Genomic DNA, 57,671 nt, shown 5'->3' with positions numbered 1-57,671 from the left:
ATCACAGATCACAATCTGCATATCTAAGTCTCAAGCGTATTTAACAGCAGTTCCACTTTTAAACCGCCTAAGTCGGATGGACTAAATAACAACTGCCCTGCGTGTAAATCGACAATTTTCTGACAAATCGATAAGCCCAAGCCTGAACCTTGTGTTTTTGTACCTAAAGCCCGATAGAAGCGTTCACCTAAACGCTGGATAACCGCAGCGTCGACACCGTGTCCACTATTTTCAATCCTCAGTCTGAGATGCTGTTTTTCGATCGTGAGATTGATAAAAATTTGTGCCTGCTCGGGGCTATAGCGAATGGCATTGTCAAGCAAATTGCGAAGTGCGCTAAATAAGAGCTGCTCATTGGCCAATACATAAACCTGCTCTGCAAGCACCGCGCTAATTTTAATCTGTTTTGAGTCCGCAAAAGGCTGTAAAGCTTTCATCACGTCCAGCATTAGCAGACTGAAGTCAAACTTAGTCTTCGCCAAGCTTTCCTTTTGCTCAGGGTCTAGACGCGCCAGCAACAACAAATTATCCAACACCTGTACTCCACGACTGACATCTTGTTGGATCGGTTTGAACTCACTTTCAAGTTCAGGAAACTTGCGCTTGAGCACCTGAAGTCGCATTTGTATCGCAGAAAGTGGAGAACGTAGCTCATGTGAAGCATCCGCGGTAAAGCGCTGCTCTGCCACTAAAGCTTGGTCTAAACGCGCCAATAAGGCATTCAGTTGAGACAGCATCGGTTGCAACTCAATCAGCTCAGGTTCTGGCATAGAAATAGGTGCTAAATCATTGACCGATTTATTTGAAATTTGCTCTGAAACTTGATGTATCACCCGAAATTTACGTCGAATGGCAAAATGCATCAACAACCACTGTACACACCACACTAAAAACAACACACCGCTGAAAACTAGGATGCTTTGCCAAAAGGCATGGAAACGTTCGGACATCGACTGGGTCACTTGAACCTGTAAACCGTGATTATCCTGCGCAGTATAAATACGCCACAGTTTATGCTCTGACCAATAAAAACCATAAGGTGCATCTGAAACCAAACTCAAATGATCAACGGTAATTTTTTCAGGTACATCTTCGGATGCAGTCAAAAGTTGCTGTGCATTATCGAGTCGATAGCGAATTTCGAATTCATCACTAAGCTCTGCCAAGGCTTGACCATTGCTGACCGTTAAATCATCTGCCAGCAACATATCGGCCATTTCATCCATGATTTCATCTTGCATAGTCATGGTCTGATAAACCGACACCCCAATAAACATCAGCAATGCCAAAAGCCCCGCCAGTATCGAACTGAGGAGCGAACTTTTAACAAGCTGACGCTGCAGTGAAATTGGCTGAGCCATTATGTGTCCTGATTCATTCTGTAGCCCAAACCACGTATGGTTTTAATACACTGACTACCGAGTTTTTTTCGTAATTGATAAATAAAGACCTCAATCGCATTACTTTCGATTTCATCGCCCCATGCATAAAGACTTTCCTCAAGTTGTTCCCGCGTAACAACATATTCGGGCTTGAGCATCAATTTATGCAAAATTTGAAACTCTTTGGCAGTTAAATTAACAGCTTGACCATTTTGAGTCACACTTTTGGCTTGTGGGTCGAGTTGGATATTGGCATAACTCAATACCTGCGAGCTGCTATGCTGTTGCTGTCGAAGTTGTAAGCGAATTCGAGCAGATAATTCCTCTAGACTAAAAGGTTTGACCAAATAATCATTGGCGCCCAAGTCTAGACCTTCGACTCGATCTCGAATACTGTCACGCGCTGTTAAAAAAATCACAGGCGTCGAGAGGTTCTTGCCACGGACTTTCAGCAAAATGTCATCGCCTGTGGCATGCGGCAAACCACGATCTAAAAGCACACAGTCATAGTGATGCTGTTCAATGGCTAAAATGGCATGGTCACCCCGTTCCACCCAATCGACACTGTAGCCATCCATTTCAAGCCAAGTTTTAATACTCTCAGCTTGAGAGGCATCATCTTCTGCCAATAATATCCGCACTGCTTAACCTGCCTTATTACGATTGTTTAGATCATGCCGTGAAATGGCTCAAAATACAAAAACCACAGGGCTAAGATCCAATCGAAGCCCTGTGGTTTTTTAAGAAAGTCCAATCAAAATTGAATTGAGCTTGAACTAGCGTATTTAGAATTTCACCTGATCTACATCAATTTCAACGCGTTTTGCTGGTTTGTAGTCAATATCCACTTCACCGATAATGGTTACAGGTGTTTTAGCTGAAATCGCTTTGCCACCCCATAGTTCATCATCAATGTCGACAGTGATTGAACCTGTTTGGTCACGGAATTCATACTTCTCATCCCCAATGGCTTTGACCACATAACCTTTTAACTGGACGTGACTGTCATCTTTTAATGTTAACGCATGCTTAACCGTAGTTGGTGTTGAAGCAGCAACTGCCGCTTGGTTCACTGCGGTGTTTGCTACAGCGACAGTCGTTGAACCAATAACACCAGCAACCAATAACGCTTTCATCATCATATTCATATCTACTACCTCTATTTAATTGTTCACCTATTCGATGAAGTGATTAAACCAAAACTAGATGAGCTGAATCTTAAGAAAGCTTCAAGTAACGCATTAAACGCTTATTAGTTGAGTGGGACGACACGTAACACTTCTTCTAGCGTGGTGACGCCTTCTAAAACTTTACGTGCCCCCGCAATTCTTAAAGGCTCAATGCCTTCTTTTTTGGCTTGTTGACGCAGTGCAGTCAAGTCACCATTGGCACCAATCAGTTGCTTGGCCTCTAAACTCACAGGCATAAATTCATAAATACCGACTCGTCCTTTATAACCCGTTTGCCGACACTCTTCACATCCTACTGCGGTAAAGACTTTTTCAGGCATTTCCATGATGTAATCAAAAGTCAGATGCTCCCATTCTTGGCTGTTGATTTGCTTTTCAACTTTACAATGTGGACATAAACGACGCACGAGACGCTGTGCCAATACCCCTAAAATGGTTGCCGCAGTTAAGAACGGTTGTACGCCTAAATCATGCAAACGCGTTAGACTGGAAGGTGCATCATTGGTGTGCAGAGTTGACAGCACTAAATGCCCTGTAAGTGCTGCTTGAATCGCCATATTGGCCGTATCATGGTCACGAATTTCACCGACCATAATAATGTCAGGGTCTTGACGCATCAGTGCACGAACACCATCAGCAAAACCAAGATCAATGCCTGTATTCACCTGCATTTGGTTAAAACTCGGCTCTAACATTTCAATCGGGTCTTCAATGGTACAGACGTTCACCTGTTCGGTAGCTAATTGTTTTAAGGACGAATAAAGCGTAGTGGTTTTACCTGAACCTGTTGGCCCTGTCACCAAAATAATGCCGTGACTATGCGAGGTCAGTGCTTGCCAATCACTGAGCAAATGCCCTTCAAAACCCAACTGCTGAAAACTGCGCACTAAAACTTCAGGGTCAAAAATACGCATCACCAACTTTTCACCAAAAGCAGTCGGTAAAGTCGAAAGACGCAGTTCTGTTTCTTGCCCTTTCGGTGTCCGTGTTTTTAAACGTCCATCTTGTGGTTTACGTTTCTCTGCCACGTTCATTCGACCTAAAATTTTAATCCGCGAAATCACCGCGGTTAAAGTATTGGCTGGCATGTTATAAATCGTATGCAATACCCCATCAATACGGAAACGAACTTTGCCATTGTCTTTACGTGGTTCTAAGTGAATATCACTGGCACCTTGCTCAAAAGCAAACTGTAAAACCCAGTCGACTAATTTAACAATGTGTTGATCATTGGCATCTGGATTTTGACTATCACCCAACTGTAAAAGTGCTTCAACGCCTTTATTATCACGCTCGTAACTCCCAGACTTCTGTGAATTACTGACGGCGCGACTCACCTGATAATACTCGACCATATAACGCTGTAATTGTTCAGGGCTGAGTAATACACGCTGGATTTTTTTTGGTGCAACATTGTGCTCCAAATTTGCGATCCAATCTTTCATATATGGCTGATCTGTTGCAATCAACACTTGATTGGCCTGAACTTCAACAGCCAAGATTTTATTGCGGAAGGCGAATTCTTGAGACATCACCGAAGTCAAAGCTTGCACATCGGCTTTGAGTGGATCAATCACATAAAACGGTAATTGGGTCTTTTCGGCTAACCACTGACACAGCCGATTTAATGTCAGTCTCGACTGTGGATGCGACTGATCCACCAGATTAAAATTAGCAATCCACTGTAATGGATGCCACTTCAATTGATCGCGTTGACGGTGCGAGGTTTGTACTAGATTTTTTTCTTTTTCAGTAATTCGCCCATCTTTAAACAGTTGATCTAAGCACCAAGTGGTATCAATTTCAAAATTAAAATTCATTGTTATACGTCCCCAAACATAACCCCACTATAGCAAGATTTTCTGTATTCATTCGCACAAAGCATAAGCAAATCCTACAAATATCGAGGAGTAGCCAAGCTCATAAATATAATCACGAATTTACTCACAAATCTTGCTCTTTTAACTTGAATCCACCTTCAGTATTCGCCTATATTTTAGACAGGTCATTAGATTTTGTGAGATAGGCTTGGACTTCAGCGCAATTTCCATCAACAGCTTAGCTTTATCTGAGGTCCTCATCACCTTGGCTTCAGCATTAGGCTGTGGCCTATTGATTGGTTTAGAACGTGAACGAAGTAAACAACGTGAAAACCAACAGAGCTTTGCAGGACTACGCTCCTTTGCAATTTGTGCACTCCTCGGTGCTATTTGTTTTTTATTTGGTGTCAGTATTGGCATTGTCGGTGCGCTGATCATCGGCGGCATCGTTATATTCTCAATGAAAAACCAAACAGAAGATTTGGGTTCAACCACTGAACTTGCCTTTGTCATGACTTATTTTATTGGTGCCATGTGCTTATGGAATACATCACTTGCTGCAGGTTTAGCCGTGCTCCTGACCATTATTTTAATGACCAAACATCCTATGCACAGCATTGCGGGGAAATGGATTACTGAGGCTGAGTTTAAAGACGGTATCTTTCTTCTAGCACTGATTCTAGTTGCCTTGCCCTTAACGCCGAATACGCCTTTATGGGGTGCTGTGCTGAATCCCTATATTATTTTAAAATTAGTCACGCTCATCCTTGCCGTTCAAGCGCTTGCACATATCGCCAAACGACTACTGAGCAGTAAAAATGCCATGATTTTATCGGCAATCGCTTCAGGATTTGTATCCAGTACAGCGACTGTTGCTAGCTTAGGCATGGAAGTACGTGCAGGTCGATCACTCGCCAAACCCAATGCAGGTGCAGCACTCATGTCCTGTATTGCCACTTTGTTGCAACTGCTGATTATCGTCGCAGGTGTGAGTATACTTTGGCTCAAAACCATACTGCTTCCGACCCTTGTGGCAAGTTTCCTTTTAGGGATCTGTGCCTATGTGTTGGTGCGATCTGCGCCGCCTGCGCAAGAACAACACCAACCCACTGATTCACGCATGTTTAGTTTAAAAGAGGCTGCTATTATTGCCCTGACTTTAACGCTCATCCAAGCGGGTGTGTATGGACTTAACCTTTGGCTGGGAGATGCAGGTTTAATCGCTGGGACTTTGCTGGCATCTTTATTTGAAATTCATGCAGCGATGGCAACAGTGGTCATGCAAGGGGCACCGACAGACACGGCAGCAATGTCTGCATTTATCTTAGGTTTGGCTGCCCATGCTGTTGCCAAATCCGTTAATGCCGCCTTAACAGGTGGTAAGCAATACTTTATTGCTTTTGCCCCGATTCAGATTTTGCATATGGTGGTATTGATTGGGCTATTGTATTGGAGCTTCTCTCTTTAAGTCTCTAATTCTACGGCCGTGATATTCACTGTAGTTTCACCCACTGTAAAAGCGATATCAACAGCAGCAAATTTCATTTTATATACCCGTGCTTCATCATCTTGATACGCCGGTCTGGGATCTAAAGATAAAACGGCTTCAAGCTCCTGTACGGTCTGTACAGACAATTTCCCACTCGTCAAAAGCTGCTGCTTCTGTTCGATTGCCCGATCCAACCATATCACCGATTTACGTTTAGGTTCATCTTGCGCATAGCCACTTTCCGCTTCTATAACGGCATCTGAGTAGTGAATATAGGGTTTAATATCGACAATCGGGGTACCATCTAGCAAATCACTTCCTGTGACATACACTCGAACCGATTTCCCTTCTTTTTTAACGTACTTGAGCTTTACCACCGATAGACCAATCGGTGAAGGACGATACATACTACGCGTAGCAAACACCCCTATTTTTTTATTGCCCCCTAAGCGTGGCGGACGAACTTGTGGACAAAACTGGGTTTTTTCTGGATTTTTATTGTCATGAAACTGCCACAACAACCATAAATGACTAAATGCCTCAATTCCTTCAAAGGCTAGAACATCATTATAGGGTGCTGACATTTCAATATACGATTCCACCTGAACCAAATTAGGCTGACGAGGAATACCAAACTTTTCCTTATAAGAAGAGTGCATATAGCCAATAATCGGCAAGGTTAACTCAGTCATCATCACTTTTTCTAATAAGCTCAATTAAATATATTCAGTTTATCGAGAATGATTTTAGATTAGAATAGCAACCTGTTCTAATTTGATAATTTATTGAGACCTTTAATGGCTGCTTTCAACGTCGAAAAGATTACTCACGTCCACCATTGGAATGATACTTTATTCTCTTTTAAAACGACGCGCGACACTGCTCTACGTTTTAAAAACGGTCAATTTGTGATGATCGGCCTTGAAGTAAATGGCAAACCGTTAATGCGTGCTTATTCTATTGCTAGCGCAAACTATGAAGAAGAACTTGAGTTTTTCTCAATTAAAGTTCCTGATGGCCCGTTAACCTCTATTTTACAAAAAGTTAAAGTGGGTGATGAAATTCTTGTATCTAAAAAACCAACTGGAACTTTAGTGCTTGATGACTTAAACCCAGGTAAAAACCTTTACCTACTTTCTTCTGGTACAGGTCTTGCTCCGTTTTTAGCAACCATTCGTGATCCTGAAACGTACGAACGTTTTGAGAAAGTGATTGTGGTGCATGGTACACGTTTCATTTCTGAGCTGGCTTACCAAGACCTTATTTTAGACGAACTTCCGAACAATGAGTTCTTTGAAGAGTTAGGTATTAAAGACAAATTGGTTTACTACCCAACGGTTACTCGTGAAGACTATCCAAACCAAGGTCGTGTCACAACAGTAATTGAAACTGGCGAGATTTTTGAGAAGATCGGTTTACCACGTTTCAACCCAGAAACGGATCGTGCAATGCTTTGCGGTAGCCCTGCATTCCTTGATGACGTTGCTGCACTTCTAGACCAACATGGTTTAAAAGAGTCGCCACGTATGGGTGTACTTGGTGACTACGTGATTGAACGTGCATTCGTTGAAAAATAAGATCGTATAAAGATATTAAAAAACCGAAGCTTAGGCTTCGGTTTTTTATTTACTCTGTGCATAGTTTTATCTAATATTAAAAAAAATAACAAATCTAGAATTTAAACAAATGACCTTTGCAGAACTCAAATTTAAAGACTATTTGCATCCAAAACCCAAGCCCAGCGGCCTCGATATACAGTGCAAACTCCAACATTTTGCCTTAATTACTTATGCCATCGACCCACTTCGTTTTAAAGGGATCATTCCAGCACGGTTTAAGTTAGATACTGTACAGTACCAAGGCAAACAACATGCACTGTTGTCGGTAGTGCCCTTCATCGGTGTCGATTTCAGCTCCGCGGTTTATCCTTTTCCAAAATTCACTATGAGGCAAACCGACTATCGGGCCTACGTGATTGATCAAGAGACACAAGAGCGTTGTGTTTGGTTTTTAGGAACAACTTTAGACTCTTGGACACTGATTGTTCCTCGTTATATTTGGCAACTACCGTGGCATCCTGCGCAAATTGAGTTTGATTGTCAGCAAGATACAGAAGATCGATATACACAATATAAAATGCGTACCCAATCGGCATGGGCCACCTCAGATCTGCATTTGTCTCAGTCCGAACATGACCAATGGCATTTTGAAGGCTTTCCCAATTTAGAAAGTTATCAGGTCTTCCTGACCCACCCTTTAGCAGGATTTTACCATCGCCGCGATGGAAAACTCGGCAACTATCGCGTCTGGCATAGCCGCTTAAATCCGAAACCTGCAACACTGCACTCTGCCCGCTTTGAAATTTTAGCAAGGCTCAATCTTGTATGCTACGAAGATCAGCTCAAACCTTATAATGTCCTGATTGAACCAATCAATGAATTTACCATTTATTTACCCCCAAGCTGTTTAAACCATGTGGGTAAATAATGCAACAAATAACGAATGGCCTACATCTTTTAATGAATATTAAGCATAATGAATAAATTTCAGCCAAAATAAAGACAGACTGGTTGTTTTTCTCCACAAAGTCTCTATAATTCAACAAAACAGACAAGTCTGTCTATTTTTGCTGAGATACTGAATGACCGAAAACATTCAGAGGGTACAAAAAATATAAGAAGGCACGTTAAGTTGCTCATATCCATATCATGCATTATTGTCAAATAATGTGCGATATGGAACATAATCATTATCAGCAAAGCGCGATAACCTAACAGTTATCGCGCTTATTTATTTGCACTTGATTTATTTAAAATGTATTTAAGCCAGCAAGATAATGTGTATTGGATTAACCTTAAAATCAAAATTTATATATTAGGCAGCCAAGAGTTCCATTTGAATTAAAGTATTCACACGCTTCCAATAATCTTCCAAATGCACTTGGTTCGGATCAATTTGTGCTTGTATAGTCATGCCATCCAAAATACTCGATAAAAATGCCGCCAACTGTTCATCCTGTTTTACACCTAGACGATTCAAAGCTTGACATAGCTTGCGTTTTAACCATTCTTTATAGTCAATTGCAGGCTGTAACGAAGAAGGATAAATTTTTGAAATTTCTTCAACTGCCTTTTGAAACATACAACCATTAAAATCCTCAGTATGAAACCAAGCATGGTACCATTCAAAAATTGCACGAATATGGGAGAGATAATCACTTGGGTCACATGCAGCAATCGTCGCTTCAAGCGACTGCTGTAAATTTTGGTTTCTTGTCACTAAGCATTCTTCAATTAATTTAGCTTTAGATGGGAAGTATTTGTAAAACGTCATTTTAGCAACGCCAGACTCGCTAATAATCCGATCCACACCGATAGAATTATAACTATGTGAGTTAAAGAGATTAAGCGCTGTGTTAATGATGTCTTCTTTTTTTGACATTTATTTTACCTGATGCACAAAACTTTAAAATTAAGCCATTAACCCAAAAGAACAGCACATGAAAACGAAATACATCGATTGAAGACGATATTATATATCAAATTTAGATCAACACCGTTTTTTTATAAAAAACAATAGCAATATTAAAATAAGTATTTGAAATACATCGCTTTTAAAATAAACAAAATACTAGAAGAATCGAATCTTTTTCACTATGATAAAAATGATGACAATTAAAATTTACCTCGTATATGAATGCTCTCTCCTTTACCCAGTCTGAACATACCCGCGCAGAAGTTTTGCGCTTTATTGAACGATCCTTAAGCTCAACCTCATGGGCAACTAATACTCAAGCGGTCAGCCATTTAAAGCAAACAACAGCCGAAAATGTTCTATTTCAACATCCGATATTGACACGGCTGCATCAATGCCAACTGAGACTTGAACAGCTGAAATTTATTCATCTGAATTATTTTACCGCTATTGTTAAAATTTTCACTGATGCTTTGAGTATGGCTATGTATCAAGCGCTTCAACTTGAGCACGACAGCAATATCGTGGAGCAAGACCGCATTGCAGCCAAAATATATGCGCGCTATTTGCTGTCGCTGAATCTTCTAGATGAACTGGGTTTTAATACTCACCAACTTGAGAAAAGTTCACCCTCTAAATCGCATTTGGTCTATTTCCTTCAACTGATGCAGCAACTTGACATCAATGTCACCAATCAAAAACAGACCGCGCCTGAAGCATTGGCAATTGCACAATTTATTCAAGAACATATTCATTCTTATGCAGACTTGCTACTCATTTTGGCTTGCACCGAACTGCAAGTGATTAAGTTTAGTGAAGCACTCAGAACTAATCTCGCAGCGTATGATCCTTCATTTACCCAAGGCTACTATGCATGTCATGGTCTTGCAGAAACATGTGATACAACCCTTGCTAACGATGACAATCATGAAGATGACATTTGGGTGCTATTCACACAATGCTATAAACCTGAACAGGCTCTGTATTTCCAGCAACTTCAAAATGAATATTTAAGTCTATGGAATAACTTTTGGAGCAAGATGAATTTACGAACTCATTAGTTGGCGTCAGTAGCTAAACGTCCTTGTACACCCACGTATCCAACTCTTAAATTGGAATGAACTCACATCTTATGAATGCCAAGCTTTAAACCCCAGCAGCGCTATTAAATCTAGAATTGAACCGTAGAAGTACTCTCACTTTTATTGTGCAGTCGAATTTTCTAATACACTTTTTTTGCGCTCAGATAATGCTTTGCTCACCACTTGATAACCCGCAGTCATACCTAAAGTCGCCATAATGCCTGCCACGATTATGTCTGGCCACAAACTGCCTGTACCAAACACCCCTATTGCAGCAAAAATAACTGCCACATTCCCAATCGCATCATTTCGACTACAAAGCCAGACCGATTGCATATTAGAGTCACCTTCTCTAAAGGCATATAAAATGACGGCACAAACCACATTCGCAAGCAAAGCAATCACACCTATCCCCCCCATGGTCATGGCTTCAGGTGGAATTCCTAAAGCATAGGCATATATCACTTTACCAATCACCACCAAGCCAAACAACGCCATGGTCATACCTTTGAGCAATGCCACTGTCGCCCGCCAATATAAACTCGCACCAAGCACCGCTAGGGAAATACCATAGTTGACTGCATCACCAAAGAAATCTAGAGAATCGGCCCATAAGGATGATGAATGTGCATAAGCCCCACCTATAAGCTCCACCACAAACATAGCTAAATTGATCAATAAGGCAATCCACAATGCCATTCTAAACTTACTATTTGGCTTTTGCGGTGCAGGTGCACAACTGCAAGAAGAACATGCCATATACACAACCTCTATCCAGACGTAATCATTTTCTATTATGATTAAAAACTATGGAGTGGCTCTAAGGTCAAGCAAAATGAATCAACAAAACTCATCTGCTATTTATTTGATGAAAGACTTAGTCCATAAAACCGGATTAAGTGCCGATACCATTCGTTTCTATGAAAAAAAGCATTTATTAGAGCCTTCTTTTCGCGGGGACAATAACTATCGCTATTATCAAGATGATGCGCTTAAACGACTCATTTTTATTAAACGTTGCCGTGCGCTGGATATCTCACTCAAAGAAATTGAATACCTGATTGAACTGGAACAAAAGCCTCAACAAGACTGTAGTGCGGTCAATCAACTGATTGATGAACATTTAAAACAAGTCGAACAAAAAATCATTGAATTGCAAAAATTCCAGATACAGCTACAACAGCTTCGACAATCTTGCGCAACCCAATCAACCATTGATGATTGCCAAATTTTAAGACATCTTGAAGCAGGACTTTCAGATGCATAAAACACATCAATGCAAAATTTAGACTGTGGGTATTACTCGATTTTGCGATACATTTGCACAAACGTTGCATGGTTAATCTAGGACTTTTATATTTATTTTTTTAATAATTTCAGAAATAAAAAATCTATCCTAACCTCAAATCTAATAAAAATGATCCCCAATTATTTCGGATAAAAGGCCACAAAGCCCCCAGCCTCTCGATGATTAGTATCTTAGATAAGTTTTATCTAACAGATTTTTTACGTTATAAAACAAGGATATTTAAGTTAGTTTCTATTCTTATCCATATAAAACCATAGATCCAGATATTTACCATTAAGCACTCAAATCCAGCGTTTGAACGTGTGATTTTCGCGTCTATCCCCGCTTAAATTCCGAGTTGTTTACTAGGTTGAATCTATTTTTTAAAGCCCTACAATAAACCCATATTTTTTTTATGCCTTAGTTTGATCATGAGCATTCATCACGTTACTGAACTTCTTTCTCCTGCAGGTTCGCTTAAAAATATGCGTTATGCATTTGCCTATGGTGCAGATGCGGTCTATGCCGGACAACCTCGTTACAGTTTACGTGTGCGCAATAATGAATTTGATCATGACAATCTGGCTATCGGCATTCAAGAAGCGCATGACTTAGGCAAAAAGTTTTATGTGGTCGTCAACATTCAACCGCATAACTCAAAACTCAAAAACTTTATTCGTGACCTCACACCTGTGGTTGCTATGCAACCCGATGCCCTGATCATGTCGGATCCAGGCCTGATTATGATGGTACGCGAACATTTTCCAGACATGGATGTTCATCTTTCGGTTCAAGCCAATGCCATTAACTGGGCTACAGTGAAGTTTTGGAAAAACATGGGCCTGACTCGTGTCATTTTGTCCCGTGAATTATCCATTGATGAAATTGAAGAAATTAAGCAACAAGTGCCTGACATGGAAATTGAGGTTTTTGTGCATGGCGCGCTATGCATGGCATACTCTGGACGTTGTATGCTTTCAGGCTATATGAATAAACGTGATGCCAATCAAGGGGCATGCACCAATGCCTGCCGTTGGGAATACAAAGTACATGAGACTACGCAAGATGAAAATGGCGATGTGATCCCAGTCCAAAATCTAAATACAGACTCCAACTGCTGTTCAAGTTCTAATGCTGATGAACTGCATATGCAAGCACAGCATCAGTTCGATGAACCCGTATTACTACAACGTCATGATGAAGACATGTTTGCCGCTGAAGAAGACGAACATGGTACTTACTTTATGAACTCAAAAGACTTGCGCGCGGTGCAGCATGTTGAACGCTTGACCCAAATGGGCATCCATTCTTTAAAAATTGAAGGACGTACCAAGTCTTATTTTTACTGTGCGCGTACTGCTCAAATTTATCGCAAAGCCATAGATGATGCGCTCGCAGGTAAGCCTTTTGACCCATCACTCATGACACAACTCGAAGGTCTGGCCAACCGTGGTTATACCGAAGGTTTTTTACGTCGTCATGTGCATAGTGAATATCAAAACTATGAAAATGGCTCATCCAGTTTTGACCATCAACAATACTGCGGTGAAATTTTAGAACGAAATGGCGATTATCTTAAAGTCGATGTCAAAAACCGTTTTGTAGTGGGCGATGTGCTCGAACTCATGACCACTTCAGGCAACATCACTTTTAAACTAACAGAAATCCTCGATAAAAAAGGCAATCCAATACTTGAAGCGAAAGGTTCAGGACATGTGGTTGAAATACCTGTTCCTGCTGATGTCGATATGCGCTATGCCCTACTTATTCGTAACTTACCGCATTCAAATGCTGACATTTCAGCAGCTTCACTGGCCTATGTTGCAAGTTGAGGGGATGATGCCATGGCATTACGAATAACGGATGCATGTATTAACTGTGATATGTGTCTTCCAGAATGTCCCAATACCGCTATTTTTGAAGGTGATAAAATTTATGAAATAGATGTCAGCCGTTGTACAGAGTGTATTGGTTTTTATGACACCCAAACCTGTGTCGATGTTTGCCCAATTGCTTGTATCGAGCCACATCCAGAACACGTTGAAACACAACAACAATTGTTAGAAAAATTTAAAGGATTGAACTTATTTAGCGTCTAACCTTGGGGAAAGTAGAAAAGAAACCGAGTACTGACCACACTCAGAGTTTCAAAACAAAAACTGGGCAAAGAATAACAATAAACAAAAACTAAATGAAAAAGCCAAAGTGACTGGGGAGCACTTTGGCTTTTTCTTTGTACAAGATATTTGCTTTAAACGAAAAAAAGGAACTGAGCTGTTAGTGACTCAGTTCCTATCAAGGGTAAAACCAAAGATCAGCGATACAACATAAAAGGAAAAAGCCAACGTATATTTTGGGAGAGCGTTGGCTTTTTCATTTCACACTTAGAGCCCAGAACGAATAATATAATCAAAAGCAGACAGTGATGCTTTCGCGCCTTCACCTGTGGCAATGATGATTTGCTTGTATGGCACAGTCGTACAGTCACCTGCAGCAAATACACCTTTGACATTGGTTTCGTTGCGATCGTTAATCACAATCTCACCACGGTTTGAAAGTTCAACCGCTGTTTCTTTTAAGAAATCGGTGTTCGGCAATAAACCAATTTGTACAAAGATCCCTGCAAGCTCTACCGTATGTTCGACATCGGTTGCACGATCTTTATATTTCAATGCTGTCACTTGCTTACCATCACCCACAACTTCAGTCGATAGTGCATTCAGGATCACTGTGGTATTAGGCAAGCTATGCAATTTGTCTTGCAACACTTGGTCAGCACGTAGTTTGGTATCAAATTCAACCAAGGTTACATGTTCAACAATCCCAGCAAGATCAATTGCAGCCTCGACACCTGAGTTACCTCCACCAATCACTGCTACACGTTTGCCTTTAAACAGTGGACCATCACAGTGTGGGCAGTAGGCAACACCACGAGTACGGTATTCTGCTTCACCCGGCACATTCATTTCTCTCCAACGTGCACCTGTTGAAAGGATTACTGTTTTAGATTCAAGCTTCGCATCATTTTCTAAGGTGACTTCAACTAAGCCATTCGCGGTCTCATCTGCACCTTTGATGTTAGAAACACGTTGTAAGTTCATGATGTCCACACCGTACTCACGTACATGTGCTTCCATTTCAGCAGCAAACTTCGGCCCTTGGGTCTTTTGAATCGAGGTGTAGTTTTCAATGTCCATGGTATCCATGACTTGACCACCCATACGTTCAGCCACAATCCCGGTTTTAATGCCTTTACGTGCTGCATAAATGGCAGAGGTATTTCCTGCAGGACCACCACCAATCACTAAAACATCAAAAGCTTCTTTGGCATTGAGTTTTTCAGCTTCTTTGGCTGCGGAATTGGTATCCAGTTTGGCAACAATCTCTTCCAAGGTCATACGGCCTTGACCGATATGGTTGTTGTCTTGGAACACCATCGGTACAGCCATGATTTTGCGTTCTTCAACTTCGTCTTGGAAGAATGCACCATCAATCATGGTTGCTGTCGTGCCCGGATTGTAAATAGCAATCAGGTTCAACGCTTGTACCACGTCTGGACAGTTATGACAGCTTAAAGAGACAAATACGTCAAAGTCAGACTGGATACCTAAACCTTTGATTGAAGCCAAAACTTCATCCGATACTTTGGGTGCATAACCTGAGGTTTGTAACAATGCCAAAATCAAAGAGGTAAACTCATGTCCCATCGGCAAACCCGCAAAGAAGACACGCGGCTGTTCACCGGCTTTTGCTACACCAAAGCTAGGTGCACGTGAGTTTTGACCATCAAAACGTGCAGTCACCAGTGGGGACAGTGCTGCAACCTCTTCAACCAATTCTTTGATTTTGTCTGATTTCTCAGAACCATTCAAAGTCGCAACCAATTCAATCGGACCTTCAAGGCGTTCAAGAAGTGTTTTTAATTGAGCTGAAGTATTTTGATCTAACATTGTTAAGCTCTCCAAAGCAGTCTATAAATTTATTTGATAGAAGAATCATAGAGTAAATCCAGAAATAGATAAAACAGTTTGTTTTTATTTTAATAATCGGTTTTATAGATTTATAAAAATATTCATCATAAAAAGTCACACTAAACGCAGGACTTTAAATGAAGTCAAAGCTTAGGATTCACTCTGCATCCGCTGTTCAATTCTTAAAGTTCTAGCTTTTAACTGACGCGTTAGACCAAATAACACAAGACTCAACAGCGCCATTAGCAGCATCAAGATAAGCGAGAAGAATTGCATGACCTTAGTGAACTGCGCTGCTTGCTGAACTTGTTTTTCTACACTTGCAGCCATCGGCGTGAGTGTTTTGCCATAGAGTTGATGTTGCATCGTCCATAACTGTTCAGGCTTAAACCCATATTCAATAAAATGTGAATCATTTTTTTCTGCTTGGACCAGAGCAAGCACATGCGGAATTGCTGCATTTTTATCGACAGGTTGGTGTAACAATGCCGTCTGCGCAAGCAAATAATGTTTTACAGGTATTTGTATTTTCGACTGCTGCAAATACTGCGCTATTTCACTTTGCTGAATGTTTTTATCGTAGTGTACGATTTGTTGAAAAGCCTCGCTTTCATCATCGTTTAAATCATATTGTACATAGGTCAGACCTGACCAAAGCAGAATAAAGGCAATCAGCCATGCCACAAACTTCAGTATAAAAGACTGAAAACGTACATAGAAAAAATGAATTTTCCGTGCATAGTGCACCAGTACAAATGCCCCAATAAAAGACACCATGATCTTGAGCACAAGCCAACCAAACCATGACAGCAAATTCAGAAAATAATCTGGCTGATGTCCAAGTGATGCTAAATTTGCATCGACACTCATGGGCATATGTAATTGCTGTATTTCAGTGCTCAGTCCAAAAAAGCTATAGACAAAATCATGTTGTAGAAAATAGCTAATGCTGGAGGCAATAAACAAGACAGCACTCAACATACACCATAAACTCAGTTTACTTTGACGTTGTTTGAGTGCAACCACGCCTTGTTCAATGTGCTGAGACTGAACAACATATTCATCTAAGGAAGGCAAATGCTTCTCCTCTATTGACTCCCCACCTCGGCATTAAGATGGTGTCGTACGATTAGAACTTGAGTCTAAAACCAGTTGATTCAAATTGTCCTGCAAACTACGCAAACGTGTGGTTGCTTCAGCACGTTTCTGCATCCCTTCTTTTTGTATTTGAATCACATCATTTACTGTTTTAATGAGGGTGTTTTGTACATGTTCAAGCGTCTCAATATCAATCACTGAACGTTGATTGGCTTTTGCTGTATCTACTGAGTTTTGATGTAACAAATCGGCATTACGCTTCAATAAGTCATTGGTCGCATCATCAATGGTATTGGCCAACTGCACACTATTCTTCTGCTCATTTAAAGAAATCGCCAAACTAATTTGATTTTTCCATGCAGGCAATGTGATGTTTTTAATGGCATAAAACTTATCGACCAACATCAAATTATTAGACTGGATAATACGAATCATCGGTAATGTTTGCATGGCTGATTGTTGTAAAACCTGCAAATCACTTACACGTTTTTCCAAATTATTGGCTAAATGATTGAGGTCGTAAACTCTCTGTGTCGTGGTTTGATCTTGTGCCTGTGAAGTCAGTGTTAAGATTTCCTGCTGAATTTCATCTTGTTTCAACTTACCCGCTGCGATATACACACCGAGCTGTTTATATTCACTTTGCACACCATGAAACATCCGATCGAGTGTATCAACACGCGCTTTTAAACCAGACTGCGATTTTTCAATTTCTTTCACCAAAGTATCAATCTGTTCTTTGGTGGTATTAAAGTGCATATCAATATTATTCTTTGCGCCTTTAATTTTGCTCATCAAGCCACCGAAGAAACCTGAATTTTTCTTTTTATTTAAGATACTTGAGGTATTCAGTTGTTGTGCGACTTGTACCACCTGATTCAGCTTTTGCCCTGTTTCATCTAAATCTTTATTTTGAACCAAATTTAACAACTCATCAGTATATCCTGAGGTTTGTGTTGCAATATTTTTACCATACTCCGCCACGGCGTTATGGTTGATTTCTGCCAACTCTTTCCGCGCTGCCAAGACTGCATTGAAGTCATCTTGTTGCAAGCCAATTTCTTGCAAATTTAACTGTTGAAACTTGTGTTCAATCACTTCAGTGGTTGGCTCTACCACAAGACTGTTTTGTTCTGGGTTGGTCATAATTCACCTAATCTATTTCTTAAAGTGTTGGTTTCTGCAGTGATTTTTTTAAGGTATGAATCAATTTTTCACGGCTATTATCGAGCTTTTCCAGTTCAATTGTCGAGCTTGATTGCTGCGATTGTTTGACATGGTATTGCCATGCTGGGACCAAGACCTGTTGTGCCTCTTTATATCGGTCTAACAAACTCAATGAAAGCTGCTGAGACAGTTGCATTTGAGTGATCGCAATATCATTACTGCTTTGCAAAGTTTGTAAACTGTTTATTTTCTTCGATAAACGTTCTGCAAAATTATCTAAAGGATGTGCATTCTTCACAAATTTAGGATATTCCATTAAAAATGCTTCAGCCGAAGATACATATTTGGCCATTTGCTCACGTAAACCAGTTAGCTGCTGATAACGTGCTTGTGACTTTTGAATTTCTATTTGCAATTTTTGGCTGAGATGATTGGCTCGATCCAGCAGCTGATCCAGTTTTTTATAGTATTCGACTTGGGTTGAACCATATTCAATATCAATTCCGAGCCACTTTTGTAGCCCATTAAATTTACGCTTCTTCAGGTATTTTTTTGAATCAGCCAATGACTGGATCAGTTGCTCAATGGTTTGGCTCAACTGTAAAGTGAGCTGCGGGTCTATTCCATTTAACAGCGCAGACTGCGCTTGAATGACACTATCTGCATAATGATTGAGACGATATTGATCGTTCAGCAACGGAACCAAATCATTACGCTGGATACTTAAAAGTTCATCTGAATTGACTGGTATATCCCTTAAAGGAACAAGAACGTCAATTTGTGCCATAGTGCTTTAACCCAATAAAGAAATTGAATAAAATCATTTTTATAGTACAGCTTTTATGTCAAATAACATGTAGATTTTTGCAAAAATGCTGTGACATCTTTTGTGCCGTAGAAATTATCATGAAGGTTATATCAGTTATTAAGTACTCTATTCATACTAGACCCAAACCTATTGAGTAGAAATAAAAGATCCAATCAATACATACTCTATTTTTATCTTCTATGGAGTTACAATCCTTTATGAAACAAAACGCATATTTGAAGTCATAAAAAAGCCATGATCAACATGGCTTTAAAATGGGGTGTTTCGATATTATAAATAATCGCCTTCACGCTCAGGTTGATAAACCACTTTTTCAATTTTGACTTTCATCATTTGACCATCTGGCTGCGGCCATTCAATTTCTTGACCTTCAGCTAAGCCAAGAATTGCTGCACCAATAGGGGCTACAACATTGACCTGTCCCTTCTCGCCTTTAAAATCATGCGGATAAACCAAGGTAATTTCAGATGCTTCTGTAGAGGGTGCAATGGTCAGTAAAACTTTTGCATTCATCGTTACCACATTGGCAGGCATATCTTGTGGAGCAACAACATCGGCGCGAGCCAATTCTTCTTCAAGCAACTGCATGGTCGGTGTAAGTTTAGGCTGATGTTCTAACATCGTTTCTAAACGATGAAGATCCTGCTCAGAAATGATAATTGCTGGGTTTGCCATGTGCTGCATTCCTATTTGAATACGGTATGAATAAAATTCTTATTAAAAATAATTTATTAGCCTATAACTTCTGTTATATCAGAAATGCAGTCTAAATTACATTTCAACTGATTTTGATTTCTTAATACTATAAAAAAAGCCCCCTTGAGGGGGGCTTTCTCAAGTCAGAACTTAGTTTGCGTAAACAGGAAATTTCGCACAAACAGCTTCAACTTTCGCTTTAACAGCGTTAATCACAGCTTCGTCACCTTTACTGTCTAGGATATCAGCGATCCAGCCAGCAAGTTCACGTACTTCAGCTTCGCCGAAACCACGAGTCGTCACAGCCGGTGTACCAATACGGATACCAGAAGTCACAAATGGTGAGCGTGGGTCATTTGGTACAGCATTTTTGTTCACAGTAATGTGAGCTGCACCTAACCATGCATCTGCTTCTTTACCTGTTACATCTTGCTTAATAAGAGATAACAAGAACAAGTGGTTTTCTGTACCGCCAGAAACGATGTCATAACCACGAGCAATGAGAACTTCAGCCATTGCTTGAGCATTCTTCACCACTTGTTGTTGGTAAACTTTGTATTCAGGAGCCATTGCTTCTTTAAAGCAAATTGCTTTAGCCGCTACCGCATGAACCAATGGACCACCTTGGTTACCAGGGAATACAGCTGATTGTAATTTTTTCTCAATTTCTTCGTTTGCTTTTGCAAGGATTAAACCTGAACGTGGGCCACGAAGTGTTTTGTGTGTAGTGGTTGTTGTTACGTCAGCAATCTGAACTGGGCTTGGGTAAACACCAGCAGCAACTAGACCAGCAACGTGAGCCATATCTACAAATAGGTAAGCACCAACTTTATCCGCGATGTCACGGAAACGCTGCCAATCTACAATTTGGCTATAAGCAGAGAAACCAGCTACGATCATACGTGGCTTGTGCTCAATTGCTAAACGTTCAACTTCTTCGTAATCAATCTCGCCAGTTTCAGGGTTTAAACCGTACTGAATCGCGTTGTATGTTTTACCAGAGAAGCTTACTTTTGCACCGTGAGTCAAGTGACCACCGTGAGCCAAGCTCATACCCAAAACAGTGTCGCCTGGGTTAAGAAGAGCTAAGTAAACAGCAGAGTTTGCTTGTGAACCTGCATGTGGTTGAACGTTTGCGTAATCTGCACCGAAAAGCTCTTTAGCACGGTCAATCGCTAATTGTTCAATCACGTCTACATATTCACAACCGCCGTAGTAGCGTTTGCCTGGGTAGCCTTCAGCATATTTGTTTGTAAGTTTTGAACCTTGCGCTTCCATTACTGCTGGAGAGCAATAGTTTTCAGAAGCAATCAGTTCGATGTGCGCTTCTTGGCGAGCATCTTCATTTGTGATTGCTTGCGCGATTTCTGGATCAAATTCAGCAATTGAGATATTGGCAAACATTAGCGAGGTCCTATGAAATTAGGGCTTTTAAGCCGTGCTAAGATTGGCGCGTATTGTAGCATGAAGTTTATAAATTTCGAGAACGAACTTTACGCAGTTTTAAATAAAAAATTGCTCACGAAGCAGAACTCCATGAGCGATTTGGGTCAAAGCAAATTACTGAATTGGCATGAGAGTTTTGACATCGGTCACAAAATTATCCAAATTACGAGTATAAACAGTCGTATGATTCCATTTATCAACTGGAGCAAGTAGTCCATCATTTTTGTAAGAAATGACTGTCCCCGCTGGGGCAGTATTTACTAATAAATCCGTAACCGTTCTAGGCACAGTTTCATCAAATGATCCTTGATAAATAATGATTGGAGTACTTATCTTCTTTTTCAAAGGCTGAGAACCATTTGCCAGAAAATCTTTCACTTCCGGAATATTGGTCATAAACCCAGTTTGGGTACGTGGATATCCCTCTATTGTTCCAAAAATGTCTGCGTAATCGACCATTGGGGCACGAAAAGTACCTCCTAATAGCGTATAACATAGAGACTCAGCTTGTCTCGCAATATCATCTGTTGGAATTTCAAAGACTTCACTATAGCGTAATGCTGGGTAAGGATTTCTTAATCCTGCTGTAATTAAAGCAGTAAAAGTATCTAATGGCGCAAGAATATTAATTTTTTTCGTTAGATCCGTTTCCGTAGCAGCTTGCTGCTCACCACCTGCGAGGATTAAACTCAGGTTGGATGCTGGTGCAATGGCAATAGCGCCTTTGTAATCGAGCTGTGCTCTTGATGCATTCTCAGCAGCACCTAATGCGGCATGTCCCCCTTGAGAATGGCCAATAACAGTCCAGCGCTTCTCCGTTGTATTCCCCAAATTTTTACTCGCGGCAACAACTGCATCTGTGATCGAATAAGCCTCACTTTTCAGATTTAAAAATGGATGTAACTCACGACCTCCAGGTTCACCTAAGCCTTCATAATCTGGAGCAACCACGGCATAACCTGCTACAAGTAACTTTGCAATTAAGAATTCGTTTCCACCTAAACCTTGCTGACTCGGGGCACATTGATCAGCAACACCTGTAGTTCCATGTGCCCATGCAACGATCGGCCAACCACCTGATGGCATTAGCCCTTTAGGCGTAAAAACTAAAGCCGTTGCTTGAGTTTCACTTCCATTAACCCCACGCATTTTATAGGTCATCAATGTTTTAGAACTACTCACACTATCCAACACAACATTAGCGTTAGTATCTACATCTGTATAAGCCTCAACTCTAACTACTGGATTAACAATATTATTTTTAGGAATCCCATCATCTACGATAACAGAAGTTGAATCGCCATCCCCTCCTCCACAGGCTGTTAAAACAAGCATAGAACTACTGACGAACACGGCCAATATATGTTTTTTCATCTCAAAATTCCTTAATGACATTTTTTCTTGTTGTAACGATTCAAATCACTTGAATACATTAATGATTTACGCCTCAAAATGACGCATGGCAAGACCAGTTACGAGAATGATACAAAGTGAACATTGTCTGCAAATGCGCACTCACCATTGTTATAAAAACTGGTAATTTTGAGTTCAAAATAAATCCTGATCCTACAACTGAATTCAGGCAGTGAGCTCTTCTCTAGTCTTTGTTTGAGCTGAATCCCAAAGAATCATTTTTATTTTAAGCAATCATTTTCCTTGCAACCTACCTAAATAAATTGACAAGTAACTTCCGACTTTTTCCTTGCTTAATAAAGCCTGATCTCTAATCACCTAGCTTCACCAGATGATTTAAACAACATCACCGTACAAAATCAGCGAATAAACTACAAATCTGGCAGTCATAGGCTGTCTTGATAGTCTTGAAAATGATAAATTTATTCAGCTTTTAATTTTCGGATATGCACATGCAAGCCATTATTCTCGACACAGAAACCCATACCCTAAATGGTCAACCCATTGAGATTGCATATGCACCGATTGAAATTGCAAATGGCAAATTAAGCCTAGACAAAAGCCAAGTATTTGATCAGCTCTATACCGTCGATGAACCAATCTCATTCGCAGCGATGGCTGTGCATCATATTTTAGAGTCAGACCTCGTTGGGAAGCCTCACTATACGACCTTTAAACTACCTGCTGAAACACAGTACATCATTGGTCATAATATTGATTATGATATTCGGGCTATCGAAAAATGTGGTGTCGATACTTCTCATATTAAAGCGATTTGTACACTCGCCCTTGCACGTTTGGTCTGGCCTGATGCTGAAGCGCACAATATTTCGGCACTCATTTATATGATCTCCAAAGGTAGTGAAAAAGCCCGTGAGATGATTAAAAAAGCCCATCGTGCCGATATGGATATTATTTTAACGGCCAATATTTTAATGCATGTGGTTCATCAATTAAAAATAAACAGCATGGAGCAATTATTTGCTGTCTCTGAAGATGCTCGTATTCCGCGAATCATTAATTTTGGCAAGCATCGCGGAACAGCGATTGCCGAACTCCCTGCTGACTATATTCAGTGGTTAATGCGTCAAGATGAACTCGATCCGTATTTACGTAAAGCTTTAGAAAATACGAGCATTAAAACGCTCTAAAATGTATTGTCATAAATTCTTAATATTGTTGTAATTTTCGCCCTGTATGTTCAGCCTTAATTTATTTGTTCGGGGGAGTAAATTAAGGTATGAATCATTATCAAAAAACAGCATTGGGTTTAGATGCTTTACAACAACGTCATATCCCACTCAATGCACGTCAAAGACGACTATTGGTTTTAATTGGTACAGAAGATTTTGAACAATTGGCTGACCAATTCAAACAACGCATCGCAACGCCTGAAATCCTCGGACAATTAATTGAATTAGGTTTAATTCATTCCATACAAACATCTCGCGTCTCCAGCCCAATACAGCCGTCATCGGAGGCTCAATCATCGACGTCTGTACTCGAAAATAGTCAGAATAACGTCAATCCAATAGATTTAGACAGCAAAGCGCAGACTCCTGCACCACCCACTCCTACACAAAGCCCAGCCCCACCGCTTAAAGCTTATAGCTTTGAAGAAACACGCGATTTGATGATGAGCTTATTACAACGTTATTGTGGCTTAATGGCAAAACAACTCATTCTTCAAATTCAATCGGCGACAGACTTACACAGTCTCAAACGCTGCCAAATGCAATGGATTACGACCTTGCAGGAAAGTCGAATAGAACCCACAGTACTCAACCAACACTTACAACAGATCAATCATTCACTGTTGCGTTTGCAGGCAGCTTAAAGAAATAAATTCAATGGATAATTGAGTCTTTTTCGGTCTTAGTTAAGATTTAAAGACTACGAGTTTGATTAGCAATCTATTGTTTTATTATTCAGGCAAAAAATCCTAATGTCTTTCATCGACTTTTCAGACTTTGGCACAATGGTTACTCGAACCATTTATCAAACAGCTTGATAAATAATAACTATGTGTGAAGTGATATCCTAATTTCACTTTAGGATCTTCAATATAATCGCACAAAAAATTTATCCCTTATATTCTTCGATGGCCTAACTTAACTCGATATAGATCGCCCATAAAAAAAAGCCCATGTAAAGATGGGCTTTTTTCAATAGGGTTAATCAACAACTCGGTATATATTTTCCGTTTGTCGACTTTCAAATAACAGTTCAATACTAGGCAGAATCACTTCACCATCAACAACGATATGTTCAATTCGTTTAAACAAATCCAAACGTTCTGCTTCGGAGTTTTCAGGTACTTGTCTTAACTGGGCCTTCACATTATACGTTTGACTGTACTGGTCCTTTACCTTTACATCTACAAGCTGAGTCATAGTCATTTTCCTTTTCTTTTTTAGCTCTGCTTAATCTTATAGCACAAGTTTTTTCCAACACCGCCCCTTGAGTTGTTAGAATTTATCGCAATGTTAATTTATATAAATATTTTCAAAATCATAACTATAAATCATAAACTTAAATCAAATATGTTTAACAACCGAGATACATAGTCATATTTTTTCACATAAAAAAAGCTCGCATTGCTGCGAGCTTTTCTATGTTGGAAGGCTAGTGCTGATTTATTGTTTGAACATTTCGTTTCAAACTCAACGAGCTGTCATTGATCCGTCCAACTACATCGTAGCGTCTTAGTTATCGACCTACTGTAACTACAATATAAAAGCATTTTTCACTATCGACAAGGGTCTATGACATTTCGAAACAACAGTACAAATAAAAGCCAATTGATATTTTAAAAAAATAAGAGACCTTACTGAAAGGCAAAATCGAGATAACATCTCAGCGTCAAATCAAGTAAAATCGCGCATTCAACCTATGAGCTCTTTTCCATGTTAGTTCAATTGATTTTGAGTCATTTATAAATACAAAACTAAGCTCATTCCTCAAAACTTATTTGTTTAATCGTGGTTTTAACTTTAGCGTTTGGTTACGTCTTTCGGCTTCAAAATCGTGGATTGGCAAACTGGCCTACCCTATTTTTTATTATAAGAAGAAGAAATACGGGATCGATATCCACTGCACCACAAAAATTGGCTATGGCTTGTTCATCGGTCATGGGGGACCTTTGATTGTCAACCCAACGACTGTGATTGGAAACAATGTCAACCTTTCTCAGTTTACAACGATTGGTGCCAATGGCGGTCGTCAGGCCGCTGTAATTGGCGACAATGTATATATTGGCCCAAATGTCTGTATTATCGATCATGTTAAAATTGGCGATAATGCCACCATCGGTGCAGGTAGTGTGGTCACCAAAGATATTCCTGATAATGCAACAGCTGTAGGTAATTATGCAAAAGTCATTCACTATAATAATGCTGGAAATTCAGTAAATAAACGCTGGCTGAATTGCAACTAAAACAACATCAGCATAATTTAATCAACTTAGCACTCTATAAATAAAACATAGACTGATAATTTTTATACTCCGTAAATTTTAAGACATAATATGTTGCTGTTGTATTTCAAAAGCTCATGAATAGGAGAAATTAGGTTAGGGTAAATCTTCGCTTTTGTTCGATGAATAAGATAGAGGTACATTATGACCACGATTAATATTTCAGACATTAAAGAACATTCTAGTGTGATTGCCGTATGTGGAACGAAGATTGGAGATGTTGACCACATAGAAGGTAAAGAGATCAAACTCACCAAACATGGTGATGGCAAACATCATATTATCCCGAGTGCATGGGTAAGAGAAATTCGAGAGGATCAGGTCATGTTAAGCAAAGATGCCCAAGAAATTAAAGATAATTGGATTGAAGCATAGACTCAAAAAACTGCAAAGCTGCCAGCCTTTGGGCTGGTACTGCATATGATAGGCACACTAATTAGATGCAAAGAGCGTAATCTACATCCATCTATCTAAGCTTGATCAATATTGATCTATCGTAAAAGTATAAAAATTACTCAACCACAACATTCTTAATCTTTAAAAGGGTTTGAAATTTTATCTTTAATACTTAACCAAACCAAAAAAGCCATAATAAATAAAAGTAAGCCAATCACGATAAAGAATGTTTCGCCCACAGCAAAACCGGTAATGAGTGCCCCTAACCCGATGAATGATAATAAAATGATCAATCCGATGCCTAAGACATTCATGTTTGTTCTCCAATGATCGAAATAATAAAGAGCTCATTATTACGTTTAGGCATGTCAATTTAATGTTGTTTTCATTAAACTTTAATAGTGCTTTTGATTGATGAGGCGCTATTGTGTACTATTCATATTATCTTAATGAAAACTAATGTAATTTTTATATAAAAATTACATATATATTAATATGAAGTTTCTCTATACTTAGAAAAATACCAGCAAGCAAATTCGATCAATTTTCACCCAGATTGATTTCAGTCATGAGAATTGAGCTTCTACAGGCGTCACAACAAAACTTTAAAAAATCTGTTCTTGTCTTGGGGGCATGAGTGATCAAGAAATCTGTTTTTCATAGTTTAGATTTACAAAAACTTATTTTGATTTTAATTATTGGCTGTGTCTCAAGCTTGTTTCTAATTTCAATTTTTGTTCTGAACTATGTCATCAAAGAGCAGTTAACCGAAAACTCTTTAGCTGCCAATCAACGCTATGCCTCAAAAATTGCATTTAGTACCGACAAATATTTTGAAAGTATGTTGAGTGAGCTTCGCTATAGTGCTCAAATTATTGGTCAAGATTTTTCCAATCAACAGGTTTTAAAAGCTGAAGTTACGCGTCTCAAAGGTCAATCACAAAAATTTAACTCAATCACGATTATCGATAAAAATGCTTTTATTTTGGAATACTCACCCGAGACCTTACATGTTAATCAAAAAAAACAATATAAAACTCCAGGTATTACCGAAGCATTAAAGCTCAAGAAAACCTATATTTCCTCTCCATACAAAGGCTTGTCAAACAATTTAATTGTACTGATTGCTCAGCCTATTTTTAATCGTAAAAATGAGTTCCTCGGTATCGTCACGGGCTCGATTTATTTGAATAAAGAAAACTTGGTGAGTGAACTTTTAGCCACCACTTATTCTTATAAGAAAAGTTATACTTATGTTGTTGATAATAAAAATAAGATCATCTTCCATCCAGATAAAGCTCGCATTGGAGATTCATTAAAAAATAACACAGGGATGCAATATATTACCTCCCACCCCACTGGAAAGATTGCACTGGTCAATAGTAAAGGGATCGAAAACCTTGCGGGGTTTGCGGCAATTCCAAGTGTGAATTGGGTTGTGGTGTCACAACAACCGACGTTAGAGTTATTAAGCCAAGCCAACTCGATCATCGTTAAAGTAACACTGGCTATGCTCGGCTTCTATTTACTCTTGTTCATTTTTGTGTGGAAACTTTCTTACTGGATTTCGTCACCACTCAATAAGCTTGCACAAATGGCCAGCATGTTGACGCGCCCAAATATTGATCAAGACATTAAAAACATCGATCCTTGGTATTTTGAGGCTTTACGCTTTCGCACCGCTCTCTTGCTTAGCTCCAAACATTTTAAAGATGAAATTGCAGAGCTTAAACAACACGTGAATACCGATCCGCTGACGGGACTTTATAACCGCCGTGGTATGAAACTGTTTTTAAATGAATTAGAAGCAACCAATACGCCTTTTTCGGTACTGACATTGGACATCGATCACTTTAAAGCGGTAAATGATAGCTACGGCCATGATCAAGGTGATCACGTATTGAAAAAGTTAGCGTCACATATGAAAAGCAACTTTCGTCAACATGATGTGTGCTGCCGTGTCGGTGGAGAAGAATTTATTGTCTTTGTGGTGCACGAAGATCCAAAGATTGCCTATATAGCAGCTGAACGACTTCGTAAAACGGTAGCACACAGCTACATTGACCCAATTGGCACGATCACGGTTTCAATTGGTATCGCCTCGTGGCCTCAAGACTCAGAAAATATTCAAGATGTAATTAAATTGGCAGATCAAAAACTCTATCAAGCCAAGAATGATGGTCGAAATTGTATCCGTTCGACATCATCGGACTGACATAGATTTCGTTCAATATAAAATTAGGCCAAATCATGCAGTGCTTTCAGATCCATCTGTTCAAAAATGAAAAGGCCTAAAATAGGCCTTTTCGTGCAAGATGATTCAACTTATATTTTTAAGTTCTATCATCTACTTCGCTCGGTTTTTCTAGTTCTGCATCATTTAACAACTGCCCCGTATGTTGCGGCTTAATCAAGGGTGCAGTAGGTCGTGGGTTGCGCTGCGTATATTGTATACCTATACCCGCTTTGACATCATCAGCTGCAACTTCCGTTTCAAAACGTTGATTATCTAAAGCTCGGATATCCTCACTCACCTGTTGAATTTCATCCTGACTTGCTCCCAATTGCTGCAAGGCCATTTGACCTAAAGCCAATGCAGACTCAAAGGTTTCTCGAACCATCAGACTGACATTTTTCTTAGACAAATACAGCGCGTGTTCACGGTCATAGGAACGAACAATCAGCTTAGCCAAAGGAAATTCAGCATTCACCAACTCTACAATTTTATTAATCGTTTCTTTGTGGTCGACACAGACTAAAATGGCTTCTGCGGTATCTGCCCCTGAAGCATGTAAAATATCTAAACGACATCCATCGCCATAGTAGACATCAAAACCAAACTTTTCCGCGTTCTGAATCATATTGACGTCATTATCAATAATGGTCACATCCACACTACGCGCCAATAACAACTGACTGGCCACTTGACCAAAGCGACCAAAACCAATCATCAATACTTTACCCGTTAAGCCATCGGCAACCCTGACCTGATCAAGAGAACTTTCATCCTGTTCAAGGGTAAAGCGTTTAAATAACACGCCGATGATTGGCGTCAACACCATAGACAATACGACGATCGCGGTTAAATTCGACTTGATGGTATTGTCAATAATTTGAGCTGTCGTCGCGGCACTAAACAATACAAAGGCAAACTCGCCCCCCTGCGCCATCAGTAAGGCACGATCTAAAGCCTCGGGATGATTACTCTTGGTCAAACGCGCGACTACATAGATCATCAGCGCTTTGGTCAACATCAACGCAATGACACCACTGACAATTAACGGCCAATTTTTTCTGACCACTGCCAAGTCCAAAGACATCCCGACACCCAAGAAGAATAAGCCGAGTAATAAGCTTCGAAAGGGTTCAATATCCGCTTCAATTTGGTGTCGGAAAGTCGATTCGGACAGTAACACTCCCGCTAAAAATGCGCCCAGTGCCATGGATAAACCACTGAGTTGCATCAGCAATGCCGCGCCCAAGACCACCAACAACGCCGCAGCAGTCATCACTTCACGTGCTTTGGCAGCAGCTAGCACTTTAAATAATGGATTGAGTAACCAATGCCCTGCAACAATTAATCCAGCAATGGCCAACAGTCCGATGCCAATCCCTTGTAAATCGATAGATGAGCTTTCCGCTGCTTGATTGGGTGCCATAAAGGCAACCAATGCCAATAAGGGAACGATCAATAAGTCTTCAAACAATAAGATCGCCACGATCTTTTGACCACGTCGTTGATGCAGCTCTCCACGATCATTTAACAGTTGCATCACAATCGCAGTCGACGTCAGAACAAAACCCGCAGCTCCAATGAACGCTATTTTCCAGCTAAAGCCAAACAACATGCCCATACCCGTTAAGGCAATGACTGAAATAAGGATTTGCAAACTGCCCAATCCAAAAATCTCTTTCCTCAAACTCCATAAGTGCGAAGGCTGCATCTCCAATCCGATGATAAAGAGATACATCACGATGCCGAGTTCAGCAATATGTAAAATGGCTGTGGGATTGTTAAAAAAGGCAAAACCAAATGGCCCAATAATCAATCCAGCAATTAAGTAGCCTAATATCGAACCTAGACCAATACGTTTAAAAATAGGGACGGCAATGACCGCTGCACTCAACAGTACAACAGGCCCAACCAGTCCCAGTGAATCTACTTCTGCACTCATTTTGTTCTCATCTTGGTTGTTGGCAATCCATGCCAATTTCACGCTATTTTAATTTTATTCATTAAGGTCTATGTCAGTACGGATAAAACTTCTCAGCTGTGATCTTTTCGCTCTGCATGTCCGAAGGCTTATCATCAACACTCAACATGCTGCGAATTAAGCATGGCTGGACCAGCCTATGTTTAAAACTATATACAGCATTGTTGCTATACAGCAAGATTTTATTCAAGGAATAAAAAACACCTCACTACTTATGAACAGAAGATAATCAAGACCAGATTTTTATAACAGATAGATACTTAACAATAGTGTTTAGTAAGATTCTATCGTCAAAGATAAATTGTATCTTTGACGATATAGAGATGACATTCGGAATTTTACTCCATCAATATAAAGTAGAAGGTCGTATGTTCAAGCATATTTTCTCGCTCCAGCCACACAGATAATGGCTGCCAAAGTGACGACCAACATCATCCAACTCACGCTTTCATGTAGTAATAGAGCGGCAAGTGCAAGTCCCATAAAGGGTTGGAATAATTGCAGTTGACCAACAGATGCAGTGCCGCCTTGTGCTAATCCTCGATACCAAAACACAAAACCCAGTAACATGCTAAAGATAGAAACATAAGCCAGTCCTATCCATGCAGCTGTACTAACATGCTGAAATGAGATAGGCATGCTCCATAATGCTATTGGCAACATCACAGGTAACGAGAGCAGTAAAGCCCAACTAATGACTTGCCAACCGCCCAGTGTTCGCGAAAGTTTTGCTCCTTCTGCATAGCCTAGTCCGCATAGAATAATTGCTGCCAACATGTATAAATCACCTTTCCATGCGGTACTCGTTTCTCCAAGTGCAGCATAGCCTGCTACAAAAATGGCTCCCAGCACTGAAAACAACCAAAAAAGTGGCTGGGGTCGTTCACCTCCGCGTAGAACTGCAAAAATTGCAGTACTGATAGGTAATAATCCTAAGAAAACAATGGAATGTGCAGAACTTACATGCTGTAGGGCCAAAGCGGTTAAGAGTGGAAATCCGATGACCACGCCCAATGCACTGCCTGCAAGTGCAGGTATGTTTGAAGCGGTCGGGCGTGCTTGGCGAAGTAACACCAGAAAAAATAATCCTAATAACGCTGCAATTGTGGCCCGTGCACTGGTTAAAAAGATGGGGCTAAAATCGGCAACGGCGACCCGTGTTGCAGGTAAAGAGCCCGCAAAAATAGCGACACCGATTAATCCGTTTACCCAGCCGCTGGTTGCCTGTTTCATGGCGTGATTCTCTTATCGTTAATCGCTCAATTTGAACATAGACCGCATGTTTGAATCGAGATACAATCCAATACAATAAATAAAAACTGTTATGTGTAAAGAGCCCATACAGTTTAGGAGAAATGGAATGCGTAGCCAAACTCGAATTGATGCAGTTATGGATGAAATTAAACTTAAAATTAGCTCACGTACCTACCTCCCCAATCATCGCCTTCCTTCTGTGCGCCAACAAGCACGTACATTGCAGGTCTCTGTTTCAACCGTTGTCGAAGCCTATGAACGTTTAATGGCTGAAGGCATCATTCTGTCTAAACCCGGATCAGGCTTTTATGTGTCTGGCCCCGTCGCGCCACTGGCTTTAGCCCAAATGGGGCCTAAGCTAGATAGAGAGGTCGATCCTTTATGGGTCTCTAGACAAGCCTTGGATACAGATCACAGCACACTCAAACCGGGTTGCGGCTGGTTACCACCCGAATGGTTATATGAGACTGGTGTTCGACGTGCTCTGCGGAGCATGGCAAAAGCAGATCGCTTAGAACTGGTGGAATATGCAACACCAGCAGGACATCCTGAACTGCGACAATTAATTTCTCGTCGTTTAACCCACATTGGTGTTGAAGCTTCGCCTGAACACATCATGCTCACCGAATCTGGCACGCAAGCAATTGATTTGATCTGTCGTTTTTTATTGGAAGCTGGCGATACCGTCATTGTTGATGACCCTTGTTATTTTAATTTTCATGCGCTGCTCAAAGCCCATCGCATCAATATTGTGAGTGTGCCCTATACCCCCCATGGCCCAGATTTGGAGATCTTTCAGTCTGTTTTAGCTGAACACTCACCACGGCTGTATATCACCAACTCAGGTATACACAATCCAACTGGTGCAGTGCTTTCCCCCGTCACGGCGCATCGTTTACTTAAATTGGTCGATCAAACCAATTTAGTCATTGTGGAAGATGATATTTTTGCCGACTTTGAACATACCCCTGCCCCACGACTGGCTGCTTTTGATGGACTCAATCGTGTCATTCAAGTTAGTAGTTTTTCAAAAACGATTTCAGCCTCTTTGCGCTGTGGCTATATCGTGGCCAAAAATGAATGGATTGAAAATCTAATCGATTTAAAGATCGCCACCTCTTTTGGTGGAGGCCGACTTGCCGCCGATATGGTGCTGATTGCCTTAAAAGACAGTGGATATCGTAAGCATATGGAAACAGTGCGCTTACGCCTTGCCCATGAAATGCAAAAAGTCATCACTCAGCTCGAAGCTTTAAATATTCACCCGTGGCTAGTCCCACAAGCGGGCATATTCCTCTGGTGTAAACTTCCCGACGGTTTCGATGCTGCGCTCATTGCGCGAGAGTGTTTAAAACACGGCGTTGTTTTAGCGCCGGGAAATGCGTTTAGCCAATCCTTAAATGCACAGAATTTCTTACGCTTCAATGTCGCACAATCGGTAGATCCGCGTATTTTCGAAACGCTCAAAAATGTGTTAGCTCAACAGCAAAACTCAACATAATAAAAGCCTCTACTTAGAAATAGAGGCTTTTATTAAAATGGTTGAATGGCTTATGAACAATACTCGTCGCGTTGATGCTCAATTAAAGACAGTGCGGCATTCCATGCTTTCAGCATCACCATTTCAATCAATTCACTTTCAAACTGTTGAGCTGTGTGTTGACGTACAGCTTCAGACGGAAGATGAAGCTCTGCTCCACCTGCCATCGCTTTAATCTGCGCTTGGCATGCGCGTTCAAGGAAATAGATCTCGTGGAAAGCACGTTGAATCGAATCCCCTGTCGATAGCAAACCATGATTACGTAAAATCATGACTCGGTTTTGCCCCAAGTCTTTCACAAGACGCTCACGTTCTTCGGTCAATAACGCCACCCCTTCATACTCGTGATAGCTAACTTTGTTATAAAACTTCAAAGCATGTTGAGACAAAGGCAATAAACCATGTTTTTGTGCAGACACTGCAATGCCATCTGCGGTATGCGTATGAATCACGCAGTGCACATCTTTACGTGCATCATGGATCGCGGAGTGAATCACAAAACCTGCGGTATTGACCAATTTCCCCTGATCATAATCCGCAATAATATTGCCTGCATAATCAATTTTAACCAAATGCGAAGCCGTCATTTTTTCAAAGGGAATGCCATATTGATTAATCAGAAAATGACCGTCTTCGTCGGGGACACGTAGACTAATATGCGTATCAATTAAATCGGTCATGCGGAAATGCGCAATTAGACGGTACAACCCCGCAAGCTGACAACGCGCATCCCATTCTTTTTCTGACACGACATCTTTTAGACTTTTCATCGCATGTAAACTGGTCATTTGTTATCCCTATTATCTCTATCCATTAAAGTTGACATTGAGCTTGAAGGAAAAAGCCCAACCCTGCTTAAGTCCTTCTCTCAACATAAACTGATTCTTCGTAAAATAGCGAAACCTGTCTTGAATGATTCTGCTATTTCCGTGTGCTATCAAGCAACTTAACACGCTATGACGTCGATAGTGTTTTAATGGAGTCATTCACAAAGATGGTTTTGCCTCTCAGCATCGAGGGTGCAAAATCGACCATGCTACGTAAAGTTCGGGTGAAATGTGCCTGATCGGCAAAACCCGCTTCCAAGGCAATATCAATCAAACTCCGACCTGCTGCCCAGAGTTTGATGGCATAGCGAATACGCAACCAAAGAATGTAGCGACGCATTGAAATCCCTAGTTGCTGGCTAAACAAGTGCATCAGTCTCGACTCAGACAGCCCCGTATGTGCCGCGACTTGGGCTACTGTGGGAATCTGCTGAGGTACAAGTTGTTGAATATAATGACAGGCTTGTAAAACGCGGGCATCCCATGGCAATACCTGCAACGGATTTGGGTTTAACGTTGACAGCAGTGTTAAAACCAATTGTTTGGCATCATCAGGAGTAAGTTGCCCAGCGATCAACTTTTGAAGCTGTGAATAAAACGAAGCGAGGCAAGAGGCTGGTAAGGAACAAATCTGTTCGCCATTCAGCAATGGATGCAAGTATCCATAGAGCGCATGATCAGGATCAATCATGAGTGCCAGATAAGGTTGATTTTCTGAATCGGTACTGTGCATCACATTGGGTGCCATCACCACAATATCGTGATAACGACGTACTTGGTCGTCTAAAGTGATTGCAAAAGGTGTGCCCAAGCCAATTTGTAGAAGTGCTGGAAAATGGGCATGGGCATTATTCAACTGCTCATGAGTCACATACAAAATGACACCATCCCAAGTGTAAATTTTACTTTGGTGCGCCAACCCTAAACTCGCATCCTTGCTTTGCGATAGCATATTCGTTCAAGACCATCTTTGGTTTACTGTTTAAAACTACGCCTAGTAAACACTAAAGGAGTAGGACATGTTACAGAATACCCAAACCCAAATTAAAAACAATATGCAAGATTTGGTGAATAACGCAAATCATTCTTCTGCATTAGTTGCAAGCCCTGATGTGCAAATTAAAGGAAGTGATGGCCGTTATAAAACATTAAAAGAATTCTATCCCTTCTATCTTTCTCAGCATGAAGATCCCACTTGCCGACGTTTACACTTTGTGGGAACCACCTGTGTGATCGGGATTACCGCGGCTGCAGCGATGACCAAAAATCCAAAACTACTCTGGGCTTTGCCTGTAGTGGGTTATGGATTTGCGTGGGTCGGACATTTCTTTTTTGAGCACAATAAGCCAGCCACATTTAAATACCCTCTCTACAGCTTAGCCTGTGATTTTAAAATGTATAAAGACATTTTATTCAAACGCGTTGATTGGTAAATAAAAATGCGACTGTCTTATATATTTATAGGGCAGTTTCAGACTACAACAACCAAACTGCTTCGGTCAGCTGCTTAATTTCATCCATATCATGGCTGACATATAACATCGGGATATGGGTTTCAAGTTGGACAGTTTGAAAAAAAGGAAGGATTTCCTGTTTATGTGCAGCGTCTAATGCAGACAATGGTTCATCTAATAATAATAAATTTGGCGAATATAATAACGCCCGACCTAATGCAACACGCTGCTTTTCACCACCTGAAAGCTTCGTCGGCATACGACTGAGTAAATGATTAAGTTTAAGCAGTTCAATAATATAATCAGGATCAAAACGTCGGCTTTCAGGCGGAATGCGCTTATAGCCAAACAATAAATTTTGCATCACCGTCATATGTGGAAACAGTTGTGCATCCTGAAAGACCAAACCTACATGACGTTGCTGCACGTTTAAATTAATCTTATTTTTCGCATCAAACCATGTCTGATGATTGATTTTAATCCAGCCATTTGCTGGGGTATTGAGTCCTGCAATGGCATGCAAAATACTGGTTTTTCCTGAGCCTGACGCTCCAAATAAACCAATGACAGGATGTTCAGATGAAAATGTCTGATCGAGTTTAAATCTGCCTAAATTTAACTGAATATGACAGTTAATCATCGTCTTAATGCCCTCGTTTGTTTTTCTGATAGCGATGGAACCACTGGGCAAACCATAACGCCAAAAATGCCACAGTTAATGACAGAATAATCAGTCGCCAAACCGCTTGTTCTGTGTCGGGTTGCTGCATCAAGCTATACATGGCCAAGGGCAAGGTTCTGGTCTCGCCTGCAATGTTACCGACAAAGGTAATGGTTGCACCAAACTCACCAAGACTGCGACAAAAACATAAAATCGCCCCTACCAATATGCCACTGCTGGCTAAAGGCAAAGTGACATAAAAAAAAGTACCCAAGGAGGAAGCACCGAGCGTTTTCGCCGCCATTTCTAGCCGTTGATCCACCAACTCTATGGCCAAACGAATCGATTGAACCAAGAGTGGAAAGCCCATCACGGCTGAAGCCAAAACTGCGCCTTTCCAATTAAATGCAAAATTCAGTCCAAAGGGCTCAAGATACTTACCCAGTATTCCGTTTCCTCCAAAAACCTGTAACAGCAAATATCCCGGCACCACAGGCGGCAGCACCAAAGGTAAGAAAATAAAGGTTTCAAATAATGATTTTCCAAAAAACTCTTTACGTGCCAAAACCCAACCCACTGCCAATGCAGGGATCAGACTAAAGGCCAAACAGGTTGCAGCCACTTGGCAGGATAACTTGAGTACCTCTATCTCTTCAGCCGATAAAGAAAACATCATCACTTAGCAGCAGATAAAACGGTAAAGCCATATTTTTTAAAGACTGCATGTGCTTGTTTACTCTGTACAAACTGATAAAAAGCTAGCGCATCGGGATTATTTTTTACAAGGCCTAAAGGATAAACAATCGGGGTATGGCTGCTGATAGGGAAAACGCCAACGACGGTGATATCGTTACTGATAGCAGCATCGGTTGCATAAACAATGCCAAGCTGACATTCGCCACGCGCTACAAAGTTGAGCGCAGCTCTGACATCTTCCGTTTCAACCAATCTTGGTTCAAGTTTTGACCACCACCCCAGTGCGGTCAGCGCCTGTTTCCCGTATTTTCCGACTGGAACACTTTTGGTGTCCCCTGTACAAAGCTTGCCTTGAAAAGCGGTAGAAGGATCAAAACTTTTATCCATTTTTATTTTGACGGGCTTAGCTTTTGGCGAAATCAAAACAAGACGATTGCCCAATAAATTCACACGTTTATTCGGTACAATTAACTTTTTATTTTGCAGATAATTCATCCACTGTTCATCTGCCGAAATAAAAACATCTGCAGGTGCACCCGCTTCAATTTGCTTGGCCAAAGTCGACGAGCCTGCATAAGAGGTTTTCACGCGTACTCTTTTTTGTTGTTCAAACATTGCATCGACATCTGCTATAGCATTGGTCAAACTGGCTGCTGCATAAACGGTAATGGCTTGCTCTGCATGTACCTGTGCCGCAAGAGCCAAAGCACAACACAACATCGCATATTGCATGCACTTATTCTTAAAATTGAGCAGCACCATGTTCCCCTTAAGCGTTATAAATTGACCGATATGTTTTTAAAAATATATGGATACATAAGCAACGTCAATTCCAGAAACAGATTATTTATCATTCAAGTTAAAGTGTTTGTATCTTAATCACGTGACTGATACTGCTCTTGCTATCGAGTGATTAAATAAGAGGTTTTATCAAATAGAGGAAGCTTATTCGTGTAAGCAATTACTGGGTACGAAAAGGATTAGCTGACCTAACTAGCTAGATTATGGTTTAAGGTGTTGAGCTATTTCTTCAAAATCCTGCTCAATCGCAAGGCGTGCTTTTATTTCCATCTGTCTAAACTGACTTAAAATACTTTCGCCCAAGTCCGTGAGTTTTGCCCCACCCCCATGCGTTCCACCTTTTTGAGTTTCGACCAATCCTGACTGAAAACTATGATTCATGGTTTCAACCAACTGCCATGCACGGCGGTAACTCATATTCATACTTTTTGCAGCTTGAGAAATTGAACCTGTACGGCGAATTTCTTCCAATAACTCGGCCTTACCTGGCCCAAAGGCAATGTCTTGATTGAGAAGTATTCTGAGCTGTAATTTTAATTTAACGTCCTGCATACATTCACTCAAATAAAGACCTGTCATCAAAGCAGATGACCTAAAGAAAAACCTTTTACTTTTTATACAGCAAAATTTTGAATATCAAGTATATAAAACAAAACCATTACCGCGGCAAAAACTCGCTAAGGTCAAACCTGACTGCTTTGCCATATTAATCGCCATACTGGTTGGGGCTGAAATACACGCCAGCAAGGCAATATTCAGTTGAGCACACTTACGAATCAACTCATAACTGGCGCGGCTGGTCATCACGACAAAACCTTGATTTACATCATAATGATTTTCTGCAATATAACCCAATAGTTTATCTAAAGCATTGTGTCGGCCTACATCCTCAAACAAAGCCACTATTTCCCCTGCTTCAACCCATGCAGCCGCATGTGCACCACCCGTCATTTGGGTGATTTTCTGTCGGGTATTGAGTTGAGCAATGGCTTGCGGAATTTGAGCTAACCATCCCTCACAGATGGCTGTGGTAATTTGAGGTAAATCCAAATGAAGCTGCTGTAAACTTTCAATTCCACAGAGACCACAACCCGTGCGTCCAACCATCATCCGTCGATGTTGTTTGAGCGCCATAAAGGCGCGGGCAGAAATCGTCATTTCGACTTGGATTCCAAATTCCGTTTCGTGTATGTCTAAAGAATAAAGCTCTTTCAAACTCGTCAAAATACCTTCAGACAAGCTAAAGCCTTTCGCAAAAACTTCAATATCTGCTGGCGTTGCCATCATTACTGCATGAGAAATCCCATTATAAACCAAGGCAATAGGATATTCTTGCACCACAAAATCAGATTGTTCAACAGCTCTATTTTCACTTAAACGCTGGATATCAACAGTTTCATACCCCAGAGAACTCAACTTAGACGCCCGAATATCCATAATAATTTTCCAATCTTCCCTAAACACTAAACCTTTCAATCATGCAAAAAATGACACCTGCAAATCAGGCGCCATTTCAGCATTGAATCAACTAACCTCTCGATTCACGATCTGATTGGCATCTTCAGGATCAACGGCTTGTGCCAAGTTGAAATGTTCAGGCGCTTGACCTGCATGTAAAATCACAGGCACGCTTTTCGAAGCCGGTATTTTGGCGTGTTTATCATGACTACTGAGCGCAACCAATGGATTGGTTTCCGGATAATAGGCTGCGAGGCTACCCCGTGGAATGTTATACGGTACGATACGGAAGCTTTGAACCACACGTTTAACACCATCCGAATAAATACTTTCGATATCCACCCATTGATCTGCAACAAAACCAGCCGCAGCGATATCTTCGGCATTCATAAACAATACACGGCGCTGACCAAATACCCCACGATAACGGTCATCGAGTCCATACAAGGTTGTATTGTATTGGTCATGAGAGCGTGTGGTCATTAGGGTATAGACTTTGGCCCCTGTATATTGTTCAGCGTATTGATGCTCTTTATCGGCATACACTTCAGCCAACGGCGTAATTAAAAACTGTGCCTTGCCTACAGGCGTATTCCACACATGCTGATTGGCAGGATGCTCTAAGTGAAAACCACCCGGCTGATAGACACGTGCATTAAAATCATGAAATTCATCAAATACGTCTTCAATCGAATCTCGAATACGGTCATAACTTTCTACATACCATTTCCACTTGATATCACTGTCTGGCAAGACGGCTGCCGCCATACGTGCCACAATGTCAGGCTCTGAAAGTAGATTCTTGGATGCAGGTTCATTACGCCCTGCTGAAAGATGCACATTACTCATGGAATCTTCAACACTGACGGCCTGTGGCCCATGCTGTTGCATATCAACTTCGGTACGGCCCAAACAGGGTAAAAGTAATGCCTCTTTACCACAAACCAAATGGCTACGATTCAACTTCGTTGCAATCTGTACCGTCAAATCACAACGACGTAAGCCTTCTTGTGTATACGGTGTATCTGGAGTGGCAACAGCAAAGTTACCACCTAAACCAATAAAGACTTTTACATCCCCTTCATACATGGCCTTAATGGTATCCACTACCCCAAAACCATGATGTCGTGGTGATTTGACCCCAAAGACATGATCAATACTATCTAGTAATTTTGGACTCGGTCGTTCATTAATGCCCATGGTTCGATCTCCCTGCACATTACTGTGCCCGCGAATCGGTGCTAAACCTGCCCCTGAGCGACCAATATGCCCTCTAGCCAACATTAAGTTCGCCAGCATATGTACATTCGCAGTCCCGTGTCGATGCTGTGTAATCCCCATGCCCCAACAGAAAATGGCCGTTTTAGCATCCAAATACATTTTAGCTAAAGATTCTAAATGCTCAGGGCGAAGTCCCGTATGTGCATGAATATCTGACCATGTAGTTCGATCAATTTCTTCCATCATGGCATCAAAACCGACTGTATTCATTTCGATAAAAGACCGGTCAAAAACGCTCTTTTTCCCAGCTGCCAGTGCTTGAATGTCCCACTCACGTAAATGTTTCAGCATCCCGAACATGAGTGCATAATCGCCACCCACGTTGGGTTGGAAATAATAACGACTAATGGGTGTACTGCCATTGGTCATCATCTCAACAGCTGCTTGCGGATCTTAGAAGCGCTCCAATCCACGCTCTTTGAGTGGATTGATGGCAACGATATGCCACCACGACGCGACACTTCACGTAAAGTCCCCAGCATCCGCGGATGGTTGGTGCCTGGATTATGCCCAAAACTGAAAATCGCATCGGCGATATCAAAATCTTCTAAAGTCACTGTTCCCTTACCCAAACCAATTGAGTCACGTAAGCCAACACTGGTGGTCTCATGGCACATATTGGAACAGTCTGGAAAATTATTGGTACCATAAGCACGGACAAAGAGTTGATATAGAAACGCCGCTTCATTACTGGCACGACCAGAAGTATAAAATGCCGCTTGATCTGGATGATCCAAGGCTTGTAAATGTTTTGCGATTAAGGCAAAAGCATCATCCCATGAGATGGGCACATATTTATCGGTCGCGCTGTCATAGCGCATTGGGTCGGTTAGACGACCTGAATCTTCAAGCAAGAAATCACTTTGTTCAGACAGCCAACTGACCGTATGGGTCGCAAAAAATTCAGGTGTAACACGTTTTGATGTGGCTTCAAAAGCAACGGCTTTCGCACCGTTTTCACAAAAGTTAAAGGCATGTGCATCTTTCTTTTCAGGCCATGCACATCCTGGGCAGTCAAAACCCGTGGGTTGGTTAGTATTGAGAAGCGTAATCGCACCTTTTTTGAAAACTTCCTGTCGCTTTAAGTTTCTTGCAACACTTAACAACGCACCCCATCCACCCGCAGGATTGGTATAAGGCTCTATTCGCGCATAGCTGGTTTCTTCATCGTCATGCTTTTTATCTTCAGTGTTTTCCATCTCACCGCCCTCAATATTTATCTTCGGTAAAAAGTTCTGCAATGATCAATTCACTGTTCACTTTGCTCATACTTGCAAGCGATTTGGATTGCTCATCCCTTTTTTATTGCTCTTTTCTTATTCATCATGCCTGCGTTTCTTGGCACAATTCCAAAAACACTTCTGATCAAAAATATCACCCTTTTAGTATGCAATTTCAATAGATGAATTATTACAAAAGACAATGACTTGATGGATCGTGTTCGAGGAATACCCTCTCATTTTTTGAAAATGAATGAACTAAACAGCTTCAAGACGCCGTTTGATCTTTGAAATAAAACATTTCATACTCTCGTTTATAAAAACTAAATCCTATGTAAATACGAGGTGGAGCGACTATGGACGGTTCGACGACTGCACGCTTACAACATAGGTCAGCGCAACTGATCGATCAATTTGGCCGTCATAAACATAAACTCCGAATCTCACTGACAGATCGTTGTAGTTATTGCATGGCCGATAGGCCGGAATGGTTGGCAAAAAAAGACATCTTGAGCTTTGAAGAGCTTTTAACCTTTTGTGAAATGATGGTGGGGCTAGGCATTCGGCACATCCGCTTAACAGGTGGTGAGCCTTTGATGCGTCAAGGCGTAGTCAATTTTATTGATGCTTTGAATCGGCTCAAGCCACAGGGTTTAGAACGTATTTCCATGACCAGTAATGCTTTCTATTTAAACAAGTATGCACGAGCGCTAAAAGAAGCAGGACTAGATGATCTTAATATCAGCCTCGATAGCATTCATGCAGACACGTTTATGAACATGACCAAACGTCCGATAGCACCTGTTCTCGAAGGCATTGCGGCAGCACAACAAGCTAATCTCCCGATAAAATTAAACTGTGTTTTAGTCGCAGGACAAAATGATCATGAAGTGCTTGAACTGACCCAATGGGCTTATCAACAGAAGATCGCATTACGTTTTATTGAATATATGCCTCTAGATCAACCTGAGCACTGGCAGCCTCAAAAAGTCATCACTGAAGATGACATTATCCAAACACTTAATCCTCATTTTCAGATTCAGAAACAAGCCAGACAACATGACCCTGCAACCATTTATCTGCTTAATGATCAGTACACATTAGGCATTATTTCCACCATCAGCAAACCCTTCTGTCAAAGCTGTGACCGTTTACGTATCACTGCAACGGGAGAGCTTTTTACCTGTTTATTTGCCAATATGGGAACACCGCTGCGTCATTTACTTCAACAAAAAGATTCCGCTTTATTGCAAGCCCAGATTCTGAATGCGGTATGGCATAAAAAAGCAGGGTTTATTGAACATCAACATGCCCCAACACGCAAAATCAGTATGCATGCCATAGGGGGTTAATCAACTGGTTAATTTTGAGTTTGTCAGTCATTCGACTGTATCCGCATTTATTTTTGTGTTATCTAAATACGTCATAAACTTTTTCTCTTGATCGAACAGTTTCACTTTAGATCAACACTTCAATGTTTCGGAATACTTTATGAAAAACGTTGGCATGAAGCCAGAAAGCTATCGCGTTGCAACTGCAAGCTCTGAACTGCTTGCCCCTGCACATTGTTTACAACTTCTTGCCGACGGCAATACAGAAAAAGGTGATGCTCTCAAAACAGCCCGCATTGCTGGGATTTTAGCCGCAAAACGTACTGATGAACTGATTCCGCTGTGTCACCCCCTGCCTATTTACCGTGCCGATGTCGATTTTGAACTGCTTGTCGACCGTGTGGTTATTCGTGCAACCGTTGAAACGATTGGGCCAACAGGTGTAGAAATGGAAGCGTTGACCGCTGCCAGTATTGCGGCCCTCACCATTTACGACATGCTCAAACCCCATTGCGAACCGCATGAGTTGATCATTCAGCAATGTAAACTCGATCTGAAAAAAGGTGGAAAATCACACTTTAAACGTCATTTGCGTCAGCCTGTTTCTGCGGCACTATTGGTTCTATCAGATACCGTTGCCGCAGGTCGTAAACCCGATACTGCTGGCCGCTCCGTCGTCGAGACCTTAACCGAAGCTGGTTTTGATCCAATTCATTATCAAATTTTACCTGACGAAGCCGATCAGTTAAAAGCATTGGTCTTAGAGCTCACTCAATCTTATGCCTGCATTATTACGGTAGGCGGAACAGGCATCGGCAAACGTGACATTACAGTAGACACACTTGAGCCTTTACTTGAACGTGAGCTCAATGGCCTGATGGAAGCCGCACGTGCTTTCGGACAAAAACGTACCCCTTATGCTGCGATGTCACGTGGCGTTGCAGGTTTTATCGACCGTTCATTGGTGATTACCCTTCCGGGCAGCCGTGGTGGTGCAAGTGAATCTATGGCAGCCATTTTACCTGCTTTGGTTCATATTTTTGATGTCTGCCGTGATCTACCTCACCCAGGAGGTTATGAATGAGTTGCTCTGGCGTTGGTTTAATTACACTCGATCAAGCTCTTGAACACTATAGCGCCGTCCAAACATTGCCTGTCGTTACTTTGCCTTTAGTACAGGTGCATAGACATGTTTTAGCGGCAGATGTTGCATCAACAGTTGCCTTGCCTCTATTTACCCAAAGTGCAGTTGATGGCTATGCGCTGCGCTCTGAAGACTTGCAAGCTGGAATTACCAGCTTTGAATTGGTTGGTGAAATTCGTGCGGGTATTGAAGAACATATTGAGATTCAAGCAGGTCAAACCGTTCGTATTTTTACTGGGGGCAAGCTGCCAAACTCAGCAGATACTGTGGCTCGACAGGAAATTATCACGCGTGGCCATAAACAAGCGACTCTAACTCAAGCTTTGGACAAAGGCGCAGACATTCGTTATCAAGGTGAGGAGTTATCCATCGGGACAACACTTGCGCAACAAGGCCAGCGTTTAGGCAGCGGTTTAATTGCGGCACTCAGTATGGCGGGTGTTCAGCATGTCGAGGTTTATCGCCAACCTAAAATTGCAGTGCTTATTACTGGTGATGAAGTCAGTACGCAACTGGACAATCAATCTAAAGTGTTCGATGCCAATGCGCCAATGATCCGTACTTGGCTCAAAGAACAGGGTTTTGCTGAAGTGCATTTAGAGCATGTGATTGATGATGAGAAGATACTCACACAAGCGCTCTCGAATGCCATGAATCATTATGATGTAGTCATTACTACAGGCGGTGTTTCGGTTGGAGATTATGACTTGATTCGACCTGTTTCAATGGCTTTAGGTGCAACAGAGATTTTCTGGCAAGTTGCACAAAAACCGGGTAAACCATTGTATTTTGCTGAATATCAGACAGACTATCATCATTCTTATTTGATTGGTTTGCCTGGGAACCCTGCTGCTGTGCTCACCTGTCTTGCTGTACATGTATCGACATTATTGGCGGCTTTACAGGGGGTTACGTCTCCTGCACCCGCGTGGAAAAAAGCTCGCTTCAACGACAGCATTAGACAAGACAGCCGTGAGCAACTGGTTCGCATGGTATTAGATGTCAACGAATTTGGACAATTAACCGTTTCCAAACTCGGCAAACAACAATCCCACATGCTCAGTAATTTAAATCGAGCCAATAGTATAGTTCGAATCCCTGCTCGATCTGATGCCCCTGTAACATTGGACTATGTCGATTTCATCTCGATCTAAGAACATCGATGGGATAGTGATACAAACCAAGTGCTTTTTGCACACGGTCTAAGGCTTGGACAGCTTTGTCTTAGACCGTACATCTCAATATTGAACGATCGTTATTGATACCCCTATACACGGATGTTAGGTCAAAATCATGCAAAACTACCCAGCAACAACACTGGTGATTTTAGCGGGTGGGAAAGCCACACGAATGAATGGGGTCAATAAGCTTTTGCAAAGATTTGACCATGAAATCCAGTTGTTAAAAATATATTCAGCTTTTGATGGAAAAGTTCAGGACATATGGATCAATAGTCATCGCGATTATGCGCAATATAGTGAGTTGATTCCTAATATTCGCTGTTTCAAAGATAATAGCGCTGGTTTTTTAGGGCCTTTAATCGGTATACAAACGGCATGGTCATATGTGCAGGCTGATTATATTTTATTTATCCCGTGTGATATTACCAACATTCCACAAGATATATTGCCGCGCCTATATCACACATTAGAACAACATCCGCGCTCTTCTGTTGTCTACCTGAATATCAATGGACAAGTGCTCTACCCTTTTTGTTTGTTAAAACGCAATAGTCTAGAAACCTTAAATAAGCATTTACACCAACAACAATTCAGCTTAAAACACTGTTTCAACGATCTGTCGCCACAAACTTTAGATATTCAAAATGCGCATTTGACTTACCACAGCCTCAATTCATTTGAAGAAGTGCACGATTACCAAAAGTCATTAGACTCTTAGTCGAGTCATATCATTCAAACCTTTCTGTCATAGATAGAAATAGCCACATCTATAAGAAAAATAGTGTTTTATTTGTCTGTACAAACTGACTTTTCCATTTTGATGATCAAATTGAATAATGCTAGAGTGAATTAATAAGTATTCAATAAACTGAAGTCAGCAAACTATTTTTAAACCCGTTTTAACCGAGGCGACATACAGAACATTCATATCAAAATTGAGGCTTATGGTGCAATTGAAAAACATCTTCCTACTGAACTTAGCCTCTGCTGTGTGCCGAACAGTTTAATTGCTGATGTACTCGATCAAATAAAAATACGTTATCCATCTGCTTCTGAGCTGCTGGAACACTGTGCTTGTGCGATTGGTGAAGATATTGTGTTGCGTCAAAGTCGATTAGCACAAGATAGTACCTTGGTGTTACTTTCACCCGTTGCTGGAGGCTAATATGTTAGAGTTTGCTCGTATTCAAGATACTGCTCTCAATTTAGAGAATTTTGACAGCATTCAAGCATTTCCTGACTGCGGCGGAACAAGTGTTTTTATTGGTACGGTTCGAAACCATCATGAAGGACGCGCGGTTCAGGCACTGAAATATACATCTTATGCACCTGTTGCCGAAAAGATGATAAAAACGATTGAACAAGAGATACAAGAAAAATATGCGCTTCGCTATGTTCGGGTTGTACATCGGATTGGTACATTAGACATTGGCGATAAAGCTATTATTGCCATTGCGTATGCTCCACATCGCCGCGAAGCATTTCAGGCCTGTGAAGAAGCGGTTGAGCGTGTTAAACATGAAGTTCCCGTTTGGAAAGAAGAGTTTTATACCGATGGAAGCAGCCAATATGTTGCAGGCTGCTTTATTCGCCAAGACTATGATGAAAAGCATGAACATCAAGGGCATCACCAGCACTAATAATCGCGCTGAATGATCTAATGTTTGAGAGTATTGAATAAAGTCATACCCTTTCTCTTTTACCATACAATCTAATTATTGATTTTTCGTTCTAGATATTGGTGTTTTATTATAATTATATAAAAATTGTCTTTTATAAAAGGCTCGTTGGATTGATCTTGATCCATATAACTGACTTGTTTATTGCGTGGTACATACTTTAATTAGCAATAATTTTGAGTTTAGCGTCAGATTTTGCTGTTTCTTCATTCTATTTTCTACGATGATTATATTTCGATGAATATCTTCGACTTATTTACGCTGACTTTGATTCTATAATTAAAAAAATAGCAATAAATATCCGTATAACGAAGATAACTTTGGACAAGATGAAAGAGAAATAGAGCTTGAAACTGTATTTTTAATATATTTTAGATAACTTCGGAAGGAATACAATAAGAAAATGGTGCGCTCAGCGGGACTCGAACCCACGCCACAGGCTTCGGAGACCTGTACTCTATCCAGTTGAGCTATGAGCGCGCGAGCACATCATATCAAAAAAAATCACAAGGTAAAGCATCTATATAGCTTAGAGTGATTTTCCTGCTTATGCTTTATACAATGTTCCATATCTGCAACACAGAATTGCGAGTAGATTACTTGGTTTATTAGGCATAATCGCTCACAATAGTGCCATTATTAATCATTCGAGAATTTCATGACTGATGCATTGACGTTAAGAGATTTGTCCAAAACCTATAAAAATGGGTTTCAGGCTTTAAAAGGCATCGATTTAACTGTTCCTGAAGGTGAGTTTTATGCCCTTCTTGGACCCAATGGTGCAGGCAAATCTACAACGATTGGTATTATCAGCTCATTGACCAAGAAAACCTCAGGCACTGTCGAAATCTTTGGACATAATCTCGATACACACCCCTCTCAAGCGAAACAGTGCTTAGGAGTTGTACCTCAAGAGTTTAACTTCGGTCAGTTTGAAAAAACCTTCGATATCTTAGTCACACAAGCGGGATATTATGGTATTCCTAAAAAAATTGCGGAAGTTCGTGCTGAAGAATATTTAGAAAAACTCGGCTTATGGGAAAAACGCGGCGTTCAAGCCCGTATGCTTTCGGGCGGTATGAAACGTCGCCTGATGATTGCCCGTGCCATGATGCATGAACCGAAACTCCTTATTTTAGATGAACCCACAGCAGGGGTTGATATTGAGTTACGTCGTTCGATGTGGGACTTCCTGACAGAAATGAACAATAAAGGCACATCGATCATTTTAACCACACATTATTTAGAAGAAGCAGAAATGCTGTGTCGTCGAATTGCCATTATTGACCGTGGTGTCATTAAAGAAGACACCAGCATGAAAAATTTCCTCAATCAACTGAATGAAGAAACCTTTATTTTTGATTTGGCCGCACCAATTGAACCGATTCATATCGACATCATTGGGGTTCGTTTCCATTTAGTCGATGCCGTGACTTTAGAAGTGACTATGGATAGAGCGCATACCCTCAATGACTTATTTCAATTACTCGAAGCGCAAGGAATCCAAGTTCGTAGTATGCGGAACAAATCTAACCGTTTAGAAGAACTGTTTGTGAAGATGGTCGAAAAAAATCTTGAAGGAACTACGCCATGAACTTAAATCAACTTAGCGTAGCTTTATATACTCTGGTGCATAAAGAAATTCGCCGCTTTATGCGCATCTGGCCGCAAACCTTGCTTCCACCTGCCATTACCATGAGTTTGTACTTTGTGATATTTGGCAATTTGGTCGGTTCTCGTATTGGTGAGATGGGCGGATTTAGCTATATGCAGTTCATCGTGCCTGGACTGATTATGATGGCGGTGATTACCAACAGTTATGCTAACGTTTCTTCGAGCTTTTTTAGTGCCAAATTTCAAAAAAGTATTGAAGAGCTGATCATGAGTCCTGTACCTTTGCATGCCATTTTATGGGGCTTTGTCTTAGGTGGTGTCTGTCGCGGGGTCTTGGTCGGTATCATTGTGACAGCCATGAGTTTATTTTTTACTGACCTTTATATTACCAATTGGTTTGTTACCATTTACACCGTCTTGGTCACCTCGTTCTTATTTTCACTGGGTGGTTTTATCAATGCGGTGTATGCCAAATCTTTTGATGATATCTCCATCATCCCAACCTTTGTGCTGACTCCTTTAACTTATTTAGGTGGCGTATTTTATGCCATTTCAGCACTCAGCCCTTTTTGGCAAAATTTATCGTTGATCAATCCGATTGTATATATGGTCAATGCTTTTCGTTTCGGTATCTTAGGTCATAGCGATGTTAACGTCGTCGTCTCCCTATCTGTTATGACCATATGCTGTGCAGTGCTTTATGGCATTGCTTACTATTTACTTTCTCGTGGTTCAGGAATGCGTGAATAATGAGTGTAGAACATTCTCTTTTGGGTAAAGACACCAATTACCCTACAACTTATCAACCCGATATTCTTTTTCCTATTGCTCGTGCTACAGCACGTGAGCACTATGCGCATGTTGAAGGTATTCAACAAGGTAAAGACTGGTGGCATGTTTTTGAAATTTCTTGGTTAAATCACCATGGTGTTCCGCAAGTTGCCATTGGTCGCATCAGCCTGCCGGCCACCTCGCCCAACCTCATTGAGTCAAAGTCATTAAAACTTTACTTTAATAGCATGAACTTTACTCAGTTTGAGTCTAAAGCTGCGTTTAAAGCAACGGTTGAACAGGATTTATCGGCGGCGGCTGGCGCAGATGTCCAGATTGATCTTTTTCATGTCGATGATGTGGAAATTAGTCAACCTGAAGGTATCTGTATTGATGAACTGACTCCGACCCAATTGGAAAATCATCCCAATGCAAATCTATTGACATTAGATGACGCTGCGGAAGATGTTGAAGTACAGATTTACTCGCATTTACTCAGAAGTAACTGTCCAGTCACTGGACAACCTGATTGGGGTACGGTATTTATTCGATATAAAGGTAAAAAGCCTTGTTATAACAGCATACTGGCTTATATTATCTCTTACCGTCAGCACAACGGTTTCCACGAACAATGTGTGGAACAAATATTTGCCGATATTTGGCAAAATTTGAAACCTGAAAAACTGATGGTGTACGCAGCTTATACACGTCGTGGTGGTTTAGACATTAACCCTTGTCGTGTGTCAGATGTGTCATGGATGCCCCGCCCAATTCGATTGGCGCGACAATAAAATAAAGAACATTGAGGTTAATACACGATGCCATTTTTTGGTTTTATTCCATCGACTGAACTTTTACAGACTATTCAAACTGCTCAGCAGAAGAAAGACTCAAGTGAGCCTTTATATCCACTTCGAGATAAAACAGCACTACTCATCAATGATGAAATTATTGATGCCATTTTGACTGAGTTAGTACGTCGTTTCCCACCGAGTGATAAACGAGACACAGCCGAGAAACTGGCTGGCTATATTAAGTCAACAGTTGCGGTTCTGTTGAAGCAGCTTTTAGGCAAATCATCGAATGATGTGGTTCAAGCATCGATTCAGTTTTCTGAAAAAAGCTTGTTTAAAGATGCTGAAAGTCAGTTCCGTGTGGGTGAAGCGTTAGATGCAAGCTTAGTGACCAGCCTCAAATATAACTATGCTGAAATTAAAGCAGGCAATGAAGTAGATAAAGCCGCGTTAACCGAACTGTATAAACAGTTTGCTGAAGCGACTGTACGCCACTTCATGAATGACTTTAATAAAACCCTCGATTTGGGCATGATTAAGCGTAAAGCGGCCGATATCGGTTCTGCAGCTGTCATTAAAGCAGTGCATATTGCTGCCAATAAAATCATCCCCAATTTAACCAAAGATGAACTTTTAGCTTTAGCTGAATATCACGACACCTTATTTCATGCTTAAGTACTAAAAGTCTTCGAGACTTTTCAGATCAAAATGACTCTACTTGTGTAGGGTCATTTTGGTTTCTAAGCTGTGATTTCTTGCTCTTTATATAAAGTCCATATATAAGCTGAGACCAGATCTTTTTGTCATTGTCACTAGACCCTAAATACTACAATTTTAATTGCCTCTATATAAGGAGGACTTTTTATATCAGTCAGTAAAACTTGACTTATATAGTCACGTAAATATTCTGCCTGAAAAAATGTACCATTTTGATTGATCTGTCCTTTATATAGACTGAGTTTGTCTTTTTTTGTATACCTATTTGCCCGCTTCAGTACAGACAATGTTATCTTAAAGCCTACTCACGCTAGACTCCGTTCACAAGAATTTCGACATAACAGAAACGCGAACTATGGGCATTCCCCTATTCGCTTTGCTCCACTGCCAATAACGACTCTGGAAATTAGACTTCTATGTTAAATTTAAACTTTTATAACAAAGTTAAACGTTTACCTTTATTGATTGGCGCTTTGTCGATCACCAGTTTTTGCCAAGCCAACGATTTTGCTTCTCATCCTGGCTATTACAGCTTTAAACAAAAAACCATGCAAAATTATGGTCTGTCTGCTGAACAAGTCGATTGGGCGATGAATGGTTCTAAAAATGTACCCAACATCATCAACATTATGAACCGTCCTGGTGAAAGTAAACCATGGTACGAATATAAAACCAACTTTATGGCAGAAAGCACCATTCAACGAGGTGTCCGTTTTAAAGCCCAATATGCAGATACTTTAAACCGTGCCGAACAACAATTTGGTGTACCGCAATCAGTCATTCTCGGCATTTTAGGGGTAGAAACAGGTTTTGGGACGAACAAAGGTAATTTTGTCACCCGTGATGCCTTAGCAACTTTAGGTTTTGGTTACGAACGTCGTAAGCAATATTTCCAAGATGAACTCAGCGCTTTAATCGCATGGAGCTATAAAGATGGCGTGCCAACCAACTCAGTTGTAGGTTCGTATGCAGGTGCGGTGGGCTACCCACAATTTATGCCTAGCAATATTCCAAAGTTTGGTGTGGATTATGACGGCAATGGCCATGTCGATTTACGAAATTCAGCAGTCGATGCGATTGGTTCAATTGCCAACTATTTAGCAAATCATGGCTGGCAACGTAATCAGCCAATTGGATTCGCAGCACGCTATAGTGGCTCAAATCCTGAAGCGGTCATTGCTAAAGATTTAACTTTACCGACGCCTTATGGTGTTTTAAAAAATCAGGGCATTCAACCGACCAATCCGATTGTCAAAATCGATGATTTAGATATGGTGAATGTGATCCAACTACAGGAAAATTATGGGCAAAGTTATTACATCACTTACCCTAACTTTCAAGTGATTACGACCTATAACAAGAGCCGTATGTATGCGACTGCAGTGTGGCAATTAGGGGCTGAAATTGCTAGCCGATAGGGCTAGCTTTTTACTCAAATTTGAGATGTCAATAAAAAAATATTTAAAAATGATGTAAATTTCGGCATTTTTCATACCTTGTTACAATATCGGTTATTTTTTAATCAAAAAATGTTCGGTTTATGTAGTTTTTATCATTATTTTAATTAAACACTAGACATGCTTATGACTGCATGAATATTATCCATTTCGTCAAATGTTGTTGCAAAAGTGAATTAACAGGCAAGTTTTTTTATCTTTCAACCACTTAGTTTAAAGAAAAAAGTATTGTCTTTTGGAGTTTATAAATGCAGTCTTCGCTTAAATATATACTGGCCATTGCCTCGACCATCGCGCTGAGCCAATCGCAAGCAGAGATGGTTCAGTCATCATTTACCAATGATAATGATAACTCTCGCCTAGCTGCGCGTGTCTTGAATAAAGATGCTCAAGGCTTCAACTCACACTTCTCAAATTTAAATAGCCTTTCAATCACTGAACGTTCAGGCGATAAGATTCGTCGCGAAACAATCGCTGCAAAAATTGAGATCCCTGAAGAAGAGCCTTCAGTGATTGAAAAGTTAAATACTGTTGCATCAAATACAGTACGTAAGTTTAGTCAAACGGGCATGGCGTCTTGGTATGGTCGTCAGTTCCACGGTCGTAAAACAGCAAGCGGTGAAACATTCGATATGAATGCATTAACTGCAGCTCACCGTAGCTTGCCGCTAAACTGCTTTATTCGTGTAACGAATAAAACCAATGGTAAAAGTGTTGTGGTTAAAGTAAATGACCGCGGCCCATTCCACGGTAACCGTGTACTTGATCTTTCTTATGGTGCTGCGAAGCAACTGGGTATTACCAATGCAGGTACTGCGAAAGTCAGCATTGAACGTATTGATGGACCAAACTCTTAAGATTCTTTCCTACAGCATGCATTTGACAGCAAAGCCACAGTAATGTGGCTTTTTTTATTGTCCTATCTTTGCCTAATGTTTTACACAACCGTAAACAGCTCGATCCCCATCATTTGATCCCTCCCAGATGCTTAGTTTGAATAAGATGCGAAATCTAATCGATCCGATTTTTTTGAAGCGAGTGCTCTCACATTTTTACAGCGGTGGAAGACTAGCAAAATTAAATATTTTCTCGGCTCATTCTTATCTGATCAAAGCCAATTTTTCTGCCTACCCTGAACTGTAGTTTTATGCATTCTTCAAATTAGAATGATTTTATGAATTACCTAGTAAATTAAGCGCCATTTTTGCGATATTAGATTCACTAGTGCCCTGTTTGTTTTTGTATAATTAGGGCAGTTTTATGAACCAAAACTAAAAAGAAAACCTTCTTATTTCTTCAAAGTTCTCAAACCCCGCCTCATTTGCTCTATTTTCAATTTTTTTAGTTACCCAATCGAAGCTACGCCAATTTGATAGACATAGTAAAAATCGCAAATAGTGAGCATCTAGAACAATACAAATTTAAAAGCAATGAAAAAGATCGGGCTCTCACACTTTTTCATGCTTTTTTCGGTCTTTTATGGGCCTATTTGCTAATGAAATGCTAGAAATCGAATAACAGATTCAGACCGTAAAAAAATCCTAAACTCAGCAAAATACTGAGCAATAATTTTCTCGTCAAAAGAGTGATTAACAACGTAAAAATTGCCCCATAAAAATAACTATTTTGAAGTATCCCTTTCCAGTGCCCGCCTTCAAAAAAAACCAGTGGCAAACAAATCGAAATCATCAGACAAGGTGCCGCATATTTCAGCATGCGTGTCGCAAATTTAGGCAGCCGAATTTGAGTTTTAGGCTCTAAAAATAAATACCGATTAAAAAAGGTCACACAGGTCAAACTCAAAACAAATAACCAGGTCATGTTTTAGTCCTCTGCTTGATCAAAGAGCGCAGCAACCCACATCCCACTAAATCCAGCCAGCAAAATAGCTGATCCAAGCTCGAACCAACTCAAAATCAGCACCATGATCGATGAACTCACCACGCCATAAATTGCGGCCTTATTTTGAATCAGCAACACCGCCATAACCAAGAACACCACCACAATTGAAAATTCTAAGTGGAGAGTTGAAAGATCAGGTACTTTATTTGCAAGCAAAATACCCATTAGACTAAACAACACCCAACTGACATAAAAGCTGAATCCTGCACCCAACATATAGGCATAAGACGGCTTTTCCTTCAGCATCGCGGTGGCGTAGAGTTCATCGGTCAGCAAAAAGCCAATGCTCAGTCTTCTTTTGAGTGACCATGGCTTTACCTCTTCTCTTAGACTCAGTGCATAAATAAAGTGCTGGCTGGTTAGAAAAAACACGGTGATCAGAATACTCAGTAAAGATGCACCCGTCATGAGCATGCTCAAACTGACCAATTGTGCCGCACCTGCAAACACTAACGCCGACATGCCTACAGCTTGCATGACACTCAGACCCGCATTAATCGCTGCTGAGCCTGCCAATATTCCCCATGGAATAACGGCGATTGAAAGCGGCAACATCTCCTGTACGCCACGGAAAAAGCTTAAACTTTTTTGTTGGATCAATTGCGACTGCACAGCAGACTCCATTTTTCAATTCGCTAGAGTCAATATGCGGCATACCTTAGATGGCTTTCTTGTATGAAATTGCTGTTATTTTAAATTTTATGTGCCAGATATTGCGCAGGTGTACAGCCCAAAGACTTTTTAAAATGACGAGTGTAATGGCTTTGATCGGAGAAACCACAGAGTTGTGCGACTGTCGCAATCTCACAGCCTTGTTTGAGTAAATATAAAGATTTACGTAAACGAAACTGTACCAACCATGCATGAGGTGGAAGTCCAGTAAACTTTTTAAATTGACGCAGTAAATGCCATGGGCTCATCCCGACGACAGCGGCGAGCTCAGCCAGTTGATGTTCTCTTTCAGGTTCCGCAGCAAGTAGTTCTTGTACCAAGACCACTTTACGCTGTGCTTCGGGTAAGTCTTTTAATATTTTCTTAGATTGATTATAACGGCTTAATAAATAAGCCAAAGTTGAAATATATAAACTCTGCTTAAACAGTGTATTTTTCGGCTGTAATAACAAATCGAATAGCAAATTCAATTGTTCGGCTAACCCTTCATCATGAACCACAGCTTGCGGAAACCACGGCATAGTACCTGCTTCATGAAAAAAATCTTTACTCACCTCTTGGATCATTTCAGGAGTCGGATAAATTGCCCGATAACACCAGCCAGTTTCAACAGCAGAAGAACCCGTATGTACCTCATCAGCATTCACTAAAATAATATCGCCTTGCGGTGCAATATGCTGATTCCCTGTGCGTAAAAAAGACTGCGCACCTTCATCAATTAAACCAATACAATAGCCTTCATGGGTATGTTTTGAAAACTGCGTATGCTGATAGGAGGCTTTTAACATTTCAAGACCATCAAGTTCCTGAACATGATGGTAATTTACAAATTCACTGGGTCTGATTTCGTGCATGAGTTGGCCTCTCCTGAACACTCAGCATACTGCGATTCAGCAAAACGTATAGAACAAAATTGCTCTACTACTGATAGGTTTTTCCTTGGTGTTTTAACCAACCACCTTCATGGCGCTGTTGTGGATCGTGATGTGTCCAGTGGATCACCCCGCCTTTTTCACTATATTCGTATTCACCATTGAAGCCAACGGTATCCCCTTTTTGTAAGCGTTCAATACGTGGCGCCAAATCAATATTATGTGCAACCAAAACCGTCATTGCATTAGGGAGTTCTACAATAAATTTTTGATGACGAGTACCGTCATTATCATCCTTAAGCACAGCCACAACACGCCCTTGTGATTGAACTTGAATATTACTTTTCCGGCTTTGAAACGCTTGGGCAATTTTTGTTGTGCCATCAAGCACTTGATTTTGCGGTTGACTGGTCTGTGTAGTGGGCTCTACCGTGACTGATGGTGTCGATGTTTGTAATTGATTTTCTTGAAGATCGATTCCGAAATATGCAGCAATCAAAAGGACGATCACCGCACCAATACTTAGGTTGGTTTTGTTGGCCACTTATCTACTTCCCCGTTTTATTTTTATTCATTGTATAAAAAAAGCCCCTTTGGGGCTTTTTTTTACTCAAAATAATTTTTCAATTATTTTGCAGCAGCTTGAGCAGCAGCAACTTCTTCAGCGAAAGAAAGTTCAGCTTTTTTCTCAATACCTTCACCCACTTCAAAGCGAGCGAATTGAACAACCGTAGTACCAGTTGCTTTAAGAACGTCAGCAACTTTCTTGTCGTTGTCGATTACGTACATTTGACGATCAAGAGCAACTTCGTTCAAGTATTTCTCAACTGAACCAGTGACCATTTTCTCAACGATGTTTGCAGGCTTACCAGATTCAATTGCTTTAGCTTCAGCAATTTCTTTCTCTTTAGCGATAAGTTCAGCAGATACACCTTCAGCAGAGATAGCAACTGGGTTGAATGCAGCAACGTGCATTGCAATACCTTTACCAGTCGCAGCATCACCTGTGTAAGATACAACAACACCGATTTTTAAACCGTGTTTGTAAACTGCAAGGTTTTCGCCTTCAATGATTTGAGCACGACGAACTTGGATGTTTTCACCGATTTTTTGAACAAGTGCAATACGCGCTTCTTCTACAGTTGCACCATCTTCAAGTTTCAATTCAGCAATTTTAGCAGCATCAGTTTCGCCAGCAGCTAACGCAGCAGCAGCAACTTGAGCAGAGAAACCAGCAAAGTTTTCGTCTTTAGCAACGAAGTCAGTTTGGCAGTTTACTTCTAAAAGAAGCGCTTTGTTACCGTCTTGAGCGATAGTGATTGCGCCATCAGCTGCAATGTTACCCGCTTTTTTAGCCGCTTTAGCTTGACCAGATTTACGAAGGTTATCAATCGCTAATTCGATGTCACCATTCGCTTCTGTTAATGCTTTTTTACATTCCATCATTGCAAGACCAGTACGATCGCGCAATTCTTTAACCATGCTTGCTGTAACTGCAGTCATGTCAATCTCCTAAATACGGTAGAAAATGAATTCTTTTTAGAACAGAAACGGCCCAGAGCTGTCTCTTGGGCCGTCTGCATACATGACGCTTACTTTGCCACCATCACATGTCGCAAAAATGACAAGCTTACGTCAAACGCATTAAGCCTCAGGAGCTTCTTTAGCTTCTTCAACTTTAGCTTGTGCATTTGCTTGTGATTGAGCATATTCTTTACCAGCAAGAATCGCATCAGCCATAGCAGAAGCATACAAAGTAACTGCACGGATCGCATCGTCATTACCCGGAATAACGTAGTCTACGTTGTCTGGGTTAGAGTTTGTATCAACGATACCGATTACAGGAATACCAAGGTTTTTAGCTTCTTTAATTGCAATTGCTTCGTGATCAACGTCGATTACGAATAATGCGTCA

At 40.8% G+C, this 57,671-nt stretch carries 56 protein-coding genes, 1 tRNA gene and 2 pseudogenes (1 of these 59 running past the window's edge); 26 read left to right on the top strand and 33 right to left on the bottom strand.

Features of this window, described 5'->3' with window-relative positions; translation table 11 throughout:
• Positions 1–23: 23 nt before the first annotated feature.
• The 4 genes from GVX98_RS04545 to GVX98_RS04530 all read right to left on the bottom strand — a co-directional run bounded on the left by GVX98_RS04545 (position 24) and on the right by GVX98_RS04530 (position 4,392).
• A complete protein-coding gene (locus GVX98_RS04545) occupies positions 24–1,361 on the bottom strand; it encodes a HAMP domain-containing sensor histidine kinase (RefSeq protein WP_004982395.1) in 1,338 nt (445 codons plus the stop codon).
• Complete coding sequence (locus tag GVX98_RS04540; protein WP_004982398.1) at positions 1,361–2,023, bottom strand: response regulator transcription factor; 663 nt, start codon at positions 2,021–2,023, stop codon at positions 1,361–1,363. The genes GVX98_RS04545 and GVX98_RS04540 overlap by 1 nt, the downstream gene beginning before the upstream one ends.
• Before the next feature lie 144 nt (positions 2,024–2,167).
• Positions 2,168–2,530, bottom strand: coding sequence for a NirD/YgiW/YdeI family stress tolerance protein (locus GVX98_RS04535; protein WP_004696098.1), 363 nt, complete (start codon positions 2,528–2,530; stop codon positions 2,168–2,170).
• Positions 2,531–2,634: 104 nt separating this feature from the next.
• Positions 2,635–4,392 (bottom strand): GspE/PulE family protein, encoded by a 1,758-nt coding sequence (locus GVX98_RS04530; protein ID WP_159127370.1) that lies wholly within the window; start codon positions 4,390–4,392, stop codon positions 2,635–2,637.
• 208 nt (positions 4,393–4,600) lie between these two features.
• Here GVX98_RS04530 and GVX98_RS04525 point away from each other — a divergent pair, with 208 nt between their 5' ends.
• Complete coding sequence (locus GVX98_RS04525; protein WP_159127369.1) at positions 4,601–5,860, top strand: DUF4010 domain-containing protein; 1,260 nt, start codon at positions 4,601–4,603, stop codon at positions 5,858–5,860.
• On the opposite strand, the gene tsaA is transcribed toward GVX98_RS04525, so the two are convergent.
• Positions 5,857–6,576, bottom strand: a complete 720-nt coding sequence (tsaA, locus tag GVX98_RS04520; RefSeq protein WP_159127368.1) for a tRNA (N6-threonylcarbamoyladenosine(37)-N6)-methyltransferase TrmO — start codon at positions 6,574–6,576, stop codon at positions 5,857–5,859. The two genes, GVX98_RS04525 and tsaA, sit on opposite strands and share 4 nt — an antisense overlap.
• A gap of 102 nt (positions 6,577–6,678) precedes the next feature.
• Here tsaA and GVX98_RS04515 point away from each other — a divergent pair, with 102 nt between their 5' ends.
• Together GVX98_RS04515 and GVX98_RS04510 are read left to right on the top strand one after the other, a co-directional pair.
• Complete coding sequence (locus GVX98_RS04515; protein WP_004982408.1) at positions 6,679–7,458, top strand: ferredoxin--NADP reductase; 780 nt, start codon at positions 6,679–6,681, stop codon at positions 7,456–7,458.
• A 109-nt stretch (positions 7,459–7,567) separates the two neighbouring features.
• On the top strand, positions 7,568–8,368 hold the full coding sequence (locus GVX98_RS04510) for a DUF2071 domain-containing protein (RefSeq protein WP_159127367.1): 801 nt from the start codon (positions 7,568–7,570) through the stop codon (positions 8,366–8,368).
• Between the two features lie 387 nt (positions 8,369–8,755).
• On the opposite strand, the gene GVX98_RS04505 is transcribed toward GVX98_RS04510, so the two are convergent.
• On the bottom strand, positions 8,756–9,322 hold the full coding sequence (locus GVX98_RS04505; protein WP_159127366.1) for a TetR/AcrR family transcriptional regulator: 567 nt from the start codon (positions 9,320–9,322) through the stop codon (positions 8,756–8,758).
• 251 nt (positions 9,323–9,573) lie between these two features.
• On the opposite strand from GVX98_RS04505, the gene GVX98_RS04500 reads away from it, so the two are divergent.
• Positions 9,574–10,416, top strand: a complete 843-nt coding sequence (locus GVX98_RS04500; protein ID WP_159127365.1) for a hypothetical protein — start codon at positions 9,574–9,576, stop codon at positions 10,414–10,416.
• A gap of 141 nt (positions 10,417–10,557) precedes the next feature.
• On the opposite strand, the gene GVX98_RS04495 is transcribed toward GVX98_RS04500, so the two are convergent.
• Complete coding sequence (locus GVX98_RS04495) at positions 10,558–11,196, bottom strand: cation transporter (protein ID WP_159127364.1); 639 nt, start codon at positions 11,194–11,196, stop codon at positions 10,558–10,560.
• 76 nt (positions 11,197–11,272) lie between these two features.
• Between GVX98_RS04495 and GVX98_RS04490 the strand changes: the two genes are divergently transcribed.
• The 3 genes from GVX98_RS04490 to GVX98_RS04480 all read left to right on the top strand — a co-directional run bounded on the left by GVX98_RS04490 (position 11,273) and on the right by GVX98_RS04480 (position 13,824).
• The gene (locus GVX98_RS04490) at positions 11,273–11,704 is read left to right on the top strand and encodes a Cd(II)/Pb(II)-responsive transcriptional regulator (protein ID WP_159127363.1); all 432 of its coding nucleotides are present in this window, start codon (positions 11,273–11,275) and stop codon (positions 11,702–11,704) included.
• A gap of 452 nt (positions 11,705–12,156) precedes the next feature.
• Positions 12,157–13,557 carry a tRNA 5-hydroxyuridine modification protein YegQ gene (gene yegQ / locus GVX98_RS04485; protein ID WP_159127362.1) on the top strand — a complete coding sequence of 467 codons (1,401 nt, stop codon included), beginning with the start codon at positions 12,157–12,159 and terminating at the stop codon, positions 13,555–13,557.
• Between the two features lie 12 nt (positions 13,558–13,569).
• Positions 13,570–13,824, top strand: coding sequence for a YfhL family 4Fe-4S dicluster ferredoxin (locus tag GVX98_RS04480; RefSeq protein WP_159127361.1), 255 nt, complete (start codon positions 13,570–13,572; stop codon positions 13,822–13,824).
• A 285-nt stretch (positions 13,825–14,109) separates the two neighbouring features.
• On the opposite strand, the gene ahpF is transcribed toward GVX98_RS04480, so the two are convergent.
• The 7 genes from ahpF to GVX98_RS04440 form a co-directional block, all read right to left on the bottom strand.
• Positions 14,110–15,675 carry an alkyl hydroperoxide reductase subunit F gene (gene ahpF / locus GVX98_RS04475; RefSeq protein ID WP_159127360.1) on the bottom strand — a complete coding sequence of 522 codons (1,566 nt, stop codon included), beginning with the start codon at positions 15,673–15,675 and terminating at the stop codon, positions 14,110–14,112.
• Positions 15,676–15,846: 171 nt separating this feature from the next.
• Positions 15,847–16,773, bottom strand: coding sequence for a hypothetical protein (locus GVX98_RS04470; RefSeq protein ID WP_159127359.1), 927 nt, complete (start codon positions 16,771–16,773; stop codon positions 15,847–15,849).
• A 33-nt stretch (positions 16,774–16,806) separates the two neighbouring features.
• Positions 16,807–17,940 (bottom strand): toxic anion resistance protein, encoded by a 1,134-nt coding sequence (locus GVX98_RS04465; RefSeq protein WP_159127358.1) that lies wholly within the window; start codon positions 17,938–17,940, stop codon positions 16,807–16,809.
• Between the two features lie 19 nt (positions 17,941–17,959).
• A complete protein-coding gene (locus tag GVX98_RS04460) occupies positions 17,960–18,748 on the bottom strand; it encodes a tellurium resistance protein (protein ID WP_159127357.1) in 789 nt (262 codons plus the stop codon).
• 312 nt (positions 18,749–19,060) lie between these two features.
• Positions 19,061–19,465: a nucleoside diphosphate kinase regulator gene (rnk, locus tag GVX98_RS04455; RefSeq protein ID WP_004696044.1), complete on the bottom strand. Its 405-nt coding sequence runs from the start codon at positions 19,463–19,465 to the stop codon at positions 19,061–19,063.
• A gap of 171 nt (positions 19,466–19,636) precedes the next feature.
• Positions 19,637–20,890, bottom strand: coding sequence for a serine hydroxymethyltransferase (glyA, locus tag GVX98_RS04450; protein WP_005400534.1), 1,254 nt, complete (start codon positions 20,888–20,890; stop codon positions 19,637–19,639).
• Between the two features lie 156 nt (positions 20,891–21,046).
• Positions 21,047–22,306 (bottom strand): alpha/beta fold hydrolase, encoded by a 1,260-nt coding sequence (locus GVX98_RS04440; RefSeq protein WP_159127355.1) that lies wholly within the window; start codon positions 22,304–22,306, stop codon positions 21,047–21,049.
• Between the two features lie 491 nt (positions 22,307–22,797).
• Between GVX98_RS04440 and GVX98_RS04435 the strand changes: the two genes are divergently transcribed.
• On the top strand, positions 22,798–23,496 hold the full coding sequence (locus tag GVX98_RS04435) for an exonuclease domain-containing protein (RefSeq protein WP_004696037.1): 699 nt from the start codon (positions 22,798–22,800) through the stop codon (positions 23,494–23,496).
• 89 nt (positions 23,497–23,585) lie between these two features.
• Positions 23,586–24,182: a hypothetical protein gene (locus tag GVX98_RS04430; RefSeq protein WP_159127354.1), complete on the top strand. Its 597-nt coding sequence runs from the start codon at positions 23,586–23,588 to the stop codon at positions 24,180–24,182.
• Positions 24,183–24,519: 337 nt separating this feature from the next.
• Here GVX98_RS04430 and GVX98_RS04425 read toward each other — a convergent pair whose 3' ends face one another.
• On the bottom strand, positions 24,520–24,738 hold the full coding sequence (locus GVX98_RS04425) for a hypothetical protein (protein WP_004696033.1): 219 nt from the start codon (positions 24,736–24,738) through the stop codon (positions 24,520–24,522).
• Positions 24,739–25,251: 513 nt separating this feature from the next.
• On the opposite strand from GVX98_RS04425, the pseudogene GVX98_RS04420 reads away from it, so the two are divergent.
• Positions 25,252–25,781: pseudogene (locus tag GVX98_RS04420) on the top strand (serine O-acetyltransferase).
• 183 nt (positions 25,782–25,964) lie between these two features.
• Positions 25,965–26,195: a DUF2171 domain-containing protein gene (locus GVX98_RS04415; protein ID WP_010327186.1), complete on the top strand. Its 231-nt coding sequence runs from the start codon at positions 25,965–25,967 to the stop codon at positions 26,193–26,195.
• Positions 26,196–26,350: 155 nt separating this feature from the next.
• Here GVX98_RS04415 and GVX98_RS04410 read toward each other — a convergent pair whose 3' ends face one another.
• Positions 26,351–26,530, bottom strand: coding sequence for a hypothetical protein (locus GVX98_RS04410; RefSeq protein ID WP_004982464.1), 180 nt, complete (start codon positions 26,528–26,530; stop codon positions 26,351–26,353).
• Positions 26,531–26,853: 323 nt separating this feature from the next.
• On the opposite strand from GVX98_RS04410, the gene GVX98_RS04405 reads away from it, so the two are divergent.
• Positions 26,854–28,431 (top strand): sensor domain-containing diguanylate cyclase, encoded by a 1,578-nt coding sequence (locus tag GVX98_RS04405; protein WP_159127353.1) that lies wholly within the window; start codon positions 26,854–26,856, stop codon positions 28,429–28,431.
• 118 nt (positions 28,432–28,549) lie between these two features.
• Here GVX98_RS04405 and GVX98_RS04400 read toward each other — a convergent pair whose 3' ends face one another.
• Positions 28,550–30,391 carry a monovalent cation:proton antiporter-2 (CPA2) family protein gene (locus GVX98_RS04400; RefSeq protein WP_159127352.1) on the bottom strand — a complete coding sequence of 614 codons (1,842 nt, stop codon included), beginning with the start codon at positions 30,389–30,391 and terminating at the stop codon, positions 28,550–28,552.
• Positions 30,392–30,802: 411 nt separating this feature from the next.
• A complete protein-coding gene (locus GVX98_RS04395; RefSeq protein ID WP_159127351.1) occupies positions 30,803–31,663 on the bottom strand; it encodes a DMT family transporter in 861 nt (286 codons plus the stop codon).
• Between the two features lie 127 nt (positions 31,664–31,790).
• Here GVX98_RS04395 and GVX98_RS04390 point away from each other — a divergent pair, with 127 nt between their 5' ends.
• The gene (locus GVX98_RS04390) at positions 31,791–33,185 is read left to right on the top strand and encodes a PLP-dependent aminotransferase family protein (protein ID WP_159127350.1); all 1,395 of its coding nucleotides are present in this window, start codon (positions 31,791–31,793) and stop codon (positions 33,183–33,185) included.
• Between the two features lie 50 nt (positions 33,186–33,235).
• Here the strand turns inward: GVX98_RS04390 and GVX98_RS04385 are convergent, their stop codons facing one another.
• Both GVX98_RS04385 and GVX98_RS04380 read right to left on the bottom strand, forming a co-directional pair.
• Positions 33,236–34,012: a class II aldolase/adducin family protein gene (locus GVX98_RS04385; protein WP_004982474.1), complete on the bottom strand. Its 777-nt coding sequence runs from the start codon at positions 34,010–34,012 to the stop codon at positions 33,236–33,238.
• A gap of 166 nt (positions 34,013–34,178) precedes the next feature.
• On the bottom strand, positions 34,179–35,003 hold the full coding sequence (locus GVX98_RS04380; RefSeq protein WP_004982476.1) for an AraC family transcriptional regulator: 825 nt from the start codon (positions 35,001–35,003) through the stop codon (positions 34,179–34,181).
• Between the two features lie 67 nt (positions 35,004–35,070).
• Here GVX98_RS04380 and GVX98_RS04375 point away from each other — a divergent pair, with 67 nt between their 5' ends.
• Entirely contained in the window at positions 35,071–35,484 is a 414-nt protein-coding gene (locus GVX98_RS04375) for a DUF962 domain-containing protein (RefSeq protein ID WP_004982478.1), read from the top strand.
• A gap of 43 nt (positions 35,485–35,527) precedes the next feature.
• Here the strand turns inward: GVX98_RS04375 and GVX98_RS04370 are convergent, their stop codons facing one another.
• The 6 genes and pseudogenes from GVX98_RS04370 to GVX98_RS04345 form a co-directional block, all read right to left on the bottom strand.
• Positions 35,528–36,145, bottom strand: a complete 618-nt coding sequence (locus GVX98_RS04370) for an ATP-binding cassette domain-containing protein (protein WP_004982479.1) — start codon at positions 36,143–36,145, stop codon at positions 35,528–35,530.
• A gap of 4 nt (positions 36,146–36,149) precedes the next feature.
• A complete protein-coding gene (gene modB, locus GVX98_RS04365; RefSeq protein ID WP_004982482.1) occupies positions 36,150–36,842 on the bottom strand; it encodes a molybdate ABC transporter permease subunit in 693 nt (230 codons plus the stop codon).
• Positions 36,842–37,594 carry a molybdate ABC transporter substrate-binding protein gene (gene modA, locus GVX98_RS04360; protein ID WP_228716267.1) on the bottom strand — a complete coding sequence of 251 codons (753 nt, stop codon included), beginning with the start codon at positions 37,592–37,594 and terminating at the stop codon, positions 36,842–36,844. Before modA ends, modB begins: the two co-directional genes overlap by 1 nt.
• A gap of 270 nt (positions 37,595–37,864) precedes the next feature.
• Positions 37,865–38,215, bottom strand: a complete 351-nt coding sequence (locus GVX98_RS04355) for a winged helix-turn-helix domain-containing protein (protein WP_035326753.1) — start codon at positions 38,213–38,215, stop codon at positions 37,865–37,867.
• Between the two features lie 84 nt (positions 38,216–38,299).
• Positions 38,300–39,100 carry a formate dehydrogenase accessory sulfurtransferase FdhD gene (gene fdhD, locus GVX98_RS04350; RefSeq protein ID WP_004982488.1) on the bottom strand — a complete coding sequence of 267 codons (801 nt, stop codon included), beginning with the start codon at positions 39,098–39,100 and terminating at the stop codon, positions 38,300–38,302.
• Between the two features lie 87 nt (positions 39,101–39,187).
• A pseudogene (locus tag GVX98_RS04345) lies at positions 39,188–41,601 on the bottom strand (FdhF/YdeP family oxidoreductase).
• Between the two features lie 377 nt (positions 41,602–41,978).
• Here GVX98_RS04345 and moaA point away from each other — a divergent pair.
• From moaA to GVX98_RS04315, 6 genes are all read left to right on the top strand, one after another.
• Positions 41,979–42,974 (top strand): GTP 3',8-cyclase MoaA, encoded by a 996-nt coding sequence (gene moaA, locus GVX98_RS04340; protein WP_004982492.1) that lies wholly within the window; start codon positions 41,979–41,981, stop codon positions 42,972–42,974.
• Between the two features lie 139 nt (positions 42,975–43,113).
• Positions 43,114–44,037, top strand: a complete 924-nt coding sequence (gene moaCB, locus GVX98_RS04335; protein ID WP_159127348.1) for a bifunctional molybdenum cofactor biosynthesis protein MoaC/MoaB — start codon at positions 43,114–43,116, stop codon at positions 44,035–44,037.
• A complete protein-coding gene (locus tag GVX98_RS04330; protein ID WP_159127347.1) occupies positions 44,034–45,251 on the top strand; it encodes a molybdopterin molybdotransferase MoeA in 1,218 nt (405 codons plus the stop codon). The genes moaCB and GVX98_RS04330 overlap by 4 nt, the downstream gene beginning before the upstream one ends.
• 139 nt (positions 45,252–45,390) lie before the next feature.
• Positions 45,391–45,996: a molybdenum cofactor guanylyltransferase gene (locus GVX98_RS04325; protein WP_159127346.1), complete on the top strand. Its 606-nt coding sequence runs from the start codon at positions 45,391–45,393 to the stop codon at positions 45,994–45,996.
• 195 nt (positions 45,997–46,191) lie between these two features.
• On the top strand, positions 46,192–46,443 hold the full coding sequence (locus tag GVX98_RS04320; RefSeq protein WP_159127954.1) for a MoaD/ThiS family protein: 252 nt from the start codon (positions 46,192–46,194) through the stop codon (positions 46,441–46,443).
• Between the two features lies 1 nt (position 46,444).
• Complete coding sequence (locus GVX98_RS04315; protein ID WP_159127345.1) at positions 46,445–46,918, top strand: molybdenum cofactor biosynthesis protein MoaE; 474 nt, start codon at positions 46,445–46,447, stop codon at positions 46,916–46,918.
• Between the two features lie 443 nt (positions 46,919–47,361).
• Here the strand turns inward: GVX98_RS04315 and GVX98_RS04310 are convergent.
• Positions 47,362–47,437 (bottom strand) — tRNA-Arg (locus GVX98_RS04310).
• 178 nt (positions 47,438–47,615) lie between these two features.
• Between GVX98_RS04310 and GVX98_RS04305 the strand changes: the two genes are divergently transcribed.
• The 6 genes from GVX98_RS04305 (at position 47,616) to GVX98_RS04280 (ending at position 53,167) form a co-directional block, all read left to right on the top strand.
• Positions 47,616–48,551: an ABC transporter ATP-binding protein gene (locus GVX98_RS04305; protein ID WP_159127344.1), complete on the top strand. Its 936-nt coding sequence runs from the start codon at positions 47,616–47,618 to the stop codon at positions 48,549–48,551.
• Complete coding sequence (locus GVX98_RS04300) at positions 48,548–49,321, top strand: ABC transporter permease (protein WP_004982514.1); 774 nt, start codon at positions 48,548–48,550, stop codon at positions 49,319–49,321. The genes GVX98_RS04305 and GVX98_RS04300 overlap by 4 nt, the downstream gene beginning before the upstream one ends.
• Entirely contained in the window at positions 49,321–50,133 is an 813-nt protein-coding gene (gene queF, locus GVX98_RS04295; RefSeq protein WP_004982515.1) for an NADPH-dependent 7-cyano-7-deazaguanine reductase QueF, read from the top strand. Before GVX98_RS04300 ends, queF begins: the two co-directional genes overlap by 1 nt.
• 27 nt (positions 50,134–50,160) lie before the next feature.
• A complete protein-coding gene (locus GVX98_RS04290; protein WP_004982520.1) occupies positions 50,161–50,811 on the top strand; it encodes a hypothetical protein in 651 nt (216 codons plus the stop codon).
• Positions 50,812–51,269: 458 nt separating this feature from the next.
• Positions 51,270–52,271, top strand: a complete 1,002-nt coding sequence (gene mltB, locus GVX98_RS04285; protein WP_159127343.1) for a lytic murein transglycosylase B — start codon at positions 51,270–51,272, stop codon at positions 52,269–52,271.
• Positions 52,272–52,558: 287 nt separating this feature from the next.
• Positions 52,559–53,167: a septal ring lytic transglycosylase RlpA family protein gene (locus GVX98_RS04280; RefSeq protein ID WP_004695839.1), complete on the top strand. Its 609-nt coding sequence runs from the start codon at positions 52,559–52,561 to the stop codon at positions 53,165–53,167.
• A gap of 646 nt (positions 53,168–53,813) precedes the next feature.
• Here the strand turns inward: GVX98_RS04280 and GVX98_RS04275 are convergent.
• The 6 genes from GVX98_RS04275 to rpsB all read right to left on the bottom strand — a co-directional run.
• Entirely contained in the window at positions 53,814–54,131 is a 318-nt protein-coding gene (locus GVX98_RS04275; RefSeq protein WP_004982524.1) for an AzlD domain-containing protein, read from the bottom strand.
• Positions 54,132–54,134: 3 nt separating this feature from the next.
• The gene (locus tag GVX98_RS04270; protein ID WP_159127342.1) at positions 54,135–54,836 is read right to left on the bottom strand and encodes an AzlC family ABC transporter permease; all 702 of its coding nucleotides are present in this window, start codon (positions 54,834–54,836) and stop codon (positions 54,135–54,137) included.
• A 68-nt stretch (positions 54,837–54,904) separates the two neighbouring features.
• Complete coding sequence (locus tag GVX98_RS04265; RefSeq protein ID WP_004982529.1) at positions 54,905–55,738, bottom strand: AraC family transcriptional regulator; 834 nt, start codon at positions 55,736–55,738, stop codon at positions 54,905–54,907.
• Between the two features lie 67 nt (positions 55,739–55,805).
• Positions 55,806–56,300 (bottom strand): DUF3465 domain-containing protein, encoded by a 495-nt coding sequence (locus GVX98_RS04260; RefSeq protein ID WP_159127341.1) that lies wholly within the window; start codon positions 56,298–56,300, stop codon positions 55,806–55,808.
• Positions 56,301–56,383: 83 nt separating this feature from the next.
• On the bottom strand, positions 56,384–57,259 hold the full coding sequence (tsf, locus tag GVX98_RS04255) for a translation elongation factor Ts (RefSeq protein ID WP_004695824.1): 876 nt from the start codon (positions 57,257–57,259) through the stop codon (positions 56,384–56,386).
• A 141-nt stretch (positions 57,260–57,400) separates the two neighbouring features.
• Positions 57,401–57,671: the 3' end of a 30S ribosomal protein S2 gene (rpsB, locus tag GVX98_RS04250; protein ID WP_004982536.1), read on the bottom strand. The gene runs 479 nt beyond the window's last position; the window shows 271 of its 750 coding nt (coding positions 480–750); its start codon lies off the right edge, out of view — the gene reads right to left on this strand; it ends in the stop codon at positions 57,401–57,403.

This window comes from Acinetobacter sp. 8I-beige (genome assembly GCF_902505955.1).
GTDB classification, from domain to species: Bacteria; Pseudomonadota; Gammaproteobacteria; order Pseudomonadales; family Moraxellaceae; genus Acinetobacter; species Acinetobacter johnsonii.
Note: the sequence above shows the minus strand (reverse complement) of the source record. Positions and strands in the feature narration are given on the sequence as shown.

What these genes read in the sequence shown, in the direction of transcription:
- GVX98_RS04315 (WP_159127345.1), top strand. Translation starts at nt 46,445, where the DNA reads ATGTTAGAGTTTGCTCGTATTCAAGATACTGCTCTCAATTTAGAGAAT.
- GVX98_RS04545 (WP_004982395.1), bottom strand. Translation starts at nt 1,361, where the DNA reads ATGGCTCAGCCAATTTCACTGCAGCGTCAGCTTGTTAAAAGTTCGCTC.
- GVX98_RS04435 (WP_004696037.1), top strand. Translation starts at nt 22,798, where the DNA reads ATGCAAGCCATTATTCTCGACACAGAAACCCATACCCTAAATGGTCAA.
- GVX98_RS04280 (WP_004695839.1), top strand. Translation starts at nt 52,559, where the DNA reads ATGCAGTCTTCGCTTAAATATATACTGGCCATTGCCTCGACCATCGCG.
- rnk (WP_004696044.1), bottom strand. Translation starts at nt 19,465, where the DNA reads ATGGCAAACCCAGCAATTATCATTTCTGAGCAGGATCTTCATCGTTTA.
- GVX98_RS04410 (WP_004982464.1), bottom strand. Translation starts at nt 26,530, where the DNA reads ATGAATGTCTTAGGCATCGGATTGATCATTTTATTATCATTCATCGGG.
- ahpF (WP_159127360.1), bottom strand. Translation starts at nt 15,675, where the DNA reads ATGTTAGATCAAAATACTTCAGCTCAATTAAAAACACTTCTTGAACGC.
- modB (WP_004982482.1), bottom strand. Translation starts at nt 36,842, where the DNA reads ATGATGTTTTCTTTATCGGCTGAAGAGATAGAGGTACTCAAGTTATCC.
- tsf (WP_004695824.1), bottom strand. Translation starts at nt 57,259, where the DNA reads ATGACTGCAGTTACAGCAAGCATGGTTAAAGAATTGCGCGATCGTACT.
- GVX98_RS04330 (WP_159127347.1), top strand. Translation starts at nt 44,034, where the DNA reads ATGAGTTGCTCTGGCGTTGGTTTAATTACACTCGATCAAGCTCTTGAA.
- moaA (WP_004982492.1), top strand. Translation starts at nt 41,979, where the DNA reads ATGGACGGTTCGACGACTGCACGCTTACAACATAGGTCAGCGCAACTG.
- GVX98_RS04385 (WP_004982474.1), bottom strand. Translation starts at nt 34,012, where the DNA reads ATGACCAGTTTACATGCGATGAAAAGTCTAAAAGATGTCGTGTCAGAA.
- GVX98_RS04355 (WP_035326753.1), bottom strand. Translation starts at nt 38,215, where the DNA reads ATGCAGGACGTTAAATTAAAATTACAGCTCAGAATACTTCTCAATCAA.
- GVX98_RS04395 (WP_159127351.1), bottom strand. Translation starts at nt 31,663, where the DNA reads ATGAAACAGGCAACCAGCGGCTGGGTAAACGGATTAATCGGTGTCGCT.
- queF (WP_004982515.1), top strand. Translation starts at nt 49,321, where the DNA reads ATGAGTGTAGAACATTCTCTTTTGGGTAAAGACACCAATTACCCTACA.
- GVX98_RS04495 (WP_159127364.1), bottom strand. Translation starts at nt 11,196, where the DNA reads ATGGCATGTTCTTCTTGCAGTTGTGCACCTGCACCGCAAAAGCCAAAT.
- mltB (WP_159127343.1), top strand. Translation starts at nt 51,270, where the DNA reads ATGTTAAATTTAAACTTTTATAACAAAGTTAAACGTTTACCTTTATTG.
- GVX98_RS04530 (WP_159127370.1), bottom strand. Translation starts at nt 4,392, where the DNA reads ATGAATTTTAATTTTGAAATTGATACCACTTGGTGCTTAGATCAACTG.
- GVX98_RS04430 (WP_159127354.1), top strand. Translation starts at nt 23,586, where the DNA reads ATGAATCATTATCAAAAAACAGCATTGGGTTTAGATGCTTTACAACAA.
- GVX98_RS04440 (WP_159127355.1), bottom strand. Translation starts at nt 22,306, where the DNA reads ATGAAAAAACATATATTGGCCGTGTTCGTCAGTAGTTCTATGCTTGTT.
- GVX98_RS04460 (WP_159127357.1), bottom strand. Translation starts at nt 18,748, where the DNA reads ATGGCACAAATTGACGTTCTTGTTCCTTTAAGGGATATACCAGTCAAT.
- GVX98_RS04415 (WP_010327186.1), top strand. Translation starts at nt 25,965, where the DNA reads ATGACCACGATTAATATTTCAGACATTAAAGAACATTCTAGTGTGATT.
- GVX98_RS04490 (WP_159127363.1), top strand. Translation starts at nt 11,273, where the DNA reads ATGAATCAACAAAACTCATCTGCTATTTATTTGATGAAAGACTTAGTC.
- GVX98_RS04505 (WP_159127366.1), bottom strand. Translation starts at nt 9,322, where the DNA reads ATGTCAAAAAAAGAAGACATCATTAACACAGCGCTTAATCTCTTTAAC.
- GVX98_RS04275 (WP_004982524.1), bottom strand. Translation starts at nt 54,131, where the DNA reads ATGACCTGGTTATTTGTTTTGAGTTTGACCTGTGTGACCTTTTTTAAT.
- GVX98_RS04290 (WP_004982520.1), top strand. Translation starts at nt 50,161, where the DNA reads ATGCCATTTTTTGGTTTTATTCCATCGACTGAACTTTTACAGACTATT.
- GVX98_RS04325 (WP_159127346.1), top strand. Translation starts at nt 45,391, where the DNA reads ATGCAAAACTACCCAGCAACAACACTGGTGATTTTAGCGGGTGGGAAA.
- tsaA (WP_159127368.1), bottom strand. Translation starts at nt 6,576, where the DNA reads ATGATGACTGAGTTAACCTTGCCGATTATTGGCTATATGCACTCTTCT.
- GVX98_RS04375 (WP_004982478.1), top strand. Translation starts at nt 35,071, where the DNA reads ATGTTACAGAATACCCAAACCCAAATTAAAAACAATATGCAAGATTTG.
- GVX98_RS04300 (WP_004982514.1), top strand. Translation starts at nt 48,548, where the DNA reads ATGAACTTAAATCAACTTAGCGTAGCTTTATATACTCTGGTGCATAAA.
- GVX98_RS04390 (WP_159127350.1), top strand. Translation starts at nt 31,791, where the DNA reads ATGCGTAGCCAAACTCGAATTGATGCAGTTATGGATGAAATTAAACTT.
- fdhD (WP_004982488.1), bottom strand. Translation starts at nt 39,100, where the DNA reads ATGGATATTCGGGCGTCTAAGTTGAGTTCTCTGGGGTATGAAACTGTT.
- glyA (WP_005400534.1), bottom strand. Translation starts at nt 20,890, where the DNA reads ATGTTTGCCAATATCTCAATTGCTGAATTTGATCCAGAAATCGCGCAA.
- GVX98_RS04380 (WP_004982476.1), bottom strand. Translation starts at nt 35,003, where the DNA reads ATGCTATCGCAAAGCAAGGATGCGAGTTTAGGGTTGGCGCACCAAAGT.
- GVX98_RS04370 (WP_004982479.1), bottom strand. Translation starts at nt 36,145, where the DNA reads ATGATTAACTGTCATATTCAGTTAAATTTAGGCAGATTTAAACTCGAT.
- modA (WP_228716267.1), bottom strand. Translation starts at nt 37,594, where the DNA reads ATGCAATATGCGATGTTGTGTTGTGCTTTGGCTCTTGCGGCACAGGTA.
- GVX98_RS04480 (WP_159127361.1), top strand. Translation starts at nt 13,570, where the DNA reads ATGGCATTACGAATAACGGATGCATGTATTAACTGTGATATGTGTCTT.
- GVX98_RS04510 (WP_159127367.1), top strand. Translation starts at nt 7,568, where the DNA reads ATGACCTTTGCAGAACTCAAATTTAAAGACTATTTGCATCCAAAACCC.
- yegQ (WP_159127362.1), top strand. Translation starts at nt 12,157, where the DNA reads ATGAGCATTCATCACGTTACTGAACTTCTTTCTCCTGCAGGTTCGCTT.
- GVX98_RS04500 (WP_159127365.1), top strand. Translation starts at nt 9,574, where the DNA reads ATGAATGCTCTCTCCTTTACCCAGTCTGAACATACCCGCGCAGAAGTT.
- GVX98_RS04535 (WP_004696098.1), bottom strand. Translation starts at nt 2,530, where the DNA reads ATGAATATGATGATGAAAGCGTTATTGGTTGCTGGTGTTATTGGTTCA.
- GVX98_RS04305 (WP_159127344.1), top strand. Translation starts at nt 47,616, where the DNA reads ATGACTGATGCATTGACGTTAAGAGATTTGTCCAAAACCTATAAAAAT.
- GVX98_RS04270 (WP_159127342.1), bottom strand. Translation starts at nt 54,836, where the DNA reads ATGGAGTCTGCTGTGCAGTCGCAATTGATCCAACAAAAAAGTTTAAGC.
- GVX98_RS04465 (WP_159127358.1), bottom strand. Translation starts at nt 17,940, where the DNA reads ATGACCAACCCAGAACAAAACAGTCTTGTGGTAGAGCCAACCACTGAA.
- GVX98_RS04400 (WP_159127352.1), bottom strand. Translation starts at nt 30,391, where the DNA reads ATGAGTGCAGAAGTAGATTCACTGGGACTGGTTGGGCCTGTTGTACTG.
- GVX98_RS04265 (WP_004982529.1), bottom strand. Translation starts at nt 55,738, where the DNA reads ATGCACGAAATCAGACCCAGTGAATTTGTAAATTACCATCATGTTCAG.
- GVX98_RS04515 (WP_004982408.1), top strand. Translation starts at nt 6,679, where the DNA reads ATGGCTGCTTTCAACGTCGAAAAGATTACTCACGTCCACCATTGGAAT.
- GVX98_RS04425 (WP_004696033.1), bottom strand. Translation starts at nt 24,738, where the DNA reads ATGACTCAGCTTGTAGATGTAAAGGTAAAGGACCAGTACAGTCAAACG.
- moaCB (WP_159127348.1), top strand. Translation starts at nt 43,114, where the DNA reads ATGAAAAACGTTGGCATGAAGCCAGAAAGCTATCGCGTTGCAACTGCA.